Below are 56,091 nucleotides of genomic sequence, written 5' to 3'. Positions count from 1 at the left end.
AGCAGGCAGTGCCAATGACGCTGCACGGCAGCAGGGTTGAATGCATCGGTGTCGAACAGGGTGAACCCGTGGATGGTGCCGGGATAGATCTCGGAGGTATGGCCGGGGCGCGGCGATGGCCATGACGGCCAGTGCGGCCAGCAACTGATTCTCGGTTGCGTACGGCGGGGTCATGGTCCTGATTTCGGGGGATGGGTGTCGCCAGGGGCGGCACGGGCGCCGGAGGCGCGGCTGGCGGGGGTTGCCGCCGAGCGGAAGGAGCCAACACCCCGATAAGCGCTCGGCACAACGATCTGGATGCTCCGCAGTCACCTGCCCGGCCAGCGAAAACGGCTCCCGCGCTCGATTCGGTACCCGGTAGTTTCAACGTACGGAGTGCTGCACGAGGCAGCCCGCACGCGCCGAGCGCTGTCCCGCGGTCCGCAGGAGGGTGGTGAGGGTCAGGCCGGGTTGATGTTCTCGGCCTGGGGGCCCTTCTGGCCCTGGGTGACGTCGAACGTGACGACCTGGCCCTCCTGCAGCTCGCGGAAGCCCGAGGAGTTGATCGCGGAGTAGTGGGCGAAGACGTCCGGGCCGCCGCCGTCCTGGGCGATGAAGCCGAAGCCCTTTTCAGCGTTGAACCACTTCACAGTTCCCGTAGCCATGTCTCGTGCCTTCCAGTCGATGATTGCTTCCCGCAACGTGCGGAAGGCGGAGGTGATCGCCCTGGTTCCTGCGGCACAGCACAGCAAAACGCCCACGCCGAACGCGTGGGCAAAGGGGAACTTCCGAACCACGACAGCTGACGCAGACGCTACACGCCCACACACCCTGTCACCATAGAAGACGAGCACGCGCCGTGCCGCACCACGCACCCATCGAGGGATCGGGGCGGGCATCAGTCCTCCCCCTGCGCCGCTGCCTGGACAGGGCGGCCGAGGGGGCTTGCTGTCACCTCTGGAGCCTGCGCCACCTGTTGTGGGGCAGGGGACCTGAGCACATCACAGGGGTACCCGTCCGAAGGGGTGTCCTACGGGCCGGAAGAATCGTTACGACGGTCGTGACGGATGATCGTTGGGATACCTCCAGCCGCCTGGCCGAGGTGGGGAGCGGCAAGCGCAGAGCCGAGGCTCGCATCCCGGAGCAGACGCCCCGTCGGCCTCCCCGCCGCCCCGCACACGCCCGTGCCCAGATCGTCGCAGAGGCCCTGGACCAGGCCACGCCTCTGTACACACAACTCGCCGAGGAATGGGCCGCTCGCGGCGCCACCGTCCCCTGCCTCCTCGACCCCCAGTGGCAGCGCCTGACATCCTTCGAACACCTCAAGCAGGAGACGGAAACCACCCTGCGCCAGCTCCACCTGGGAGGAAGCCCCCAGCCCGCTGAAGGCAATGTGGGCCCCGATCAGCCGTGGACAATCACATGATCCACGCATCGCTGGTGTGCCAGGGCTGCTCCGGCACCCTCTACGCCGTCTCCACCAGCCACACCCACCTCGCGCCCCTGCTCAGCTGGGAAGTCGACGACGACCACACGCCCGCCTGCTGTCCCCTACGCTCCTTCCTGCCGCTGACAGGGAAAGCCACCCACATCCACGCACTCCCCCACGCCGAACGCGTCCTGACCGTGCCTGACTGACACGGGAGTGTCATGAATCAGGTGGACACCCGCTCTGAAGGGACCCCTGATGGACGCGATGACTGGTCACTTGACCGAGCGCGCTGACGGCGTGTCGGTTGGGGTGCGGGATGCGAGTGTTGACGGTGCTGGTGTGGCATCCAAGACGACAGCGGCGAGCCGGGAAGCGGCGGCCGCGCACGGCCTGAGCCCCGCTCTGATGGACGAGCCGGCCGAGGTCGCCGCCGGCAAAGTCCGCGACGGCGGGCTGCGGCTGATGGGCGAGGGCGGCCTGCTGGTTGAACTCACCCGGCATCTGATGCAGGCCGCCGTCGAGGCGGAGATGGACCTGCACCTGGCCGAGGAGGCCGTCCGCACCGGCGGCCGGGGCTCCCGGTCCGGGGGCAAAGCCCGCAACGGCTACCGGTCCCGGACGGTGATGACGGAGGTCGGCAGTGTGACGGTGCAGGTCCCGAGGGACCTGCTGGACACCTGCGCCTCCGGCCTGCTGCCGAAGTACGCGCGCCGCACCGGCGGCCTGGAGGAGATGGTCCTCCCGCTGACCGCGAAGGGGCTCACCTCCGGGGAGATCGTCGCGCATCTCGCCGAGACCTACGGCATGGAGACCTCCAGGGAGACGGTCTCCACCATCACCGACAAGGCCGTGGACGCCATGGCCGACTGGCGCACCCGCCCGCTCGACGCGGTCTATCCGGTTCTGTTCGTGGACTGCGTGAACGTGAAGATCCGGGTTCTGTCTCCGATCTTGTGATCCGGACGGGTGAGCGGGCGCGCCGATGGTTTCGGCGGCGTCGAGCAGGAGCCTGGTCAGCCCCTGAGGTGGTCATCGTGCAGGGCCCGGTACTGGCGCCTGCCAAGCATGACGTCCAGGGCGATGTCCGGGCCGAGGGTACGGGGGTCCCAGCTGATGCTGCGGGTGGCAGTGGCGAGCATGTCGTGCAGTTCGCTCGCGGTCTGCGCCCCGGTCAGCTGTAACCGCGACGCCAGGATGACGTCCGATGCCTGGGTGAAGGACATCGCTGACGGGACCGCCGCCCGGCTGCTACCGACGGGCGCAGCTCCACGCCCCCATGCCCTGCACCGCGGCCAGCCTCCTGGCCGTCGCGATCTGCTCCGACTTCGTGGCCAGGTCGGCTCGGGCGGCGTACCGGCGGCCCCCCGCCGTCCTCCAGCTCGACTGGGTGAACTGCAGACCGCCGTAGTGTCCATTGCCCGTGTTGGCCCGCCAGTTGCCGCCCGACTCGCATCGGGCGATCGCATCCCAGTCGACAGGGGGCTTCATGATGCGCGCGGCCGCATGCGCGCCGGAGCCGGTCAGTGCGGCCTGACTCAGGAGCACCGCGCAGAGCAGTGCCACGATGATGCTTCCGGTTCGCTGGCTGTCCTGGAAACGAGACATCAGTCCTCCTTCGCTGTCCGGCAGAGCGGCCCCGATGCCCGACCGCTCCCACCTGCGGCCGACAGGCCGTCAAGGCAGCACAACACGCGTGCGAGCCGACCCCGGCTCCATACGGCAGGCGAACGGGTGACACCACCCATACGGCGCCCGTCCCAGCCGCCGCAGGCCGGGATACAGCCCGTCCCAAGGCGTGCTGGTCGTGTCGGCGTCGGCTGAAAAGTGCTTGTGGATCACTTTCCGGGTTCTGTCACCAATTTGGGGGCTGTTGGGCATCAATTGGGTGTGACGGGTGGGATGCAGGTCGCGGACGTTCTGCTGTCGGATGTCGGGGTGCGGGTCGAGCATGTGGTGCTCACGGATGGGGAGGTCCGGTTCACGGTGCGGTCCGCGAGCTGGGCATCCGTTTCGATACGAGGGCCGGGGACGCCTCCGGGAACCTGCCGCCTTTTCTGGAGCCACTGCCCCTCATGGGAGACGTAGGTCGGCGAATCCAAAACCCACCTGCCGGTCGCCCCCACATCAGCGAAACCTCTCTGCGCCGGAAGGTTTCCTCGATCAATTGTCGTGGTGGATCACTGGAGGGCAAAGTGCCGTCGGAGCGGCGCCCGCGGACCTGCGGCTGAGCGGCTGACTCCTACGAACGTGATTTCCACTCGGCCCGGGTGAGTTCGTATTCGACTCCGCCTTGCTCGGATCCTTCGATCGCCTGCGACCAGTCACCGGTGAAGTTCCGGAGGAACGACAGGCCAGCCTTCTCCATCACACGTCGGGACCCCAGGTTGACGGCCATGGTGTTCGCGGTCACCCGCTCCACGCCGAGGTTCGGGAATCCCTTGCGGATCACAGCGCGTGATCCCTCGGTTGCGTAGCCGGTGCCCCAGGCGGCCCTGTTCAGGCGGTAGCCGAGTTCCACCACGGCCGGGCTCCGGCCGTCCAGGGGGCGAAATTCGAAACCAGCCCAGGAAAGTGTCGGTGCCCTTCTCCTGCGCGGCCCAGTAGCCGCGGGTCGCGAAGCACGGGTACTCATGGAGGAGCGTGGGCAAGGTCTGTGCCCGGATCGCCTCGCGGGTCGTGGGCCGACCGCCGTTGATGAAGCGCATGACTTCCGGATCGTTGTCCAGCGCGATCAGGCGGTCGACGTCGGCCTCACTGAACGCGCGCAGTACGAGCGATCGGTCTCCAGAAAGATGTCCAGACGAAGAAGCGCAGGCCGACCTTCTCCAGACCGCCCGGGTCGAGGGTGGTCACCGATGCGAGGGCGCTCGGGTCGGCGGTGGGCCTGGTTGATGACCAGCCAGCCGCCGTACGAGGAGCCGACCAGGTGGACCTTGTCGAGGCCCAGCGCGTCGAGGGCCTCCTCCATCCACTGAGCCGCGCGCTCGGGCTGCCACATCGATTCGCGCTGGACGCTGCGGCCGGGGTCGCCGGGAGTGTCGAGGGCATAGACGGGGCGCTCGGCGCTGAGGGCGAGGGTGTTGGGGTACCACTGGGCGGAGCAGCCTCCCGAACCGTGTATCAGGACCACGGGCGTGCGTGACTCGGCTGCCGGGTCGGCGGGGCCGTACCGGTAGACGTGGGTGGTGTCGAACCTCGTCTCGACGTCCGTCTCGGAGCGTACGGGTGCTCCCTTCGCGTAGAGGACGTCGCAGGTGGCGAAGTAGAGGTCGCGCAGCTCGTCGCTCACGTAGTGGCTGATGTCCCGGGCGTACTCGGGTCGTGTTCTCGGGCGCGGGGCACCTCCGGGAAGATCCATTCTTCGTAATACGAACGTACCACATTGTTGATACGGCAGTACCATGAAAATGTTCAAAGCAGGGCTGATCATCCGCCCTGGCGACTACCGCGACCCCGGCTCCTGCCACTTCAGCCAGCAGCTGCTGCCGGGCCCGCACCGAACGACGGGACGTCCTCGGGCGTCACGTCCAGGCGCGGCCGCTTGAACCTGAGTGGGTGCCGGAACACGCCGTGGTCGACGGACCGGTCGGCGCTGATCTCGGCCACCAAATCAGGATGCACCACCATCGCGTCCAGGACGTCGCGCCTCCCCCAGGCTGCCGCGAACCGCACATCAACCGACGGGTGCCCGGGGTCTCCCGCTGTCGTCGGCTGCGACAAGTCCAGCGCTCCCCCTGTCCGGTGTGGCACGGGTGGCCGCCCATACGATCGCCAGATGATCGGACGACCGCCGCCGCCTCCTCCCTCCGTGTCCTTCGACGTGCCCGACGGACACGGCGTCATCGAAGTGACAGGCGACGAGGGTGGCAGCCTGCTCCTGCTGGCCGGCGATCCGGTGTTCTGGAAGCCAACGACGGTTGCGGCAGCGTGGGCTGGCTGGCAGCCCGCGCGGGCACGGACGGCCCCGGGCTCTGCGAGGTCAAGTACCTCACCGAGTGGCTCAGCGCCCCCGGCCTCGTGCCCGATCCGCGCACCGGCCGGGCCGAGCCACCGGATCCGGAATGCCTGCGCCCGCTGCTGTCGCTGCTCGCCTCCGGGCGGTACGTAATGACTGCCGCGGTCGCTCCGCACCACCTGCGGGTGGTCCACCCGCGCGCCCTCCAGGTCCACGGCTGGTACGCCGACGAGGAACTCGCGCTGGTGACCACCGACGCGTGGCCGCCCCACGACCACAGAACGGTGCGCCACTACCGCGACCGTATCCGCGCCGGGGGCGACCTGCCGGCGCTGGTCGTGCTGTTCCCCACCGCCGAAAGCTGGGTGGGTTACCTCCTCGACGGGCACCACAAGCTTGCCGCGTACGAGCAGGCGGGAGTCCCTCCAATGGTCATCAGGTTGAGCCCCCAGGTGCCCTGCCCCGTCCGGCGCGACGACCTCGACCGGGCCTGGCCGGCATTCTCCGACGGGGCGCCCCGGGATCAGGACGCTGTGCTGGGCAGGGACTTCTCTTACCTGCGGGCGGAATCCGTCTGAGTCGGCGGCGCCCCTGTCCTCACATTGTCCGAGCTACTGCATTTCCAATGTCGCCCACCACTGGTTCTCGGGTCGCCTGACACAGTGGGTTTCGACAGGTGCCGTCAGTCGTTACGACATGAGGTGTGTCAGTAGCTGGTGGTGGCGTCGAGGAGACGCTTGTCGGCCGACACACCCGGTGTCAGAGGGCGCTGACAGGATGCGCTGCATGACTTCCGCCACCGCAGCCGATTACCACTGGATACGTTCCCCGGCCTCGCCGTTCGCCTACGGGCTGGAGGTCGGGTACACCCTGACGCTGGTGCGCGGGATCTCACCCTCGGAGTTGTTCCGGATCGTGGGGGCCGAGCCGCGCGATGAGGAGTGCGAGGGGCTCAGCGATCTCATCTTCGAACAGCAGGAGTTTCTCGACGAGTTCGAGGAGTGGCCCGATGCCTTCCTCGCGGGAGCGTTCACTGTGCCGGGCGAGGGCGGTGAGTGGACGCTCGCCCTGGAGTTCGGCGGCGATCTGGGCACCCGCCCGCGCCTCATGGAGGCATTGTCCGCCGGAACGCGTGCTGTCTCGCATTCGAGCAACGGGGGGAAGCCCATGGACTTCTTCCACTGGTATGAGGGCGGCGAGCTGCGGACCACCTTCGAATGGCCGGCGGACCGGTCTGGCAGCACCCCCGATGAACTGAACGCCATGATGGGGGCGGTCGGCCTCAACTCCTCCGGGGACACGGATCCAAGCATCGACACGAAGGCGGCGGTCATGGCGCTGGCGGAGCGCCTCACCGGCGTTCGGGTGACCGCGCAGCTCCTGGCGGAGTCCGAGTACCAGCTGGGGGTAGTCCCGGAGGAACCCGTCGAGGAGTGGGAGAGCATCACCATCGACATCACTGACGCGCACGGCGAGCGGACGTATGCACAACTGCGACGAGATCAGCTCTGACATACAAGGTGTCTCCAACCACTGACATTTTCGGCATTTGGCACTTGCCTGCGGCACACCGTGCCGGAATCGCTGGCCCGCGATGAGCAGGCGGTAGCCGTAGTCGACGGAGTCCTGGGTCAGCAGGTCGGCATGGCCGCAGTGCCAGGCTCCTGCAGCCAGGTCTGCGCGCAGTCGCTCGATCGCCGGTTCGACCACGGACGCGGGCAGCTGGGCGAATGTGGAACCGGCCTGTCGAATGACGGGATCCGGGTAGTGCTCCGGGCGCTGCCAGTACGCGATATGGAAGCCGTCGGTGAAGTCGTTCGGAGTGGGGAACGGAAGCACTGTGTGCGCTTCCGATCATCGGCGTCGTCGCCATGGCCGCCTCGGAGCACGACAACGCCGCCGGCATCGCCCTGCTCCGACCAGGCCGCCGAGCGGTGCGGAATGCGCCTGGAGAAAGCCCTGGTCGACCAGGACTTCAAGGAAGCGGTCATCATCCACGGCGCACTGCTGGACATCGACGTCGAGGTCGTCCGCCACAACCCCGCCGACCAGGGCAAATCACCCGCAGCCGTCTCGGACGACTCACCCGCCAAGACTTCCTCACCCAACCCGGACGAGGCCGCTACCAGAAACGGACTCACGCCCACTGAAAACGCTCGGTGTGCGGAACGCCGTGCTCGGTCCTGTTGTTGCTGATCAACCCAGCCACGGCGGCCGGGTCCGCCGCAGCTACTTCACCCGCACGACCATGCGGCGTTTGAGGACATCGCGCTCCATCCCCAGATCCTTGTTCTCCTTCTTCAACGCCGCGTTCTCCGCCGTCAGCCGGGCGATCAACGCGTCCTTGTCCTCCGGCGTGGCCCTATCCGCCCGCTTGGCCCGCGAGACCCAGCCCGCCATGGTCGTCTCGTTGATCCCCAGGTCCTCCGCGACCTCGGGGACCGGCTTCCCGGTCTCCGTCACGATCCGTACCGCCCCCTTACGAAACTCCGCCGTGAACTTGCGACGCTTCTCCGCCATGACAACCAACATCCCCTGCTGTCACCGCCTCCACGCTACGAGGGGAACCTCATGGAGTACCAGGTCGTGGCACCTCGATCAGCTCGTACGGCTCCAGACGATCTGCTCCGTCGGCTGTTGGCCACGACCAGCGCGAGCACCCCTAGAGCCGATCACACAAGCCTTTGACCTGTGACTTCAAGTTGGCGAGGCTCAAGGATCCGAGGCTCAAGGGTCCTCCGTCGGCAAACTCCAGCAGGGTGCCGCGTCGTCCGTGGTGTGCCTCCGTGGGGGTGACTATTGCCACGAGTTGCGTAGCGGCTCGCAAAAGGGACGCACTCGTCACGGCACCGGGGTCACAGCCCACGTCACCCGCGCGACGGCAGCCCGCATCCCAGGCGGTGGGCACGTCACTGCCCCGGCCGTCGTATCCAATCGCCAGACTGCAGTACTGGCACGTTGAATTCCGCGCCCGGGGCTACACCTGCGTGACGGTGTCGCAGCTCCTGGCCTTGGCCGACCCCGCCCCCGGCGCGGTCTAGCGCCCCTGATCCACCTTCGCTCGGCGGAGCTCCGACCGCCGCATGTCGCGGGGCCGGCTCGCCTGCGTCCATTCGGCGAACCACCAGACGCCGGTCACCACGACCGCCCACAGCAGCCCGCTGAGGACGGCCTTCGACCAGGACGCGTCCTCGCCCCAGCGCTCGACAGCTGCCAACACCACCCAGCTGATCACGAGTACCACAGCCGTACGCACACGTCGATGCCTGAACATGCGTCCCGTCTACCCCTCACGCCCGCACCAAACGAACCCATAGCCGGCCGTTGAGAACAGTTGAGAAAAAGGGAGGAGGAAGAGAAGACGCGGCCGATGCTCTGCATAGAGCCGGCGATATCGGCCAGGCGGTCAGAGAACCAACCCGGCAACGCGAACGGAGGCACGACGATGGACTGGCGCCACCAAGCCGCCTGCCGACAGGCAGACCCGGACCTGTTCTTCCCCATCGGCACCAGCGGCCCGGCCCTGCTCCAGATCGAGGAGGCGAAGGCGGTATGCCGAGGATGCCCGGTCCTGAGTGAATGCCTGCAGTGGGCCCTCGCAGAGGGCCAGGACATGGGTGTGTGCGGCGGCCTGACCGAAGACGAGAGGCGCACTCTCAAGCGCCGGACGGCCAGGGAGGCCCGAGCCCGCCTCGAAGCCTGACGCAACTGTGTTACCCAGCCTCAATACCAGCGACTTAGGAATCCCAGACGCGTGGGACCTTCACTGGTGGGTTGATCGGAGCCGTTTTGTGGTGCGGGGCGGTGGCCACGGATTCGGCTGGGTCGCGTGTGGGCTGCGGCCAGAGCTGGTGTGCGGTGCGCTTGACGCCGAATTGGACATCTTGCGTTCGGCGACGCGGGCGTTCGAGCGCCGGCGACGCAGGGGCACGCGAGTTCGGGTACGTCGACGCGGAAGTGGACCCGCGGTAGCTCGGCGGCCGGGCGACGACCCGTCTGATCGGCGTGCCGGGTCAGGAGCTGAGCCGACAGGGGCAGGCGGCTTCAGGAGCGAGGTCGGCAGGTAGGCGGACCTGGTCTGCAGGTCCCAGCCATGAACCTGCACGGCGAGTGCGACCAAGGTGATCGCGCCCAAGGGAAGCAGCGTTCCGGGCGCGGGATTCTCACCGGCACCGGCACCGGCACCGGCACGGTGCTGCGCCGGTCGTTCGTCCAAGGCCCGCTCGAAAGTGCTCTGATCGTCGGCGAGCAGGACGCGCAGCAGGCGCTGGTCGGGACCCACCGCGTGGGCGGCGTCCAGGGCAAGGGCAGCGTCCAGTCGCTCGTCCGTCGAAGGCTTCGTCAGCGTCACCTGCGGCCAGTCGCGGGGCAGGTGACCCCGGGCCGGGGTCAGGTAGCCGCACGAGGCGTCCATGTGCGCGAGGTCGTCCGGTTCGGAGACGGAGTCCCGGCCGGCGTGGGGCAGGTTGTCACGCAGTGCAGAGCGAAGTCGTTACGCAGGAGCAGGCCGATCACCCGTTCCCAGTCCCGCACCAGACCGCTGGCGACGCAGATGTCGAAGGCGTCGATCCATGTGCGGGCGGTGACCGTGTCGGTCGCGTCGTGCGTCTCGTGGTAGTCCAGCTCTTCGCTGGTCAGACGCGTCCTGGTGAGAGGCAAGGGGATCTCCCGGTCGCCTCTGGGGGCGGGGTGTCGGAGCGCAGGCCGCACTGATCAGCCCCCACCAGCTCGGCCTTCTCCCGGCGGGCCCGTGCGGCGATCGCCGGGTACGCCTCCTCCAGCCAGGCTCGCACCTGTGCGTCCTGCTGCCGGTAGGAGCGGCGGGCGTGACGCTGCGGCGTGAAGCCATGCCGGCGCAGCGTCCGCGACCTCTCGGGCCAGCCCCGCAGACCCGGCCCGGCCCGGGCGGCCGCAATCACCCGCTCCGCGCGGTCGGGGGCGCGTACGGCCCGTCCGTCGGCCCTGACGCCCGCCGCCGCCCGCACCAGCCGCGGGCGCCGGGCGAGGAGGCCGACCAGCTCCCCGTCGAGCGCGTCGATCAGGGAGCGGATCTCGATCAGGGTCCGGGGCCCGGTGCTCGGCATGGGCGCCGTCATTTCACGCGGTGGTCCTCGCAGCAGCCGTCCTTGACCATTTGCTCGGTGACTGCCGCCCAGCCGCCCGTAGGCGCCGCAGGGGCGGCCGCCCGGCTCGCCCGCGGACCACCGAAGGCCCCTTCCAGCGCGGCCCGTTCGTGCAGGACCCCGCCCCGAACGACACCGACCGTACGGATGAGGGAGGCGAAGTCCTCGAAGGGGTCACCGTCGACCAGCGTGAGGTCCGCCAGCTTCCCCCGCTCGACCGTGCCCAGGTGCCGGTCCGCCCCGAAGACCCGGGCGGGCGACAGGGTGGCCGTGGTCAGCACCTCGGCCGGCGAGAGCCCGTACCGGTGCAGGGCTCGCATGGCCATGTGCAGGTGCAGCCCGACCGGGGACAGCGGCGCGTCGGTGCCCAGCACCAGCCGGCCGCCTCCGCGCGCCACCCGCCGGTAGGCGTCGACCTCGCGTTCCAGTACGGCCAGTTCACCGTCCGTCGGCGGCCGGGAGGCCAGCCCCTGGACGACGGAGACGTCCCAAGGCGGCATCATCGCCGTCACCCGCGGGTCCTGCGCCACCTCCGGGTGCGCGCCGATCAGCGCCATCGCGGTGAACGGGGTGGCGATCAGGTCGAAGCGGCCTCGGTTGTAGATCTCCAGGGTGTCCTGGTGGGTGTGGCCCTCGGCGCTCGCGCCGTGCCCGTACTCGGCGCGGTCGGTCGACAACAGGTGCGTGGTGAGGTCCATCCCGGACTGGATCCCGGCGGCGCACAGGTGCGTACCGCTCAGCACGCCCAGCCGCTCGTGCGCGTGGCGGGCGGCAGCGGCCATCTGCCGGTAGGGGGCGCGCACGTACGTCTTGACGAAGTCCCAGTCCAGCGCGTCCGCGCGGGCCAGGGAGCGGGCGAAGCCCTCGTCGGTGCGGTGCGCGCGGCCCATGCTGTAGCCCACGCGCGAGCCGTCGAGCAGTTCCCCCGTGGCCAGCAGCCGGGGGGCCGCCAGCAAGCCCGCGGCGATGTCTTCGCGCAGCCGAGCCTGTTCGTAGGCGAAGCCTCCGAGGGAGACGGCCGTGGTGATGCCGTACGCGAGTTGGAGGGCGCCCTGGCGGGCGCCGTAGGTGTACTGCCAGGGGTGCACGTGCGAGTCCCACAGGCCGGGCAGGACCGTACGCGCGGAGGCGTCCACGGTACGGACGGCGGCGCGGCCCGGACGGTGCGGTTCGACGGCGGTGATCCGGCCGCCGCTGATGAGCACGTCCACGTCGGCGCGCGGCGCGGATCCGGTGCCGTCCCACAGCAGTCCGGCGTGCACCACCGTGTCGACAGGGGTGGGACGCCTGTAAGTCAGCGACACCGGCACGGTGCGCGGGGCTCCGGCGGGCGCGCCCGCGGCGTCGATGCCGAGCAGTCGCAGCCGGCCGCTGGACTGGTAGAGCAGCGTCCGGGAGTCCCCCGACCAGGACGGGTGGTCGGCCGGCTCCTCCGTCAGGAGGCGGGCCTCGCCCGCAGGGGCGCCGTCGGGGCCCACCGGAAGCAGCCACAGCGCGGACTCGCTGACGCAGGCCATCGCCCGCCCGTCCGGGGACCAGACGGGCCCCGAGGCGTACCGGTCGGACAGGGACACGTGCGGGGCCAGGCCGTACAGGCGGGCCGCGCCGGTGTGCGTGTCGACGACACGGATGAGGTTGTGGCCCTCGCGGAAGCGGAAGTTGAGCCGGTTGCGGTCACAGAGGGCGAGGTAGCGGCCGTCGGGCGACCAGCTCGGCCGGCCCGGGAGCCCGCCGCCACCCAGCGGGGTGGCCAGCACCCGCTCGGCGCCGGTCGAAAGCTCCCGCACCAGCAGGTTGCCCGCCATGTCCAGGCAGGCCAGCCGGGTCCCGTCCGGCGAGGGCACCCCGTGGACACGGCCGCCGGGGGCGAGGACGCTCTCCGCTCCCCCGTCGAGCTCGCGGCGGCGCACCGCGCCCAGTCCGTCCCGGTCGTCGGTCCAGATCAGCGCGCGGCCGTCAGGGGACCACACCGGGCCCTGGACGTAGGCGGTGGGCGGGCTCTGCAGAATCTTGCGCGGGGAGCCGCCGGAGACGCCCACCACCCACAGCGCGTTCAGCGCGGCGAAGGTGATGCCGCGCCCGTCCGGGGACAGACTCGGCTGGTGGATGCCGCGCACCGGGCGGGAGGTCTCGGCCTCCAGCGCGTACTCCTTGACCGTGTAGCGGGGCCGGCGGACCCGGAGGGTTGCGTCGAGGGCGATCTCGTGCCCCCGGTCGTCGCGGTGCGGGCGGATCACCCGAAAGCGGCCGCCGACGGTCAGCAGCAGTTGCTCGTCGTCGATCCAGCGCGGCGGGGCGGGCGCGAGTTCGGCGTCCAGCGCCACCTGACGGCCGTCCACGAACAGGGCCATCGCCTCGGTCTTCGGTGGCCCGGGTGTGCTCCGCAGCCACACGGTGCGCCCCGCCGGGGAGACGGCGGGAGCCAGCAGGTTGCCCTCGGCGGCGGTGTGTTCGACGCGCGCCGCGCTCCCGTCGGCCGCGGCGGACACGAGCGTACGGGCCGTCAGCACGGGAGCGGTCCAGCCCGCGCGGACGAACAGCAGCCGGGAGCCGTCGGCGGTCCAGGCCGGGTCGAAGTCCTCCCACGGGTGGTCCTGTCCGGGCCCGTCCTGGCCGGGAAGGCCGGTCACCTGCGTCAGGGCGCCGTCGCGCACGGACACGGTCCAGATGCGGTACGGGGCGCCGGCGACGGGGTCGCCGCCGCGCTCGGAGCAGAAGGCGAGGGTGCGGCCGTCCGGGGACCAGGCGGGCGCCCGGTCGTCCCAGGGGCCGTCGGTGAGCCTGCGCAGACCGGAACCGTCCGCCCGCATCAGCCAGATGTGGAAAGCCCCGTCCCGGTAGGCGCTCATGGCGACCTGGCGGCCGTCCGGCGAGAAGACCGGCCGGTTCGGCTCCAGGTCCGGCGGGGTCAGCGCGGTGGCGGCCGAGCCGTCCCGGGGCACCGCCCACAGGACGCCCTGCACCTCGGCGACGACCCGGTCCCCGCCGGCGGTCGCGGTAGCGGCGCCGTTGGTGGCGTCCGTGAAGCGCAGGGACACGTGCTCGCCGGCCTCCGCGGCGGCCGGGGCCGGCGGTACGGGATCGGGCGACGGCGCCTCGGCCCGGGCGGGCGGGGCGGCGAACCCGTCGAGGAGCAGCGCTCCGGTCAGGGCCGTTCCTGAGGTCGCCGTGAGGAAACTTCTGCGGGGAACCGGTGACACGTTCTCTCAACTCTCTTTGTCCGAGGGGGATGTACGGCGCGGCGAGGCCGGCATCCCGAAGTGGGCGGCGAGCGCCGCGAGCACCGCGACGGCCCCGCACAGCAGCCAGACGGCGTCGCCCATCAAGGCCCACGCGGCGACCCCGGCGGCGGGACCCACGGCGGAGCCGACGCCGAACATCGCCTGCGAGGCGCCGAGGTACTGGCTGCGGTTCTCCGGCGCCGCGGCCAGCGCGGGGTAGGCGGTCATCGTTGGGGAGCCGATGATCTCGCCGACGGACCACACCACGGTGGCGAGCACCAGTCCGGCGAGGCCCAGCGGCAGGGCGTAGGCCGTCAGGCCCGCGCCGACGGCCAGGATCCCCGCGATACTCGTCACTCGGGCGGGCCAGCGCTGTACCTGCCGGGTGACCACCAGCTCACAGAGGATGACGATGGCCCCGTTGACCGCGACGAGCACGCCGTAGACGAAGACGTCGAAGCCGTGGGCGCGCACGGCGAGCGGCAGCGTCGACAAGTATTGGGTGTAGACGGCGGAGAAGCCCAGGATGGCCAGCAGGAACAGGACGAAACCCCGGTCGCGCAGCACGGCCCGGTATCCGGTGGTGCCGGTCCCCCGCGGCCGCGCCGACGGGGCGGCCGTACAGCGCGGGGGCCGGTCGCTCGGGAGCAGCCGCTGCGCGAGCACGGCGACGCCCAGGGCCGCTGCCGCCTCCGCCCAGAAGAGCAGGGCGTACGAGTGGGCGACGAGCAGCGCCCCGATCAGCGGGGCGGCGGTGGTGCCGACGTTGGTGGCGAGCCGGTACATGGCGAAGACCATCACGCGGCGCTGCTCACTGGTCAGGCGGCTGACCAGCTCCGCGGAGGCGGGCCGGTAGACCTGGCTCGCCGCGCCGGTGCCCGCGGCGAGCAGCAGCAGCACCGGGTAGGAGTGGGCATACAGCAGGGCTGCGGTGAGGACGGCGTTGATGGTCATCGAGGAGACGATCGAGGCCCGGACGCCGATCCGGGCGACGAGCCAGCCGCCCAGGAGGATCCCGGCGACCGCGCCGGCGCCGTGTGCGGCGAGGGCGAAGCCCGCCCGCACCACGGGGAAGCCGCCCGCCACCATGTAGAGCACCAGGAACACCTGGAGGAAGCCGCCCAGGCGGTTCACCATGATCCCGGCGATCACCGCCTTGACGGGCAGGGGGGCTTCGCGCCAGGTGCGCGCGATGCCCACCGCTTCCATCCCGGCGGCGTTCCGCGTGCCCTCGTCCACGCTCATCGCGCTGCGGTGACCGGGGCAGCCGCTTCGAGGCGTACGGCGTCCTCGGCCGCGTCCAGGGCCGCCCGGCAGGCGTCCGCCGTGTCGGCGGCGGCCACCAGCATGGCGTAGCGGCCGGTGTGCGAGGCGGGCGGGAGTTCCAGGACGTGACCGGGCCGGGCGACGACCCGGGCGATCTCGATGGCCGCGGGGAGCCGGTCCCGGTCGATGGTGACCCGGCCCACGACGGTCTCCACCTCGGGGTAGAGGAAGCGGACGGCGGCTGCGCCGTGCCGGGCGGCGCCCTGTTCCGGGTGCTTGCCCAGGGCCAGGGAGGCGGCGGCGAGGCCGGCGTTCCATCCGGTGGCCAGCAAACCCAGGTAGGAGATGAAGTCGCCGCCGCTGCGCGCGTTGACCTCGACCAGAGCCGGGCCGCCGGCGGTGAGGCGCCACTCCGAGTGCGTCCAGCCGCGGGTGATGCCGACGGCGGCGTGCACGGTGGTCAGCGCCCGCAGCAGTTCGGGGTCGGCGAGCAGCGGGTCGGCGGCGTCGACGCCGTGGCCCACCTCTTCGAAGTTGGGCGGCGGGCTCAGCTCCTTGCGGGCCACGAAGAGCGGGGTGACCTCACCGTCCCAGATCAGGGCGTCGACGCTGATCTCGGGGCCGTCGAGGTACTCCTCCACGAGGACGGGCTGCTCGAAGCGCTCCCGTACCTCGACCATGGTGGTCCCGCGGATGCCGGGGAAGATCGCGGCGAGTTCCTCGGGCGTGCGGGCCATCCGGGTGCCCGTGCTGCCGACCAACGCGCGTGGCTTGACCACGACGGGGTAGCCCGTCCGAGCGGCCGCCGCGTACGCCTCGTCCAGTGTGGACACTGCCGTGGAGCGGGCCTGGGGGCCGCCGGCCGCGGTCACCGCGAGACGGGTCAGGTGCTTGTCGCGACAGGTCAGTACCGCCTCCGGGGTGAGCCCGGGCAGACCGAGGGCTCGGGCCACCCGGGCAGCCGGCAGGATGCGCGTCTCGTCCCAGCACAGGATCGCGTCCGCGCCGACGGGACCGGCGTGGCGGGTCATGCCCTCGGCGTCCAGGGTGTCGACGAGGGTGTGCCCGGTGATGAACGGGGCCTCCCAGCCGGGCTCCCGGTCGGAGAACAGCCAGATCCGGTGCTCGTGCGCCACGGATTCCAGCAGGTGGCCGCGGGTCTCGTGGTCCATGGGGCTGATCAGGATCAGCAGCGGACGGACGTCGGGGCCGGGGGCGTCCGACGGGGGCGGGAACGGCGACGGGGAAGACATCGGGGCACCTTTCGGTTCGGTTCGGGGACGGCTGCGCGCCGCGGGCCGTGCGACGATCGGCCGTCGCGGCGCACGCGGAGCGCAGAGCAAGCGGAGGAACGGCTACGGGTTCGGGAACGGGGTCGCAGGGTCAGGGCGCGAACTTGGCCGAGACCTCGGCCCAGCGCCCGGTCAGGGTGGTGGCCGCGCCGGAGTCGACGGCCTCGGCAGCCCGTTCCAGCCGACCCCCGATCCACTCGGTGAAGGGGAGACCGGCCACCCGTGGGTCCCATACGGCGGCCTGCGCGGCCCGGTTGCCGTGCTTGACGACGCGCGCCCCGGCCGCGGCGGCCACGACTGCGGCCATGGTGGAGATGTTGACCGTACGGGCACGGTCGCCGCCGGTGCCGACCACGTCGACGGTGGGGCCGCACGTCCAGGGGGCACGGCGTGGGCGCGCATCGCGTCCACGAAGCCGCGCACCTCGGCGGCCTCCCTTGCCCCGCGACGCGACGCGCAGCGAAACCAGTGGGTCGGAGGTCGCCCCGCCGGTCATCACCTGTTCCCTGGCCCAGGAGGTTTCGGCCACCGGCAGGTCCCGCCCGTCCACCAGGGAATGGAGCAGGTCCGGCCAGGTCGTCGTCAGTTCGCGGGCTGTCACAAGAACACAGTCTGCGAATCCGGGTAACAGCACACCAGACCAGTTGAACGGCTCGGAACCGGACCAATCGCAATCCACCTGTAAGTTCGCGGCTGACGCAACACACGCTTGAGCAGGGGGATTCCATGACGTGGCACGTCGTACTAGAGGTCCGTCGTGACGGACCCGAGCCACTGGGCGCCCAGATCGCGGACCAGCTGCGCCGCCAGGTGGAACAGGGCCGGCTGGCGCCCCATTCCCGGCTGCCGTCCAGCCGTCAACTCGCCCAGGACCTCCAGGTGTCCCGGAGCGTGGTGGTGGAGGCGTACGAGAAGCTCACCGGGGAGGGGCTGCTGGAGTCGGTGCGCGGGTCGGGGACGCGGGTGGCGGCCCATGCCGACAACCGGATCAGGAAGCCGGTGGTGCTGGTGGACCGGGCGGTGCCCCCGGCCCGGTTCAACCTGCTGCCGGGTACGCCGAACGCGGCGACCTTCCCGCACCGCGAGTGGACGAGTTCCTACCAGCGGGCGGTGGAGTCGGCCCGCTATCAGGGGCTCGGCTATCCGCCGCTGCTCGGTGTCGACCAGCTGCGCACGGAGCTGATCTCCTACCTCGGCCGGGTGCGCGGTGTGCTGGGGCACCCCGACAACACCATGGTGACGGGCGGGTTCGCGCACGGTCTGGGGCTGATCTGCGCGGCCCTGGTCGAACTGGGCGTGGACCGGCTGGCGGTCGAGGACCCGAGCCACGACCGGCAGCGCCAGTTCATCGAGGAGAACGGCATCCGGACGGTGGCGGTGCCGGTGGGGGCGGAGGGCGTGGAGATCGAACCGCTCTACGCCAGCGGGGTGCGGGCCGTGCTGGTCACGCCCTCGCACCAGTTCCCCCTGGGCATCCCCATGTCCCAGCAGCGCAAGCAGGAGCTGGTGCGCTGGGCGCAGGACACCGGCGGCTGGATCATCGAGGACGACTACGACGGCGGGCTGTGGCTGGACCACCGAGGCCGCCACCTCGCGATGCAGCCCGTGAGCCCCGAGCGGGTCATCTACGCCGGTACGGCGAGCAAGCTCCTCGCGCCCGGTCTGCGGCTGGGGTGGCTGGTGCTGCCGCCCGAGCTGACGCGGCTGATGGAGATGGTCCGGGTCAGGCGAGACCTGGGCGGCGACGGACTGATGCAGCTGGCGTTCGCGGACTTCCTGCGCAGCGGCCTGCTCGACGGTCACCTGCGCAGGATGCGGACGCGCTACCGGGCGCAGCACGGGGCCCTGATGCAGGCCGTGGAGCGGTACCTGCCGGCCGCGACGCTGGTGGGTCCGGTCGCCGGGCTGCACGTGTTCGCGACGCTGCCGGAGAGCGCGGACGAGGAGCGGCTGGTGGCCCGGGCGCTGCGGCGGTCCGTCCTGGTCAAGGGCAGCCGCGTGTTCTACGACCGGCCGGGCACCGCCCTGCCCGGTCTGGTCCTCGGGTACACGGCCTTGGGGCGGTCGAGCATCTCGGAGGCGATCCGGCGCATCGGGGAGGCGTACGAGGAGTGATCCCGCACGATACGCCTCCCCGGCCGAACGGTGGTTCCCTTCCGGTCAGTTGAAGGGGGACAGCGCGGAGCGGGCCCGGATCCAGGGGTCGAGCACGGCCGTCCCCGCCGCGCGGTGCTGCGGCAGCAGCGTGCGGTCGGCGTCGAACAGCCGGTCCTGGTAGAAACCGCGCAGGTACGGGGCGCCGGAGGTGCCGCCCGAGCCGGTGGCCTCCGGTGAGAGGTAGCGCAACGCCACCCCGTAGTGGACCTTCCGCCAGGCGAAGAGTTCCTGGTCGAGGCGGTAGGCCGCGTCCAGTACCCGCTGTCCGGACTCCTCGTCGGGCACCCAGCGCAGCAGGTCCCGCAACGGCTCGAAGTCCGGGTTCTGGTGCATCAGTACGTAGGAGTTCTCGGTGGCCTCGCCGAGTGCCTCGACCTTCTCGGGGTGTACTCCGAGCAGGTGGATGTGGAGCAGCTGGGTGGGAAAGGCTTGAACGGCGCTGGCGTCGCCGGTGGCCTCCCGGAAGCCGTGGAAGTGCTCGACGGGCATGGTCCTGCGCATCACGAGCAGCGCCTCGGTCTGCGCGGCGGCCATGGTCGCGGCGCGTTCCAGGCACTCGGTGGCGTACTCCCACTGCCCGGCACGCAGCCATTCGGCGGCGGACATCACCCGGGCGAGCACGCCCCAGGTGGTGGCCTCGACGAGGTGGATCACCCGTATGAAGGTGACCTCGTCGTGCTGGGTGGTTTGCGGGAGGACGGCCAGGTGCTCCAGGATGTCGGCGCGGCCGTGCGGGAGCAGGTAATCCTGCCAGTGGCGGGGCGGTTCGGCGGAGGCGGGCCGCAGCGCGGGAGCGCGCCCGGCGGTCAGCGAGACCAGCGAGCCGAGCCGTGCAATGCGCTCCGTGAGCTGCGCGGCGCTGGGCAGGGCGTCCTGGGCCCACTTCTCGGTGCCCTCGACGGTGCGCTGTTCGTACGCCCGCCAGCCTGCGGCGGTGGCGCGGATCGCCTGCCAGCAGGCCCGCTCGACGGCGCCGTCGGGGGCGTGGGCGCGGGTGCCGAGGACGTGGTTGAGAAAACGGACGTTGCCGTAGGGCTGGTAGCGCTTGCCGCGCCGGTCCAAGGGGCCGCCGCCGCGGGCGGCGACCTCCTGGGGGCTCTCGCCGCCGGGGAGAGCCAGTTTCCATTCCGCCTGGAAGACGAGCTCGGCGAAGCGGAGCACGGCCCGCTCCTGGCGGGTGAGCCGGTCGCGGTCCAGGGCGAGAAGGACGACGATGTCCTCGTAGGCCTCGGCCATCCAGGCGCGCAGTTCGGGGTCGAGGTGGTCGCGGCCCTCGGCGCGGGCGTGGCGGACGTAGTCGGCCACGTCGAATTCGAGTACGGCGCGCAGGGTCGTCGTAGTGGTGGCGGTGGTCATGGTGCGCATCTCGGTTCCCCCCGGATCGCTGGTGACGCTTCAAACGGTGTGGTCGGTGGTGCGCCCGGTCATTCGTCGGCGAGGGCCGCCGAGAAGGACAGGGCGTCCCCGCCGCCCGGCAGGTGGTCCAGCGCGTCGAAGACCTCCAGTCGGCTCTCGGCCTCGGCCGCCAGGGCCCGCGCCGAGTCGGCGAAGTGGTCCTCCAGCGCGGCCCGGCCCGGGGCCGCGGGCCCCTCCGGCCCCCCGGCCGTGACCATGGTTCCCGGCACCCGGGTCAACAGGGGTAGCGCCAGGGCGTCCTCGCCGAGCCGGCTGTTGACGTACGCGGCCGCGGAACGTGCCGCGTCCATGTCCCGCTGCGGGTAGGGGCCGACCACGTCGGTCGCTCCGAGCAGCACCAGCTCCGCCGCCCGGAGCGGGTCGAACTCCGCGTCCAGGGGCAGCGCGTCGATGCGCCCTGCCAGTAAGGACAGCGTGGGAACGTCCGCGGGCCGGTAGAAGTGGATGGCCTGCAGGGTGCACCCGGCGGCCGTGAACTCGGCGACGGTGGCGCTCTGTCGGGCGGCGTCGCCCGGTACGCGGACGTAGACCCCGCCGACGTACTGGCGCTGCCAGCGGGCCGCGGCCCGCTGGAGGCCGGCCGGTCCGGCGCCGTCCGGGCCGGCGGATATGAGGATGCGGCGCTGGTGGCGGCTGGGCAGCGGGTCCTGGGAGAGCCGCTCGCACTCGGCCGCGCTGAAACCGGTCACAGGAGCACCTCCAGTACCTCGGGCTCGGAGCCGGCCGCCGTGAGGAGTTCGCGCAGCACGCCCACCCCCGCGTCGAACGCCTCGACGGGCAGCCCGGGGGCGTCGTACACCGTGTAGACCAGGTGCCGGGAGCTCTTGGTGACGCTGGTGCGGCGATCGGGGCCTTGGAGCACCGAGGCCACGATCGCCGTCGCGTCCCGTACCACGGGCTCGTCGCGGACACAGGTGACGGTGGAGCGGAACCCGGTGAAGGACTCGCCCTCGCGCGCCCAGTCGAAGCGCAGTTCGCCGTCGATGGCGTCTGCGTCCTGGGCGCCCATCAGTACGCCGGTGGTCAGCTCCGCGTACAGCAGCGTGTCGATGGTCGGCATGATCGAGGGCAGGCCCTTGCTCCGGGCCGCGGCGATCTGGCCGGGCAGCGGACAGGTGTGGCCCTGGGCCTCGAACCACCGGGCGTAGACCCGCGCTACCTCGGCCGCGCGCGCGAACACGTCCTCGACGTCGGGCCGTCGCGCCAGTTGCCGACGCCGCTCGTCGAGCAGCGCGCCGAGGGCAGCGGGGTCGACCGCTGCCGCGACGGCGCAGAAGCGGGTCGTTTCAGCCGATCCGGACGGCCTACGGCCTGCGCTCAGTGCTGGGGCTTTCAAAAGGTTCTCCCGATTCACTTGCCGCGCGTACTTCGCGTGATCATTCCAACAGCCTGACGGAGCCCACCCAAGGCCACTCCGGGCACCGTGGTCCGTACCAGTCTTGGCATGTGGACATATCCGACCACCGGTTCAGTGCGTGCGTACCCGCACGACACGTTCGTTGCGGTCGTCCCACGGCAGGACGGACTCTCCGCTGACGTCCTCGCGACGCCGCAGCAGCGGGGTCATGGCGAGCATCCGATGCACCATCCGCTCCCGCCTCCAGTCCCTCGGTGTCCGTCAGGGCCGGCTCCCGGGAGGAGGACCGATGACCGCGATCCAGCTGCTGCTCGGCACCTTTACCCTGATCACCAAGAAATCATCTCATTTGGCGTTCGCGGGTAGGCTGTTGGTCATGGTGGGGATCGTTGAGCGGCTGGTGCCGGACGAGTTGTGGGTGCTGTTCCAGCGGGTGGTGCCGGAGGCGCCGTCGCGGCCTCAGGGCGGTGGGCGGCGCCGGCACGGCGACCGTGAAGTACTGGCCGCGATCGTGTTCGTGGCCACGTCGGGTTGTACCTGGCAGCAGCTGCCCACGGCGTCGTTCGGCCCCTCGGGGGCGACAGCCCACCGGCGGTTCTCCGAGTGGAGCAAAGCCCGGGTGTGGGCCAAGCTCCACCGCCTGGTCCTCGACGAACTCGGCGCCCGCGGTGAGCTCGACTGGTCCCGCTGCGCGATCGACTCGGTGAACATGAGGGCCTTGAAAAGGGGGATCTGACAGGTCCGAATCCTGTCGATCGGGGCAAGTTCGGCTCGAAGAGCCACTTGATCACCGAGCGGACCGGTCTGCCCCTGTCCGTCGCAATCTCCGGCGCCAACCTGCACGACAGCCAGGCCCTCGAGCCCCTCGTCCGCGGCATACCCCCCATCCGCTCACGCCGCGGACGCCGACGACGCAAGCCCGGCAAGCTCCACGCGGACAACGGCTACGACTACGCCCACCTGCGACGATGGTTACGCGGACGCGGCATCAAGCACCGCATCGCCCGCAGAGGCATCGAGACCTCACAACGGCTCGGCCGCCACAGATGGGTCGTCGAAAGGACCATGTCCTGGCTCGCCGGCTGCCGACGACTCCACCGCCGCTACGACCGCAAGGCCGAGCACTTCCTCGCCTTCACCAGCCTCGCCCGCACCCTCAGCTGCTACCGCCGACTGGCCAAATGAGATGACGTCTTAGGTCGAAGCGCCGGAGGAACACCTGCCAGCAGCGGTCCACGTCGGTCGGAGCGGCGCCGGTGCGTGACCACCACAGCCAGACCGGGCGGTTCACCCCGCTGCGGGACAGCTTCTCGACGGCCAGGTGGATCACGGTGCCCTCAATGACCGGCAGCGGTCCGTCGTGCTCCAGCCAGGCCGCCCGGCGGGTCAGCCTCGGGTGAAGCCGGTCCCAGGCCCGGGCGACGGCTGTGCCGTAGCGGCGGGCCACGGTGGTGGTGACCGCCTGCTCGTTGCCCCAGGTGGCGGGGTCGCCGAAGACGAACTCCCCGCCGTGCTTGGGCGGCCGGCCCCGGCCGGGTTCGCCGCGGCGAACTCCGCACGGCTCGGCGCCGGCCGACGCATCACCCATTCCGAGCGGAGCCGGCCCAGGACCTGCGCCGGCAGGTCGCCGAGCAGGTGGGCCATGCGCGGCGCCGGGTGGTGGTGCCCACGGAGCTTCCGCACAGTACGGCCGCGCAGCGGCGGTCCGCACTCGACGCCCTCTCCCCCGAGACGATCCGTGCCGCCCTGGGAAGTCGCCGGCTGGCGCACGGTCTGCCGCCGCGAATCGGATGACCGACTGGACACAGACGAAAAATAAGGCAAGATTAGCGAAATCGAGAGGTTGAAACTCGTTCGCGCAGCCGCATGACCCGCGGAAGATCAGGCGGACGGCCGGTCCAATAGCAGTAGTACCGGCCGTCCTGTGTCTCCCTGGCCCCAGGCCCTTCAACAAGCCCATATCCAGGAAGGCACTACACACGATGGTAGACGACGCGGAGCGCGACACGACCTCAGCCCTCGACGACCTCGCGACGCTCCACGCCGGCCATTCGACCGGAACCGACCCGCTCTGACCAGCCGCTTTCAGGACGACCCGTTCCCCGGCACCGGGGGCAGCAGGTCCATCCCGCTCGCCGACGAGCGGGCGCACGACGCTCCGCGCCAGGCTTCGAAGATCGAGGACAACGACACCGCGCCGGCCACGAAGCCGATCGAGCCCGGCGGGATGCTCCCGCCCGAGCACGCCGGCCACACAACCACCGCGAGGGGGCGGAGCCGACGATGACGGACGAGGCCCTGCCGCGCGATGCACAGATCACGGAGGACACCCCCATGACCACCCTGGACGGACGCCGCGTACTGAACAGGAGGGAACTCGCCGACACCTACCGGATCAGCATCTCCCACCTGGAGAAGCTGTACCGCGAACGCGACCACAACGCCCACCCCGAACCCGCCGGCACCATCGACCGCGCACTCGTTTGGGACGCCGACGACTGGCACCAGTGGTACCAGCACCACACCGACGTCACCGGACTGGAAAGCCGCGAGGACCTGCAGGCCCGTACCGGCCTGGGCCTCAGCACCCTCGCACGATTCTGGCGTGAGCGGAAAACCAACCAACACCCCGACCCCGACAAGACCATCGGCAACACCATGTACTGGAACCCCACCACCTGGGACACCTGGTACCAGGCCTACAAAGCCAACCAACGCTGGCGCACGAACGTCGACCGCAGCGGCAACGCCGAGGACCTCATCTCACTCTCCGACGCCGCCCGCGTCCTCGGCATGACCCCCACCAGCATCACGAGCTACCCCTCCGCCCCACCGAAACACTGGCCCCAACCAGTCGAAGAGCGAACCACCGGCAAGGGCACCATCAAACGAAAGTACCGACGCGGCGACATCTGGACCTACGCGGAACACCGCGAACGCGGAGGCGGCCGCCCCACCGGCACACCCAAAACGGACCGCCGCTACCCCTACGACGGCGACCCCCGACTCGACCAAGCCCGCGCAGCGATCACGGCCAACCCCGAAACCCCCGCAGTCCGACTCGCCGGCCAACTCGCCCAACAACACGGCGGCACCGCAGGCACCTGGTCCCACATCGTCCGCAGCGCACGCCAACACCCAGAGGAAGACCGTCAGTGAATGGGGACTGGTGTTTGGCGACGAGGTCCTCGCCACCGCCGTCCTCGACCGACTCCTCCACCACTGCCACGTCATCTCCATTACTGACCTTGAAGTTGTCTTGTCGTAGGGGCTGACGATCGGTGATCGTTGCGATGTTCGCCGAAGGTCGGGGCAGTACGGAGACCGCGAAGGAGTTACGGGTCAGCGTCCGATCGGTTCAGCGGTGGTGTCGTGCTTGGGTTGAGGCCGGCCAGGACGGGGTCCGTTCTCAAGGCCCGGCGTCCCGTACGAAGCTGAGTGACACGCTGTTCGCCGTGCTCGAGGAGGAGCTGGCGAAGGGTCCGGTCGCGCATGGCTGGTCTGATCAGAGATGGACGCTGTCCCGGATCAAGACGTTGATCGGCCGGCGGTTCCACAAGTCCATGACGCTGTCGGGCATTTCCCAGATGCTCCGAAGGCACGGCTGGAGCCATCAGGTTCCGGCCCGACGCGCCGTCGAGCGGGACGAGGCGGCGGTGGCCGGCTGGGTGTAAGACGTGTGGTCGCACGTGGAAGCACCGCGGCGGCGCTCGGGGCTTGGATCCTCTTTTTCGAGGACGAAGCCGAATTCTCGATGACGCCGCCGACCTCCCGCACCTGGGCTAGACGCGGCAGCACACCGGTCATCCGGGTCCGCGGACGCTCCCAGCGCCGCTTCTCCTTCGCGGCAATGTGCTGCTACAAACCCGGCGAACGCTCCCGCCTCGTCTACCGGCCCAAACGGCATGCCGACCACGAGAGCGGCGGCCGCAAGAGCTTCGCCTGGACCGAGTACCGCGACCTACTCATCGCCACCCACCAACAGCTCGGCGGACCGATCGTCCTCGTATGGGACAACCTCAACGTCCACAAGGACCGACGCATGCGGGCCTTGATCGACGCACACGACTGGATCAGTGCCCACCGCCTGCCGCCCTACGCACCCGACCTCAACCCGGTGGAAGGAATCTGGTCCATCCTCCGCCGGACCAGCCAGGCGAACACCGCCTTCACCGACCCCGACCACCTCATGCACCAACTCAGACGAGGCCTCCGCCAGATCCAAAACCGCGGCGACATCATCGACGGATGCCTCACCGGAACAAGGTCAGTAGAGACCTTGGCTGCCAACGCAGTCGTCGCACCCCCACACAAATGGCGCGAGGGCCAGGCACTGTCCGGCGGATCATGCTTCAGGGGCGCGGGTCCGGAGGTCGTAGAGGTAGGAGCGGTCGTTCTTGAAGCTGCGCCAGACGGTGGCAGGGGGCTCGGGTTCGTCAGCGTGGCTGTTGAGGGGATGGGCAGTGACGAGGCCGTCAGCGATCTCGCAGTGCCAGCCGTCGGTCGGCGACCAGACGCACCGCACGTTCCCGTCCGTTCGGCGGTAGGCGGGGCGGCCGTTGTGCTCGCCGTCGCGTTCGAAGTGGTAGCGGAGCCCGTCGATGTGGCGCACGAAGGTGAAGGATGCAAGTGCCGTCATGTCTTCAGCACTGTATGGGACGACACTGCTGGTGGCCAGGAGTTCAGGGCGCAGCCAAGTGCAGGGCGCGTCTCACGGGCGGAGCCAAAGCCGGATCACTGCGGTGGTGACGGTGCCGTGGTAGACGTAGGCCCCCTTGTCGTAGGGGGTGGCGACGGCCCGGGAGTTCTTGAGCCGGTTGATCGTGCGCTCGACCTCGTTGCGGCGTTTGTAGATCCCGCTGTCGAAGCCGGTGGGCCGGCTGCCCTTGCTGCAGCGCCGTTTGCGGTTGGCTCGCCGGCCCTTCGGCTCGGGAATGGTGTGCTTGATCCGGCGTCTTCGCAGGTAACGGCGGTTTCGGCGTGAGCTGTATGCCTTGTGGCCGCCGAGGTGGTCCGGCCGGGTGCGGGGGTGACCGCCCTGCGGACGGGGAACGCTTACGCCTTCGAGGACCGCGGTCATCTGCGGTGCGTCGCCCCACCGGCGGGGCGTGACCAGGAAGGCCATCGGTCGGCATCCGCTTTCTCCCGCGAGGTGGATCTTGCAGGTCAGGCCGCCCCGGGGCCGTCCGAGTCCTTCGTCGGGGCGGTGATGCCGGGGCGTTGTCCCTTTTCCGGGACGTGTGGCTTCCTCTTGCGGGCGCCGGCCGCGTGCTGGTGGGCACGGCAGGACGTTGAGTCGACGCTGACCATGCTCCAGTCGATCCGGCCGGCGAGGTCGGCGTCGCCCTGGACGGCACGCAGGATCCCGTTCCACGTGCCGTCCGCCGACCAGCGTCAGTGCCGACTTGGCGAAGAAGAAGGGCATCTCCTGGCTGAACTCCATCAACGACCAGGTCATCGAGATCGGGCAGATGGTCGTGCCCGGCACCCCGCGCGACTCCTCCACACCCCGTGACAGAGCCAAACCCCGGTCGTCCACCCAGCTGACGGGGGGTAACCCCACCTTCAAGCGGGTGGTTGGCGGTATCCCGGGTCGGGACCTTGATCGAAAATACTGGGTTCAGATCAGGTCGTCACCCACCAACGACAGGAGTTCTTCGTGTGCGAGCACGGACACGCAGCCAACGGGTCGCGTACGTCCACGACGGGTGGCCGCGGCCGCGGGGAGCGCAGCCTGCGGGTCGCTGTCGTCGGGGCGGTCGCCACGGTCGTGATGAGCGCCGGTCTCACCCTGCCGGCGTCGGCTGCCGGCGCCGCGGACGCTTCGTCGGCACGAGGCGGCCACGCGGCCACCCGGGCGGCCCTGGACTCGGTCGTCCGGGACGGGGCGCCGGGGGGCATCGTGCTCGCCGAGCAGGGGCACGACACCTGGGCGGCACACGCGGGCACAGCGGATCTCGCAACCGGCCGCAAGCCGCAGGCCGATGACCGCTTCCGGGTCGGCTCGATCACCAAGACTTTCGTGGCCACGGTGATGCTCCAGTTGGAGGGGGAAGGGAAGCTGAGCCTGGACGACACGGTGGACCACTGGCTGCCGGGCATGGTGCAGGGCAACGGGCACGACGGCAACAAGATCAAGCTACGGCAGGTCCTCAACCACACCAGCGGCATCTACAGCTACACCGACGACGAGGACTTCAAGCGCAAGGAGTTCGGCACCGACTTCCTCAAGCACCGCTACGACACGTGGACTCCGCGCCAGATCGTCCGGTTCGCCATGACACACCGGCCCACCTTTGCCCCCGGCGACGACTGGAGCTACTCCGACACCAACTACGTCATCGCCTCCATGGTGATCCAAAAGGCAACCGGCCACTCCTACGCCCACGAGATCGAGCAGCGCGTCCTGAACCCCCTGCACCTGGACTCCACCAGTCTGCCGGGCACCCGCGCCCGCGTACCCGGACCCAGCGGACGCGCCTACTCGAAGCTGACCGGGGAACTCGCCGGGCCGGGAGAGCCGAACAGCGCGATCTACGACGTCACCGAACTCAACCCCTCCTTCGCGGGCGCCGCCGGAGAGATGATTTCCAACACCCAAGACCTCAACCGGTTCTACCGAGCCCTGTTCTCCGGTCGGCTCCTGGAGGAGCCTCAGCTGAAGGAGATGATGACGACCGTCTCGATCAAGAACATGCCGACCTTCTCCTACGGCCTGGGACTGATGAGGCTGACGTTGTCGTGCGGTACCGAGGTATGGGGGCACAACGGCGGCATGCAGGGCTCCATCTCGCAGACCATGGCGACGGCAGACGGAGAACACGTGCTGTCGCTGAACTTCAACGGCGACTGGAACATCCACGAACAGCGGCTCGTCGAAGCCGAATTCTGCGGCGCCTGAGCCTGACTCGGAGATCTCGGAGCGTCGAGGTCGGATGACAAGGCGTCGGGACTCGCTCTGGCCATCACGCTCGCGGGCAGCCGGCCGACACCTAATGGCTCGAGGGCGAGCCCACCGACCCACCCTCAAAGCCTCAGTCGCTGGACTTGAGCCGTAGAGATGCTTCATGACTCCAGGGGTACGGACCCGGGTGTTTCGCGAACGTTTCGCACCTCAAGGCCCCTTACAACAGGCTCCCCAGGGCGAACCCCAGCCCGATCGCGATGAACAGCGCGCCCAGTGCGCTGAACAGCCACCAAAAGGCGGTGCCCTCGGCCTGGAGGGTCCACCGTGACGGGTCTGCCTCGTCGTATCGGACCTCGACGCGGGCACCGACGGGGAGGGTCCTGTCCTTGGGTCGAGCGATGTTCGTCCTGGTTTCCATCGCGCGGCCGTCGCCCGTGCTCCAAGCGATGACCGGGTAGTACACGGTGGTTCCGACGCTCCGGGTGGTGCTACCGGCATCCGAGGCCGGCGCGATCCGGGTCTCCTCAAGACGGGTCACCACGCCCCGCGCGGTACTGCCCTCCCTCAGCAGGAACCGGACGCGTCGGATTTTGAGAGAGGCGACGAGGCCGATGACCGACCCCGCGGCGGTGAAGACCGATGCGAGGAGCAAGAAGATCTGGGAAGCAGACACAGGGTCGTCTCGATTCTGGAGGCGAAGACCTCCTGACAGCATGCCAGTGCGGCGATCTCCCCTTGCGGCAGGCGCGTGGCCGGGACGGGCCCTCAGCGCAGCCCCGCCGACGGTCTCCTCCCGGAGGAGGAGACCGGACCGGGCCGCAGGTCCCGGACCAGGGGCGGACGGGACCTGGGTCCTCGTGCCCTGGGGCGATGTGCCGTACCAGGGCGGGTTCCTAGCCTCGGGGCATGCGATCACACGAAGCGGACGACGCTCAAGGAGACCCCGTGACCACTGTCAGCCCCACCGCACGCCGCGCCTTGGCCGTGGGCCTCACCCTCGCCGCCTGCCTCACGTCCTCCCCCGCCCTGGCCACGGCCGCCGAGACCCCCGCCCAGGACAGCTCCGGGGCCGGACTGGACCGGTACTACCGCCAGCACCTCGGCTGGGGCAGCTGCGTCAAGGGCCCCGACGACACCACGGGCCGTGATCTGGACCAGGCAGGCGTGCAGTGCGCGGACGTGACCGTGCCCCTGGACTACGCCGACCCCCGGGGGCGCACGATCACCGTGGCGATCTCCCGACTCAAGGCCACCGACACCCGCCACCGCATCGGCGCGATCCTCCTCAACAACGGCGGTCCGGGCGGTCCCGCGCTCCAGTCCCCGCCGCAGGCCCGCACGTCGATGAAGGAGGTCGGCGCGCGCTACGACATCGTCGGCTTCGACCCGCGCTTCATCGGGCGCAGCACCGCGCTGGACTGCGGCTTGCCCGTCGGCATGACCTGGCTGTCCGCCGGCACCGGCCGGGCGGGCTTCGAGCGCCAGGTCGCCCTGCAGAAGAGCCTCGCCGACAAGTGCCGGGCCACCGACGCCGCGGTGCTCCCCCACATCACCACCCGCAACACGGCCCGCGACATGGATGTCATCCGCAGCGCGCTCGGCGAGCGGAAGATCTCCTTCCTGGGCTACTCGTACGGCACCTACCTGGGCACGGTCTACACGCAGATGTTCCCCGGCCGGCACGACCGGATGGTGCTGGACGGGGCGATCAACCCGAGCGACTACCGCCCCCGACTGCTGAAGGGCACCGAGCGCGAGAACGAGAAGGCGCTGTCCGACTGGGCCGCCTGGGCCGCCGAGCACCACGACACCTACGGCCTCGGCCGCAGCCGCGCCGAGGTGCTCGCCGCCGTCGACCGCATCGTCGCGGCGACCGCACGCGGTCCGCTGACCATCGGCGCCGGCGCCGATGCCTTCCGGATCGACGACAGCCAGGTGCCGCTCCTCCTCTTCTCGGGCATCGCGGACGACACCGCCCCGGCGCGGGCGTCGTTCGGCGAGCTGCTTTCCGTACTGGCCAAAGCCGCGGAGGGCCGGCCGACGACGGTACCGCCGATGCTCGTCCCGGAGCTCCGGTACGTGCTGCGCGGTGAGGGCGAGCCCACCGGCGCGCAGTCCGCCGTCATCTGCGGGGACGTGGCCGCCGCGCGCGATCCCGAGCTCTACTGGCGGGACATCGAGCGCAACCGCACCGCGCACCCGCTGTTCGGCGCTCTGACCAACAACATCAACCCGTGCGCCTTCTGGGACTCGCCGCGCGAAGAGCCCACCCGGGTGCGGCGCGATGCCCCTGCACTGATCGTCGCCGCCACCGGTGACCCGCGTACGACGTACAAGGGAAGCGTCGAGCTGCACAAGCAGCTGCCGAGCTCCAGGATGGTCACCCTCGAGGGTGCCAATCGACACGCCCTCTTCGGGCGCTACGGCAACGCGTGCGTGGACGACCAGGTCAACCGGTACCTGGCCACCGGCAAGCTGCCGGCGAGGGACCGGACCTGCATCAAGCAGGCGGGGTAGCGGCCCGCCCGGCCGAAAGATGGCGGCGGCGCGGCCGGGATCGCGGTGTGCACCATCGAACACGACGGGAACGTCGGAGAAATCGGTGTACGGGTGGGAGGCGGCGGGAGCGCCGGTCGGCGCGGCGGGGACGGCAACGAGCCCGCACCCGGCGGCGGCGCGGAAGGCGGCGGCAGGTCGGTCGTCTACGTGGCGACCAGCGGAAAGAAGGCGGACTCCGTGGTGGCCGAGGTGGTGGCGGAGGCGGTGGAGGCGGCGGGGTCGGCTTCGAGAAGGGCACCGGTGCCCGGTCCGGACAGCGCGGCGGCAACGGGGCCGGTACGGACGGGTCCGGCGGCCTCGGCGGCGCAGACGGATACGTCGTCATCAGCTGGTATCGGCCCTCCTGAGGGGCGCCAGCGCCCCTCACCTCCCGAGTGGAACGGCCGCGGCGGACCGGCCGCACGCCACTGGGGTCTGTTTCAGCCATCGCCGGGAACCGGCCCCGCTGCGGGAACCCGGTGTGGAAGCCTGCCACTTGAAGATCGTCACCGCTACGGGACGCACCCGCTCCGGGACACCGTTCACAGGATTGCGGGCCGGCTCGGCCCGGGACCCCAAACACACCAACCTGCCACGCCGCCCGCCTCGGACCGCATCACCACCGTCGGCGCCTCCCTACCGTCTCCCTCGTCAGTACTTCCTCACCAGACCGTACGGTCCCCCCACCCGAAGCGGTGGAAACCATCCTCGCGGGGAGCCGCCCGCCCGCCGCGGTGGTCGGCCTCTACCTCGCCCCGCCGGACAGGGCATTGGCCCTCTACCGCCGGACGGCCCCCTCCGTCCCATGCCGACTTCGTTGCGACGTGCCGGGCCCGTTCGCCCGGCAGTGCCCGGCCCGGTGAGCTGGAACTCCATCTGGAAGGCTCTCAGTCGTCGGTCCGTCCCGGCGCTAGGCTGTACGCGATCCGGCGGCGGCACAAGTCCGCACCACCGTGTGCATCGCCGCCCCCGCCGACGAGGAGCGACCGCCTTGCCCGAGCAGTCCCCCGGGTCCCGCCCCACTCTGGAAGCCGTCGCGGCACGTGCGGGGGTCTCCCGGGCCACCGCCTCGCGGGTCGTCAACGGGGGTGACGGGGTCCGCAAACCGCTGGTCGACAAGGTGGTTCGGGCGGTCGAGGAGCTCGGCTACGTCCCCAATCACGCGGCCCGGACGTTGGTGACGCGGCGGACGGGCGCGGTGGCCGTCGTCATCGCGGAGCCGGAGGCGCGGATCTTCTCGGACCCCTTCTTCTCCCAGCAGATCCGGGGGATCAGCAAGGAGCTGACCGCCCACGACACCCAGCTCGTACTGCTGTTGGTGGAGGGGCCGGCGGACTTCGACCGGATCACCAGGTACCTGTCCGGCGGGCACGTGGACGGTGCGCTCGCCTTCTCCTTGCACACGGACGACCCACTGCCCGCGATCACACGGCGAGCGGGCGTTCCGACCGTGTTCGGGGGCCGGCCCGGCTGGACCGCCGATGCCGGTGAACGGGCCGTTCCGTACGTCGACGCCGACAACCGCGGTGGGGCCCGGTTGGCCGTGCAGCACCTGCGCGACCTCGGGCGGGAGCGCATCGCGCACATCGGCGGGCCGCCCGACCAGACCTCGGCGATGGACCGCCTCGATGGCTACCGGGACGTGCTGATGGACATGGATCCGACGCTCGTCGCCGAGGGCGCCTTCACCGTGGAGAGCGGGGCCCGGGCGATGGCGGAGCTGCTGGAACGGCGGCCCGACCTGGACGCGGTGTTCATCGCGAACGACCTGATGGCGTCGGGGGCACTGCGGGTCCTGCGCGAGCGCGGGATCACGGTGCCGGAGGAGGTGGCGATCGTCGGGTTCGACGACATGGATCCGGTGGCCAAGGAGACCGACCCGCCGCTGACCACCGTCCGCCAGGACATCGAGGGCCAGGGGCGACTGATGGCCCGGCTGCTGCTGCGCATCCTCGACCGTACGGGGAACGGCGTGGCATCGGACTCGGTGATCACGCCGACCACGCTGGTCCGGCGGGCCTCGTCCTGACCTTGTCGTTCAAGGTCCGGCCTCGACGTGGTGAGTCCGGGCGCAACGGATGCGGCCGCAGTCACGGCGAACCGTCCACGGCCAAATGGGCTCCAGGACCAGGATCATTGATCAGCAGCAGGGTGTTCAGGAGCGCTCCGGCCTATGTGTCGGCTGCCGACTCGGACCGGCTCAGTGGATCCGGAACAGGTTCTGCGCTTGTCGTTTAACCTCATCTCCTTGAAGGGGTGGGGATGGAACAGACGGTCGTTGAGTCCATCAGGTACTCGGCTCGGTGCCAGGACTGTGGTGCGGAGTTGGAATGCTGGGGTGTCCAAGCCCTTGTGAGCGGCTCCTTGCGCTGGGACACGGAGTCCAGGTGTCCAGCCTGCGGGGTTGCGGTGGCTTCGTGCGGTGATGACCTGCCAGCCGCACTGCGGAGCCAACTGCTCTCCGAGTGTGGACCACCAGCGCACCTTCAGGTAGATCCCTCGGCAAGGAACGCTGCGATCATGCGCGTTCTGCGGGCAGAACTCGGTATTGGTCTGGCTGACGTCAAGTCCGTGCTGAGCGAGGTCGTTGCGGGAACCCACTCAGGCACGATGCCCGAGATGGAGTTCCTGGCTCGCAAGCTGCGTGCGTCTGGGATCGATGCCGTTGCTGCTCGGCCGTCGACGCCTTGACCTGACTGTTCAGCTGACCCTCCGGGGTTTGGTGCCTGTCTTGTGGTGGGCGGGCCGACGGTAGGGCTGCCCGGTGACGAGTTCGAGACCAACGTCGTGGCGTGTTGGCGGCTGTTGGTTCTTCGAGCCGGGCGGCCGACCGGGGCCTGGGCTGGAGGGTTTGGGAACAGCGGCTGGCGAGGGCAGCCGCGCTTGGAGGTTCCGGAACCCGCGGCGGACTCGGGCCGGGGCCAGCTTGTTCGGGTCGGCCGGTCGCTCCCAGGGCCTTCGTAGGTCGAGGGCGAGCGGGCGCGCGAGACGGAGCTGGGTGTGCGCCGCGATGACCAGCCAGGTCCGTCGGTCGGCGGCCTCCGGTTCGCGAACCTTCGGCTTCGTCCAGCCCATGGTCTGTTTGATCATTCGGAAGGTGTGCTCGATGTCGAACCGCCGCAGGAAAGCGTGCCGGCAGCGGTCCACGTCCGCTGTGGTGGCGTCCACTCGTGACACCACAGCCAGATCGGCTTCGGAGCGCCGCCGGATGGCAGGTGCTCGACTTCGAGTCGGATGACGGTGCCAGAGATCACGGGCAGTTCACCGTCGTGGCCGAGCCAGGCGGCCCTGCGGGTCAGCCGCGAGTGGGGACGGTCCCAAGCCCGCGCTGTCGCTCTGCCGTAGCGTAGGGTGTCCGTGACGGTGACCGCCTGCTCGGCGCCCCAGGTGGCAGGGTCGCCGAAGACGAACTCGCCTCCGTGCTTGGGCGGTCGTCCGCCCTTGGGGTCATAGACACGGGGCGGGGTCGGCCGACGCATCACGCGGTCGGAGCGTGTCCGTCCAAGGACTTCAACGGGCAGATCGTTCAGGAAGTGGGCGATGCGGGGCGCGTCGTATCCGGTGTCCAGCACGACCAGGATGTCGTGGTCACCCGGAGCCCAGTGGCCGGCGGCGATCAGGCGCTCGACTACTTCGGCGGTCCGGTGAGGTCGCGGCGTCCGGCCGCAGCCACGGACTGACGTCGACGGCCAGGACAAGACGGCCATCTGCCGCCTTCGGCAACGGCGTCCCGGCCAGGGACCGCCGCAGCCGGGACACATCCAGGCGGCCCCGGTTGAGAGCACCGTAGAGAGCTCGGTGTCCACGGCGGTGTTCGGGAGCGAGCGCGAGATCAACCAGCGTCCGAACCGGACCGTCACTGCACAACAGCGCGTCCGCCAGCTCGAACAGGGTGTCCGCCCGTCCCGTCATCGACGCGTACAGCTCCGCCCGGACGTGACAGCGTCTCAAACGCCTCACCCTCCGGCTTCCCACCCAGCAGACTCATCTGCACGGCCTCCGGCTGATTCACGTGCACTCCTTGGTCGGAGCACAGAATCAGGCGGAGGCCGACCTCACGTCCGGTGAATCCCCAGGTGAGGGACCAAGTACGAAACACCGTTCGAGGTCACGGGTTGAACGACAAGCTGAGCCTGGACCCTGACGTACGGGTGCGGCGGGTCCCCGCCCCGAGGAGCCAGAGACCCGCCGCACCGTTCGTGCCTCCATGTCTTGTTCATCCACCCGGTGGATCACACGCCAACAGGCTCACACATAGGGGATCTTCAACACGGCCGCGTCGGTGCCCGTCTGCACCTGGGACGGGCCGTTGCCCAGTGCGTTCCAGATCTCCAGGCGGACGGTGCCGTTCTTGAGTTCACCCAGGCTGCCGGTGATGGCCTGCACGCCAACGGCCTGCGTGTACTCCTCCCAACCGGCGACCGGGTCGGTCGCGAAGTAGCGGTAGGTTTCGGTGCGCTCGAAGGTACCGTCACCGGTGAGGTCGTAGCTGACCCGGACCTGCGGAGCGAGCGCCACCCTGGTGCCCGCGTCCACCCGGAGACGGAACGAGGTGGCCGCCCCGGGGGCGAGCGGGCCGTTGAGCTGCTTCGCCTCGTAGACGGTCGGCTTGTACGGAGTGCCGTCCCGGTTCACGCCGTCGGCCGAGGCCACGCTGTCCGTGCCGGCCGGGTCGGTGGTGGCGGCGGTGAGGATGCCGCCGGTCTTGAGGCGGAAGGTGTTTCCGGTCGACGGCCCCGGCTCCTCCGGCTCCTCCGGGTCCGGGTTTCCGGTGTCGGGGCCGGTGCCCGTGGCCGTCGAGCGGGCCGGTACCGAGAGGGTCTTGCCGTCGGAGAAGGTCACCGTGCGAGTGGTGGAGCCGTGGTTGTGCGCGGTGTAGGTGCGGGTTCCGTTCTTGGCGAAGACGGCGGCTGTGGGCAGGTCGGCGCTGACTGTCATCGCCGGTGCGCCAAGGGTGTTGAGGGTGTTGATCCAGTGGTAGGTGTGGGCTTTGGACTCACCCTCCTCGGGGGTGTAGTCGCCGTTCGCACCGTCCCACTTGGCCTTGGCCGCAGCCGGATCGGTCAGTGCTTCGAACTCCCAGAGCAGGTCGCGCCACTGCTGGGCCGGGCCGCCGTTCTCGCGTTCCATCTCGGCGATGTTCCGGGTGATGGCGGCCTTCTCACGGGCCAGGTGGAGTGATCCTCCGGTCACGGGGAGGACGTTGATGCCGTGGATCTCCTCCGGGTTGGCGGTCCACCAGGTGGAGTAGGAGGCACCGCTGCCCCAGACCATGCCGACCGTGCCGTACTTGTACAGGGCGGGGAAGACCTGTTCGTTCGCGTCGAACCAGTACTGGGTGATGGCCTCGGACTCCGTCGTCAGCAAGTAGCTACCGAGGTCGCGCAGCGAGGTGTCGCCGGTCGCCGCGCCCCAGAGGACGAGGCCGGCGCTGAGGTTGATGGACTCCGAGGAGGACTCCTGGTTGTTTCCCGCCGCGAAGCCCTGGTGGCCGGAGGCCCAGCTGTGGCCCGCGTACACGTCGAAACCACGCAGGAAGGGGTACGCCGAATCGGTGCGGCTCGGGTTGGCCGCGTCTCGGATCAGGTGCTTGATCATCGATCCCCAAGCCGAGTCCGCTGCCCAGGCCGAATCGTACTGGGCGACGATCGCCGCCGCGTAGACGTAGTAGCTGTAGTGGAAATGATGGTCGTTGAGTTCGGCGTCACTGCCGTACGAGGCCGGGTACCCGATGAGGGTCTTCCAGTCCTTGTCGTAGCTGAACTCGCTCGGCCCACCCGCCGTGAACCACTCCTGGAGCCGGCCCTTCATCAGGCCGAGGAGCTTGTCGCGGGTCGCGGTCTGACCGATCTGGTCGGCCACGGGCACCAGCTGGGCGAGCCGACCGAGCGCCTTACCGGTCCAGTAGGTGTCGGTGGCCCCGGAGAACGGATCGGCGGCGTTGGCAACCTCGTTGAGGTAGCCGGTCAGCCGGGCCCGGTCGACCCCACTGGAGGCGGGCAGGGCGGGCACCACGCCGTTGTTCTTCTGGCTGGTGGCGAAGGAAACGGACTCGCGCACCTTCATGGTGCCGCGCGGTGAGACGTACGTGTACGGGGTCAGCGCATCGGTGGTGTGCAGCCACTGGTGGCGGTAGAGGGCCTGGAGCGTACCGCGCTCGGTGCCCTCCTTGGCCTCCGTGGTCAGGGTGTAGGTCGCCCGGACGACGCCGCCGACGCTCTGCCAGGCCACCTGGGAGCCGGTGACGAAGCTGAACGCGTACTTGCGGTAGGTCGCCAGCGCGTCCGTGGAGGGCAGGACGGCGAGCGAGAAGTAGTCCTTGCCCGCGAGTCCGGCGGTGATCGCGGTTCCGGACACGTTCCAGTCGGCACCGGTCGGGGCGAAGAGGGCGTAGTGATGACCGGCGACCGTGATGCCGAGGACGTTGCCGTCGTCCGCGAAGACGGTGGGCATGGAGGCGGTCGTGATGCGGGCGTCACCGCCGGAGCCCTTGGCGTACACGAACGGCATGCCGTGTCCGATGGTGGCCCGGAAGGTACGGGAGCCGTCCGCCCAGTACGGGGTGACCGTCCAGTCCGACCAGGCGTCGGCCTTGGTGTCGGGAGAGTTCAGACCGGTGAGACCGACGGTCAGGTCGGCCTTGTGGGCGTACTCGTACTGCCGGCCGTCACCGACGATCGCGGGCGTCGTCGGGTAGCCGACCTCCAGCCCAGAAGCCTTGGCCTGATACGTGAGGGGGTGACCGTACATAGGAGTGGAGTACGGATTGTCCCCATAGCGCTGATAGGCGAGCGAGGTCCACCAGTCGTTGGTCGGAACCGGCTTGTCCCGCGCCGCCTCGGTGAGTTTCGGTGTGACGGGAGCACCGGTGTTCGTCGTAGGACCGGACCTGCCGGCAGGTCGGATGTCGGTGTAACTGCCCGAACCCGCGGGGATGGTGGCGGCGGACGCGGGAGAAGCGGCGGAACCCAGGCCGACGGCGGTCAGGGCGATCGCCAGGAACGTAGCCGCTGCAGGTCTGGAGAGGGAGGCTCGCACGACACAGCACCTCGATCACAGGGGGGGGAAGAGCGCTTTCGAGAGCGCTCTCAAGCGTTAGGGAACGTAAATCTTTTGAAACATTGATGTCAAGAGATCCGGCACAAGGGGCCGTTGGAGCCAAGGTGAGGGTCCCCTCCGTTCGGGTCTTGACGGAGAGCGGGCGACGGGAGGCGGTCCGGGCGCCCTTGATGAGAGCGCTCTCAGGATGCTGGCCGGACCAGCGTCATCCCGCACGGCGCCCGCCTCGAAGTCGATGTGGAGGTGGTGTGGCGACCCTCGTCCTCGCGGCGGCACGCGTGTGTCGGCGTAGCGAGCACCGGCGGAAAGGTCAGTCGAACAGGTTCTCCCGATCGGCCAGTTCGCGGTCGACCAGCTCCTGGACGGCGCCGCGCGTGGTCTCGCTGAGCAGTCGGGCGGCCTCCCGACGGGCGACCAGGCCCTCGGGTCGCGCCGGCGCCGGGATCGGCTCCCCGACGGTGATGGTCCAGTTGGACGGCAACGGGAACGGGGTGGTGAGCGGGAAGTACGGCACGCCGAGGAGCCGGGCGAGGGTCGGCACCTCGCCGAGCTTGGGGCACGCCTCCTCCGCCCCGACGATCCCGACCGGGACCACGGGAGCTCCCGAGCGGATGGCGGCGACCGCGAAGCCCGGGTGGAAGGGCCGCAGGCGGTACCGCTCGGTGAACGGTTTCTCCAGACCGGCGACGCCTTCCGGGTACATCCCGACGAGCCGTCCCGCGTTGAGGTGGTCGACGCCGGCCGTCGGGCCGATCGGGAGCGCGCCGTTGCGGCGCGCGTGCCGCCCCAGGATGGGTGTGCGGAATACGAAGGGGGCCGCGAGGAAGCGTACGCGCCGGTCCAGGGCCCTGCCCAGGACCTTGTCCAGTACGAACGCGTCCAGGCCCCAGGCACCGGAGTGGTTGACGGCGATCACGGCGGGGCCCTCGGCCGGGATGTTCTCCAGGCCGAGCGCGACCACCCGGAAGTAGTCGTCCACCAGCCAGTCGAGGAGGCGGTCCCACGCCACCTCGCCGGCTTCGCCGAGCAGCCGCTTGGCGGAGTCGAGTTCCGCTCCGGCCGCTTTGATCATCTCGACCACACTGTCCCTCATGGTGGGACCTCACTCTCGCATCGCGCGTCACCGGCGGGATGTCGACGGGACGGGTTCTGCCGGTTCAACGTCCGTGGGCGCTGCTGATCACGGGGTGATCGCGGCGGCGCGGAGGAAGTCGTCCGTTCGAGGGCAGTCGGACGAGCGGCGCACACCCGGTTGAGGTCAGCCCGAGAACCACCTGGCGGCCCGCCGGACGTCGGCGGCCGCGTTCGTACACCGGTCGGCATGCGCGAGGAGGGCCATCCGGAACCGTTCGCCGGTTCCGCTCCCGTTCCAGCCGGGATCGGCGGCGCAGGCGGAGAGCCGCTCCGCGTGGTGGTCCAGCCGGTCCGCGCCGACCCGTCCCCGCGCCCCGTACGCCGGGAGCAGGTCTCCGTACGCTTCCGCTGTCACGGTGGGATCGTCGGCCCCGACGAGGGCGACGGCGACGGACCCCGGACCGAGGCTGCCCGGCAGGCGGTCCAGGGCCAACCGCGGCGCGAGGAGGACGGGGCGCGCCCCGGCAGTGGCAACGCGGACGACTTCCCGGCCCACGAGCGCGGCGAAGCGCGCGGTGGCGCAGCCGGACGGGCTGCCGCACAGGTCCCACGCCGGATCGGTGGGCTCCCCCGGTGTCCGCCGCCCCAACATCGCGCGGTCGTAGAGGATTTCGTCCCCCGGAGCGATCGCTGGTCCGTCCGCGTCGAGCGGTGCTTGGACCGGGTACACCAGGGCGGGCAGCGGAGGGTAGTGCTCCAGGGCAAGGTCCACGGCGGCTTCCGGCGAGGTCACGGCGCCCGTGGCGGCGCCCGCGGCGAGCAGGGCCAGCGCCTGGAGCGCCGACACGCTGGTGGCCGTCGACACCAGGGCCAGTGCGTGCGCGACGGCCAGGTATGTTTCCGGCGCGCCCTGGGATCGGGCCGGCAGCCGGCCGGCCAGGGAGCCAGGCTCGGGGTCGGCCAGGTATGGGGCGAGCCGCCGCCGCAGGGCCGTCGCCCGCTCCTCGTACGCGCGGCTGCCCACGGCGCCCGTCGCAGCCCTGACCATCTCGCTCAGCAGGGTGTCCGCGGCCGCGCCGGCCCCCAGTACGACGTGTCGGCTGAGCCGCAGCATGCTGGTGTGCCAGTGGTGGCCGTCCAGGGCGCCGTCCGCACGCCGGGCAGTGAGCACCGCACGCAGGTGCTCGCCCACCGGGGCCGTCAGCCCGGCGAGTTCCTCCTGTGTCAGCGCACCCCACGCGCCCGCCGGGACCCCGTGCGGCGAGAGGCCGCGGCGGCGCCCGTCGGCGGCGAGAGCGGACGCGGTTCCCAGCGCACCGGCTCCGTCGGCACGGGCCAGCAGGCCCTCCGCGTCCGCGCGGGTCAGCGGCACGAGCAAAGTGCCGAAGGCCGTACGGAGCCGCACCGGCCGCCCGTCCCGGCGCCCTCGCAGGTGTGTCATCAGCCGGTGCGTGAGCCCGGCGCTGGTGAGCGCGTCCAGACCCAGCGTCCGCGCGGGCAGGTCCGCCCACGGCAGGCTGCGGGTCACCAGTGCGGCGCTGAACAGGAGGTTCTCCAGAGGCCGAGCCGTCTCGGGTCGCGAGGCAGCAGTGGCCGGAACGTCGTACAGGGTGGTCATCGGTTGGTCTCCCTCGTGGTCACGCGGTCACTTGTCGCGGAGCATGTACGGCTGGTTCCCCACGACTTCGCCGTCGTAGGCCGCGATCAGTTCGTTCACCCGGTCCCGGTGGTGCGCCATCTCCCCGCGCAGGGTGTCGGAGTACGCCTGCGGGGCGTGCGACAGCGGGTAGTCGTACGACTCGTCCAGCCAGGTCAGTTCGACCCAGTCCGCGGGGACGTCGTGGGGAGAGGCGGGGCCGCGTCCGTCGAGCATGGGGATCACGTCGTGCTTGTTGACCAGGCTGATCACCTGTGTGGTGTGGTCGGCCGGGCGCTTGTTGTCGATGGGAGAGCCCAGCGTGACCACGTGAGTGATCCGGAAGGTCGATGCCAGGTCCACGTCCATCGCCAGGTTCATTGCCGTCAGGCCGCCCAAGCTGTGTCCGACGAACATCACCTCGGACCCTGCCGGCACCCCCGCCCGGCGCAGAAGCTTCCGCGCGGCGCGCGTGTAGGTCGTGTCGGAGCGCAGGCACCCGTCGAAGGCGCCGATCAGGTCCTGGGGAGTGCTGTTGCTCGGGAGCCCGAAGCTGGTACCGGGCAGCAGGAGCACGTACCTGACGTGGCCGTCGGTACACGCGACGCGCCGCAGCAGCACCAGACCGTGATTGCCGAGCGTGCCGATGTCGTTGATGTAGCTGACGATGTCGTTGCAGGACGTGCGCAGGGCCTTCGCCAGGATGGAGTCGGGCTCGATCCGCTCCGCGCGTCCGGAACCGGGATTGAGGAATCCGAGCACCGAACTGGGCAGTCCGAAGAAGGGATCCGTGGTCGGTACGCCGCCGGCGAGGGTCACCCACGAGAAGCCGTCGTTGACCGGGTTCTCGTCGAGTAGTCCCAGCAGCCCCAGGAGCTCCATGACCACGGGGCTGACGGTCGTCAGGGCACGGGTCAAGCCCAGCCGCTCGACCAGCGCGTGCAGGGCCCGCAGTGCCTCCCAGCGGTCCCCCTTCACCATGGCGTCGGTGAGCCGCCTCGCCAGTACGGAGTCCAGGTTCGGGTGCTCGACCACCGCCGCCTCGATCCTCAGCGCGAAGGCATCCACGGCCATGGCCACCGCGGCCGGGCGGCGGTAGGTCACGCTCCCCGCCATCCGGGCCAGCTCGCCGACGACTCCACCGTTCGGACCGAACCCGAGCCCCGAAGGGCTGGTCAGCGCCTTGGCGCACGACAGCGCCGTACCGAATGCCCACCCGGGGCGGCGCAGGCAGGCCAGGCCGAACCGCCAGCTGCTCAGCGCGCCCGTCAGATCCGCGCCCGCCCGCTTCGCGGTGAGCGCCGCGTCCGCCAACAGCACGGAGGCGGCGATCAGGAGCTCCGCGTCGGGCCGCCCCGTCGCGGAAGGGGCCCGGCCGGGCACGGCGTCCAGCGTGTCCACGGGCAGCCCGGACTGCCCCGGGATCGGCTGAACTGCTTCGACGACCACCTGATGAGGCGTCACGGTCTTCCCTCTCGTCGCTGTGCGGCCGCTTCACCGCACGGCCCGGCTTTTCGCCAGGCATCGTGGCACCGGCGCCGATCCGTTGCGCGCACCCGAGAGGTCGACGGGCGACGGCGGTGCGCCTTCCCACCGGCCGTCGGCTCCCGCGCTGCGGCGGCCGGCCCCGCTCCCACCGGGTTCAGGACGGACGCGGCCGGGCCGGACTCGCCGCGCATCTTCGTGCAGCCCGGAGGATGAGCGGGAACTCGCCGCGTTGACGCGTGCGCCCGACTCGAAGGGCGCGAACACCCCGACGCCCGGGGCGCTCTGATGCGGCGGTGGCAGGTGACAGGCAATCCCGACAGGGCAGGGGCAGCCGCACGAAGGGCCGCAGACGTGGCCCACCTTGACGCCCGCTGACGCCTGATCCGTCCCTCACAGAACATCCGCTCTCCGTCAACGAGCTGTGGCCCCACGGACTGGACCCCGACGGGACGCCCACACCGCCGTCAGGCGGCGGGCCGGTTCTCCCGCGCGGGGAGTCCGGCGGTGGCGGTGATGCCGTGACGGAGGCCTTCGATGCCTTGTGCGAGCGCGTGGCGACTTGTGACGGTCATCGCTTCGAGGGCGAGGGCGAGGCGTCGTTCGCGGGCTTCGCGTATCTCGGCGAGGTGCTGTTGGCCGGCAGTGGTGAGGCGCAGGGTGATTTCGCGGCCGTCGCTGGGGCAGGGGTGGCGTCGTAGGTATCCGGCGGCTTCGAGGCGGTCGCAGAGCCGGGTGATGGAGGGGCCCGCCGCACCGAGGAGTTGGGCAAGGGTCCGCATGCGCAGGCCCGGCCGGCGGTCGACGAGGCACATCAGGCGAAGTTGCGTCGCGGACACGGGCGACGTCGCGGTGGCGTGGCGGGTGTTTTGGTAGAGGACGTCGAGGAGTTCGGCGATTTCGCCGACCGATCGCGTGAGGTCGGTGTTGTGGGGCCCGGGGGCCGGTGTGTGCATGCGTGTTCCCTTGTGCGGGGTGTGGCCCCGCGGGTGTGGGTCAGGTGGTGGTCTTAGGCCGGCCGGCGGCGGTCGCGGCGGAGTCTTGCGGGCCGCCGTCCGGCGTCTGCCGGTGGCAGACACCGGCCGGCTGTTCTTGTTGTGGCGGGTGAAGTGGTCCAAGGTGCCCGTGACCCTGAGCATCCGCTCCAGCTCCGGAGACCGATTGCGCAGACGCAGCCGTACCCCGGCGGCATCCGCGACCCGGACGGGCCATCAACGGGACGGACAAACCGCTGGAGTCGACGGCGGACACGCCCGGTACGGGTCAGGCGCAGCGGCCCCGGTATCGGGGTCAGCGGGCGCCGCCCACGGCCACCGGCGCGGTGGTCAACCGCATGGTCGCCTGGTGGAGGATGTCGGTCGCGCGGGGGAAGTCCTTCAGCTCCCGGCCCAGGACGTCCAGGGCGGGAGGCAGGCTCCGCGCGGGAACGCCGCGGGCTTCGAGGATGCCCGCGGTCCACAGGAGGAAGCGCGAGAACAGGGCTTCGTCGCCGGTGTAGAGGGCGACGCCGAGGAACTCCACGATGTGCGCCAAGTCCTCCGCGGTCCGCTCGCGCTGTGCCTCGTCGTAGCCGCGCATGGCCGGGTACTTGTCCTCCAGGCCGGTGAATACCGTCCGTACGAGCTGAGGACGGCTCCGGGCGACCATCGTGTACTCCTGGTCGGCCAGGTGCGGCAGGTCGTCGATCGGCTGGTGGTCGGGCTGCGGCCGCAGCAGCGGGTGGCGCTCCAGTCGGTCGGCGGCCGCACGCGCGTCGGGCGCCCAGGCGTCGGCGCCGAGGAGGCGTGCGTACCGGCCGTCCGGGCCGAAGGCGGCGCCTCCCACGAGGACGGGGGTACCCGCGGCCTGGCAGGCGGTGATGGTGGCGTGCGCGGTCGGCAACCGGGTCGGAATGGAGCTGGAGAGGGCGACGACGTCCGGACCGGTGCGGTGGATGTGCGCGATGAGGTGCGGGGTGGGGACGTGGGCGCCCAGGTAGTCCACGTGCCATCCGCGCAGTCTCAGAACCTCGGTCACCAGGCGCGCCGGCAGGCCGTGCCATTCGCCGTCCACGCACGCCACCAGAACCCGCCCTCGTGACGGCTCGGTGCGGGAGGCTCCGTGTTCGGCGACGACGGCGATGGCACGCTCGTTGATCGCGGTCGCGGCATGCTCCTGCGCGACGGTGATCCTGTTGGCGGCCCACTCCTCACCGACCCGGCTCTGCACCCGGGCAATGACATCCAGCAGGAGGCTCTCGGGGTCAGTTCCGTCGTCCAGGGCCGCGCGGACCACGGCCGTCGCGGCCCGTTCGTCACCGGTCAGGACCGCCGCCCACATACTGTTCATCAAGGGTATGAGCGGACTGCCGGTGGTCTCTTGCGTGCTCACGCCGTGAACCTGCCTCTCGTGTGCCCGTCCACCGCGCTGAGGTGGTTGGTCTTCGGTGCGGTGATCACCACGACGGCCATGTCGTCGTGAGCGCCGGTGCCGACCCACTCGGAGGCGAGCATCTGCACGCGTTCCACCACCACTTCCGCCGACATCCCGGCGCACTCGGCGAGAACCCGCTGGAGTCGGGTCTCCCCGAACATGGCGTCGCCCAACGGGCCGCCGCGGGCCTCGGTGATCCCGTCCGTGTACAGGACGCATGTCTCGCCCGGCGCGAGCGTCACCTCGGCCGTCTCGGCGGTCACGGTCGGCAGGGCTCCCACCAGCGTGCCCTGCGTCGCCGACTCCTCAACGGTTCCATTCCCGCGCACGATCAGCGGCGCGGGGTGGCCGGCGCTGGTCAGCCGCAGCTTCACCGCGCTGCCCTCGCGGACCGCGGAGGCGAGGACCATGGTCGCGAAGCGGGCGTTGTGGGTGCTGAGGAGCGCGGTGTTGAGCAGGTTCAGCATCCGCTGGTGGTCATCGGCCATGGGGAGAAGAGCATGGAGGGTGTTGCGGATCTTGCCCGTCATCACCGCCGCTTCCAGTCCCTTGCCGCACACGTCCCCCAGCACGACGAGGGAGGCGTCACCCTCTACGGCGGCGGGGTGGACGTCGTAGAAGTCCCCGCCGATCCGCTCGTGATCCCGCGAGGCCCGGTAGCCGCCCGCGTACTCGACCCCCGACACCTGGTGCAGGAAGGGCGGGAGCAGGTCGCGCATCAACGTTTCGCTTATCGACGCCTGCTCCGCGTACAGCCGCGCCGCCGACATCGCCGCTCCGGCGCGGGCCGCGAACAAGCGGGCGAAGACCTCTTCCTCCTCGCTGAAGCCGTCACCGCCCGCGCGGCGCAGCAGGACCAGGGCGCCGGCGGGGATGCCGTGCCCGGGCAGCGGGGTGATCACTATCGAGCCGACAACACCAAATCCGTCGGGGATCAGCCAGGGCGGAGCGTTCGCGGGATCGATCCAGCGGGACGGTACCGGCGGGAACCCCTGCAGGGCCTCGGCCAGTCCGGGTACGTCCTCGGCGAGCGCGGTCACCCGCGAGGAGACCGGCGTCCCGCCGCGCAGGCAGGACACGATCGGCAGGTCATGGCCGTGGGCAGGGGAGATGACCAGAGCGGCGTCGGCCAGGTGCTCGGCGGCCATCTGCGCGGTCACGTCCATGCACCGTTCCAGGTTCAGTGAGGAGAGCAGCAGGTTCGAAGCCTGCGCGAGGAACGCGGTGCGTTCCCGCTCGATTCGCAGCGCCTCGCGGGCCAGGCGGTGGTCGGTGTCGTCGATCAGCCACCACACCACCGTCCCGTCCTCACGGACCGTCGGATGCGCTTCGTAGCAGCGGTCCCCGACCGGGCCCTCCACCAGCGCATCGATCGCGCCCCCGGCAGCCGACGGTTCGGCGGGCGGAGGGAGCAGGCAGCGGGCGTGGGCATCGGACAGCCACGCGGGCACAGCGTCCGGCATCGGGGCGCCGGGGCGGGCGTCGGGAAACAGCAGACCGGCGACCTCGTTGGCGAACACCACAGTTGCCCGGGCGTCGGCGACGAGCACGGGGTAGGGGGCCTCACTCCACGGCACGCGCACTGCGGCGGCGGCTTCCTGAGTGGGATTCGGCAAATCGTTGAGGGCCCGCTGTGCGAACCCCTCACCTCATAGGCTCTCGGGGATTGGTTGCCTCCGGGCAACCATCCTCCATCGGTCGCCCTGCTGGCAACCGCCCACCCCTCACAGCACCTTCCCACACCCGGCACGCACCCCGCCCACACAGCTCCTTCACGCCTGAGGGAAGGAGGAAGTGAGAGCCGTCACGTCGGCCGACAGGGCCATCGGCCTTCGAGGCGACTGCTGCCAGGCCGCACAACCGCCCGGGAGCCTCGGCCGCTGACTTCCGTAGGGCGACCGGCATGGGCGGCCGCGCAGGGGTGTGTACGAGGATGGGCAACATGATCGGAGACAGAGACGACACAGACACCGCGGTGGTCAGCGAGATCACGCCCGATGGTGTGACCGTGATCCGCGCGCGCGGTGACCTGGATGATGACAGCAGCCCCGCCCTCACCGACGCCCTGACCGCGGCCGCCGCGGACAGTAGCTGTTCCCGCACCGTGGTCGACCTGTCGATGGTGACCTTCGCGGACTCCTCCGCCCTCCACGTCCTCCTCACCGCCCGCCGCGCCCATACGACGGCCGGGACCACTTTGGTCCTCGCCGGGCCCGTACAGGCCGCCGTCAACCGGTTGTTCGAGGTCACCAGTACCGGGCCTGTCTTCCGGTGGGCCGACAACGTGCAGCAGGCGATGACATGCTGACCACCACACCACAACCGGTTTGGTGTGCGATCCCTCACTCCAGGGCAGGCGCAACGACATGAACCCGCCCGCGGCAGCCAACCCCGCCCCAGGCCCCAAGCCGAATCACGGTGCCCAGCCGGCCGCGACCACTTCGGCGACGGCCCGCCGCCAGGTCACCGAGCTGCTCCGGGCCGCGGGCAGCGACCTCGATGGCGTCGCGGCCGTCGACGCGCTCCTGGTCACCTCGGAGCTCGTCACCAACGCGATCCGCCACGGCGGCGGCATCACCGCCTTCCACGCCACCCTCACGGGCGACACACTTCGTTTGACCGTCAGCGACGCGAACCCCCGCCACCCCGTCCCCCACCCCACCGCTCGGGGCCGTCCCGGCGGATACGGCTGGCCCCTCATTCAACGCCTGACCGACCACGTCGACATCACCCCCCGCCCCGACGGCGGAAAGACCATCACCACCCTCCAACGCCTGACCTGACCCCTGACCCGCCCCTCCCCCGGCTCCTCAGGTTCGGGCACCGCACAAGACAGCAGGGCACATGAGCGACGCAGAAGCAGCCGAGGCGATCGCCGCCCGCATCAACTCGTACCTCGCCGCGGTCCACCCGAACAAGCCGAACCCCGACGACCTCGCCTGGGCCATCGTCCACACCCTCAAACAAGCCGGCATCCACGGCCACACCAGCCACAACGACACACACGAGCGAGGACACCAGCAAGTCCTCCCCCTGCCCGACCAGAACGACGCGGTACGCGTCATCGTCTGCACCGGCGAATTCGACCAGCGAACCCTGGGCCCCGTCCACGAAGCCGGCACCGCCGCCCTCACCGACCCCGCGATCCGACGGATCGTCCTGGACGTCAGCCGCATCACCTTCGCCGACTCCTCCATGCTCAACGAGATGTTCCGCCTCCGCCGCGGCAGCGACCTGATCCTCGTCGGCCCCCTGCCCAACTCCCTGCAACGAGTCCTCGAACTCACCCAAGCCCTCCCCCTCTTTCCCGTCACCCACAGCATCGAGGAGGCCCGCACCATCGAGGCCCGCTGAACCCGAACCCGCCCCAGCGGGTGAGGGCTGCGGTGGTGGCGGGGACCAGCCGGTGTCGGCGGTGATGGCCGTGTTCGGGACGGGGAAGGCGTAGTGGACGATGCCCCAGCTGGTGATCCGCGTGGCGCACAGGGCGGGCAGTGCGGCGCGTGGCCGTGACCGGACCCCCGTCCCGGTCACGGCCACGCCGGCCTGGATGTTGGGCACCGTGGGTCAGCAGCCGCCGGAAGGCGGGGCGCCGATGTTCAGGGTGGTGGGGGCCGCGCAGCAGCCGCCACCGGCCTCCTCGGCGGCCTGAGGCTCCTCGAACAGGCCGGCGCCGCCGCAGACTCCGGTCTCGGGGAGGGTGAGTTCGACGCGCTCGGCGGCTTCCCGGTCGCCGGCGAGGTGGGCGGCGATGGAGCGGACCTGCTCGTAGCCGGTCATGGCCAGGAAGGTCGGGGCGCGGCCGTAGGACTTCATGCCGACGAGGTACACGTCCTTCTCCGGGTGGGAGAGCTCGTTCACGCCGTGCGGGTAGACGGTGCCGCAGGAGTGCTGGTTGGGATCGATCAGCGGAGCGAGCTCGACCGGGGCCTGGAGGCGCTCGTCCAGGCCCAGGCGCAGCTCGTTGACGAAGGACAGGTCGGGGCGCAGGCCGGTGAGGACGATGACCTCGTCGACCGGGTCCAGGTGGCGTCCGTCTTCGGCGACCAGGACCAGGCGGCCGTCGGTGTCGCGTTCGACGGCGGCGGTGCGGAAGCCGGTGACGGCGTCGGCGTGCCCGTCGTCGACGGCGGCCTTGGCGGCGAGGCCGAGGGCGCCGCGGGCGGGGAGCTGGTCGGCGCTGCCGCCGCCGAAGGTGGAGCCGGAGATCCCTCGGCGCAGGATCCACGTGGCGTGCGTGCCGGTGCCGTCCTTGGCCTCGGCGAGGTCGGCGAGGTAGGCAAGGGCGGTGAGGGCGGAGGCGCCGGAGCCGATGACCGCGGTGCGCTTGCCCGCGTACCGGGCGCGGCCGTTGGGGTCCGTGAGGTCGGGGATCCGGTAGCAGATCCGGTCGGAGGCAGCCTGCTCGCCCAGCGCCGGGAGGCCGTCGCCGCCGATCGGGCTGGGGGTGGACCAGGTGCCGGAGGCGTCGATGACGGCGCGTGCCAGGAGCCGCTCCTCACTGCCGTCGGCGTTGACGACACGGACGGTGAAGGGCTGGCTCTCGCGGTCGGCGTCGACGACACGGTCGCGGCCGGCGCGGGAGACGCCGGTGACGGTGGCGCCGTACCGGACGCGGTCCCCGAGGACGTCTGCGAGGGGCTGGAGGTAGAGCTCGGCCCAGTCGCCGCCTGAGGGGTAGGTCGCACCGTCGGGCGCGATCCAGCCGGTGGGGGCGAGGAGCTTCGCCGCCGCCGGGTCGACGACCTCGGACCAGGTGGAGAAGAGGCGTACGTGGGCCCAGTCGCGGGTGGCGGTACCCGCGCGGGGGCCTGCTTCGAGGACCAGCGGGGTCAGGCCGCGGGCGGTGAGGTGGGCGGCGGCGGCCAGGCCGACGGGTCCGGCGCCGATGACCACGGTGGGCAGATCGGCGGTGGTGGCAGGCGCGTTCACGGCAGGCTCCTTGCTTGTTTCGACATCCGTCGATGCCTTGTGTTGCCAGCATGCCACTTGCTTCGATGGGCGTCAACATAGACATTCATCAAATCAGGGGTGGGTGTGGAGCCCGTGGACGTAACTGGGAATCCTTCACCGGCCAGGTGCTGCACGCGGCCGACTACCGGAATCCCGCACAGTTAACGGGCCGCGTGTTGTGGTGGCAGGGGCAGGAAACTCCGCGGTGCGGATCGCGGCCGAACCCGCCCGGGTGAGCCGTACGACGCCGGCGACCCGGTCGCCGGTGCGTTTCGCCCGCCAGCGCCTCCTGGGCCGCGACCTGCACTTCCGGCTGACCCGAACCGGCCTGGACACCGCACCGCCGGACCGCCGCCCCATGCTCCAGAGCCTGGACGGCGAGAGGGTCACCTGGCCCGACGGGACGGCGGAGACGCTGGACGCGATCATCCTTGCCACCGGATACCGCCCCGACCTGCCGCACCTCGCCACTCTCGACGGCGTCCTCGACGCCGAGGACCGGCCGGTGCATCGGGGCGGGCGCTCCTCGCGCCACCCGGACCTGCACTTCGTCGGGCTGAAGTGGCAGCGCAGTTCACCTCGAACTCGCTGCGCGGCGTGGGCCAGGACGCCGAACGCGCCGCCCGGCAGGTGACCGCCCACGCGGGGCCCGCTGATGCCCTCGCACCCCCGCCCGCTGCTTCGACATGTGTCAACATAGACGTATGTCGAACGTGAAGGTTCTGCCGCAGCTGGAGTCCGAGGCCGTCGCACCCTGCTGCCCACCCCTGACGGAGCGTCCGCTGACGGCCGAGGAGGCCGAGCGGACCGCCCTCATGTTCAAGGCGCTCGGCGACCCGGTGCGCCTGCGGCTGTTCTCCGCCGTCGCCTCCCACGAGGGCGGCGAGGCGTGCGTGTGCGACATCTCCGACGTCGGCGTCTCCCAGCCCACCGTCTCCCACCACCTCAAAAAACTGCGCGAGGCGGGGCTGCTGTCCTCCGAGCGGCGCGGCACCTGGGTGTACTACCGAGTCGAGCCGGCGGTCCTCGCGGCGATGGGCCGGCTGCTGACCCGCGCGGCCGCCGCATGAGCATCACCATCACGCCGCTCACCGAAGCCCATGCGGACGAGGTGCTGGCGATCTACCAGGCCGGGATCGACGAGGGCAACGCCACCTTCGAGACCACAGTCCCGACCTGGAACGGGTTCGACACCGCGAAGACGCCCGAGCACCGCTTCGCCGCCCTCGACAGCGACGGCAAGGTCCTTGGCTGGGTCGCCGCCACCAAAGTCTCCGACCGGTGCGCCTACGCGGGCGTCGTCGAGCACTCCGTCTACGTCCACCCCGGCGCCCGCGGCCGTGGCGTCGCCCGGACACTGTTGGACGCGTTGATCGCCTCGACCGAGGCGGCGGGGATCTGGACGATCCAGTCCGGGATCTTCCCCGAGAACACCGCCAGCCTGGCCCTGCACCGGCGAGCAGGGTTCCGGACCATCGGCACCCGCGAACGCATCGGCCGCCACCACGGCCGGTGGCGGGACGTGGTCCTGCTGGAGCGCCGCAGCCCACGGCTCGACTGACCGGTGCCGTGAGCGTTCGACTCCGGTTGTCGGAGGTGGGCGCGATGATGCGTGCGTGGCCATCAACGTCGCGTGGGCGCGGATTCAACTGGCCGAGTTCCTCCGCTTGTCGGAGACCCATCTCCCCGCTCATGAGCCGGGGGCGATGACCGTCTCCCGCCTCAGGAACCGGGGCACGCAGCCGGAGGCCATCGCCAGTGCCCAGCGCGTGGAGTGGATACTCGACCGGGTTCTGCCGGAATGGCGCTCCAGCATCCCTTTGTTCCAGAGCGTCTTCTACAACGACGACCCGAAGCCCGGCCAGCCCCGTCTGAGGCTCATGGTGGACGACGGCAGCGACACCTTCCGCAGCGTCCACCGTGGCGCGATGGCATTTGCCGAAGCCCGCTACGCGGGCATTCGGAACCCGAAGAGCCATGAGGACGGACTCCCGGAGCTGCTGGAGCACGAAGCTCTCGATCAGCTCGCCGCCTTCAGCGCCCTGGCCCCCTGGGTGGACGGCGCCACGGTGTCCGCGTAGAGGGAAAGCCGGTCAGCGCAGGAGTTCGCTTGTCTGGCGGGCGGCGTCGCGGGCGGGGCGGCCCACGCCGATGAGGGTGGCGGCGGCCGGGCCGGTCCAGTCGCCGTAGCCGAACAGGTGCAGGCGCGGCTCGTCGACGGCGCGGGTGCCGTCCGTGACGATGTGGCCGCGGCTGCCTCGCTGGCGCAGGGTGACGAACGGGGCGAGGGCGGGGCGGAAGCCGGTGCACCGGATGACGGCGTCGGCCACGGCGCGGGTGCCGTCTGCCCATGCCACCCCGGTCGCGGTGAGGCGGCTGAACATCGGCTTCACGTCCAGGAGCCCGGTATCACGGGCTGCCCGGACCGGAGGCACCGCCCCGATGTCGCCGAGAGACGCGACGCCGCCGGTGTCCGTGCGACCGGCGTCGAGGGCGCGCCGGCGGGCGGTCGCCGCGTGGAAGAGGGCCCGGCCGTCGATGTCGTCGGCGAGGTAGCGGGGCGGGCGCTGGGTAACCCACGTCAGCTCGGAGGCGGGCGCCAGGTCGGCGGCGATCTGGGCCCCGGAGTTCCCGATCGGTCTCGACCCGGAGGTACGGCCCGTCGCGGTGGACGGCGGAGACCCGCACGCCCCGCCGCACGGGAAGGTCGTACCGCTTCTCGTAGTCGGCGAGGTACGAGACCACGTGGGCCGCGTCGGGATAGACCTCGCCTTCCTGAGCGGGCATCAATCGGCCCGGCAGCGAGGAGCACGCGGCCGGGGAGAAGAGGTGGAGGGAGTCCCAGGTGTGCTGCCAGGCGCCGCCAGGCCCGCCTGGGCGTCGAGGATGACGTGCTCGATGCCCAGGCGGCGCATGTGGTGGCCGGTGGCGAGCCCGGACTGGCCGCCGCCGATCACCACCACGTCGGTGCGATGTGTCATGAGGTGAGCTGCTGCTCCGTGAACTTTCTGCGCCAGGCCAGCGACACGTGGACGAGGGCGACGAGGACGGGGACCTCGATGAGGGGACCTACGACGCCGGAGAGGGCCTGGCCGCTGGTGACGCCGAAGGTGGCGATGGCCACCGCAATGGCCAGCTCGAAATTGTTGCCGGCGGCGGTGAACGCGAGGGTGGTGGTGCGGTCGTACGGCAGGCCGATCGTCTTGCCGAGGGCGAAGGTGCCGAACCACATCACGGCGAAGTAGACGAGCAGCGGGAGCGCGATGCGGGCGACGTCCAGGGGCTGGGAGGTGATGGTCTTGCCCTGGAGGGCGAAGAGGATGACGATCGTGAACAGCAGTCCGTACAGGGCCCAGGGGCCGATCTTCGGCAGGAACTTCGCCTCGTAGCTCTCGCGGCCGAGCCTCTTCTCGCCGATCCGGCGGGTCAGGAAGCCGCCGAGCAGCGGGACGCCGAGGAAGATGACGACGTTGAGGGCGATGTTCCACATGGAGATGTCGAGGTGCTCGCCGTTGCCGAGGCCGAGCCAGCCGGGAAGCAGGTCGAGGTAGAACCAGCCGAGGACGCCGAACGCGACGACCTGGAAGACCGAGTTCAGGGCGACCAGGACGGCGGCGGCCTCGCGGTCGCCGCAGGCGAGGTCGTTCCAGATGATGACCATGGCGATGCAGCGGGCAAGGCCCACGATGATCAGGCCGGTGCGGTACTCGGGCAGGTCCGCCAGGAAGATCCAGGCCAGGGCGAACATGAGCGCGGGGCCCAGGATCCAGTTGATGACCAGCGAGGTGATCATCAGCCTGCGGTCGCCGGTGACCGCGTCGAGCTTGTCGTAGCGGACCTTCGCCAGGACCGGGTACATCATGATCAGCAGGCCGACCGCGATGGGCAGGGAGATCCCACCGATCTCCACCTTGGCGAGCGCGTCGTTCAGGCCGGGGATCAGGCGGCCGAGGCCGAGGCCGAGGCCCATGGCGATGAGGATCCAGACCGCGAGGAAGCGGTCCAGGGTGGAGAGCTTCGCCACGACCGAGGCGTCTTCGGTGGTCGCGGGAGCTTGGGTGGGGGTCACGGACAGGCCCTCTTGTTCTCGGCGGCGGTGCGCGCGGATGCGGCCAGGTCGGCGAACTGGGCGGCGAGCTGGGTGATGACGTCCGGGCGCAGCTTGTAGTACACGAAGCGGCCGCACGGCTCGGTTTCCACGACCCCGGCCTCTCTGAGGACCTTCATGTGGTTGGAGAGGTTGGTCTGCTTGGCGCCCGTCTCCTCCACGAGATGGGTGAGGCAGAGCGTCTCGCGGGAGAGCAGGGTCACGATCTGAAGCCTGAGGGGGTCGGCCAGGACTCGCATCACTTCAGTGTCGACTGACGTCATCATGGGCTGATACTGTCACATCAGTGGTGGATGACGCCACTGGGTGCTGATGTCAGTGGCGCCTGATCCCCGTCGTGAGACAAGAGAGACCTCTGATGTCCGACAAGCCCTCCGTGCTCTTCGTCTGTGTCCACAACGCCGGCCGCTCCCAGATGGCCGCCGCGTGGCTGAGTCACCTCGCCGGGGACCGTGTCGAGGTCCGGTCCGCCGGTTCGGCGCCCGCCGACTCGGTGAACCCGGCCGCGGTCGAGGCGATGCGCGAGGTCGGCATCGACATGTCCGCTGAGACGCCGAAGATCCTCACGATCGACGCGGTGAGGGCCTCCGACGTGTGCATCACCATGGGCTGCGGCGACACCTGCCCCGTCTTCCCGGGCAAGCGCTACCTGGACTGGAAGCTGGAAGACCCGGCTGGCCAGGGCGTCGAGTCCGTCCGTCCGATCCGTGACGAGATCAAGGTCCTGATCGAGGGCCTGATCGCGGAGATCGCCCCGGAGCCCGCGCCGTGAGCGGGACCACAACGTGTGGGCGGCTCCTTGACGACGACGACCGAGGTCGAGAACTTCCCCGGCCTCCCCGATGGTGTGGAGGGCCCGGTCCTCATGGAGACCATGCGGGCCCAGGCCGAGCGGTTCGGCGGCGAGATGATCGATGACGACACGTCTCCGTCGACCTGGCCGACGTAGTCAAGACCGTCACCGACAGCGAGCGAGGGCACCGTCCACCGCGCAAAGGTCGTGATCATCGCGACCGGCTCCGGATACCGCAAGCTCGGCCTCCCGAAGGAAGAGGAGCTCTCCGGGCGTGGGATGTCCTGGTGCACACCTGCGACGGGTTCTTCTTCAAGGGCCGCGACATCATCGTGGTCGGCGGCGACATCGCCATGGAGGAAGGCACCTTCCTCACCCGCTTCGCCAAGTCGGTCACCGTCGTCCATCGTCGCTCGACCCTGCGGGCCTCCCCGGTCATGCAGAACCGCGCCTTCACTGACGACAAGATCTCCTTCCTCTTCGACAGCGAGATCACCGAACTGGAGGACAAGGACGGCAAGCTGTCCGGCCTCACGGTGCGCAACGTCCTCACCGAGGACAGGCGCCACCTGGACGTGACGGGCCTGTTCATCGCGATCGGCCACGACCCGCGCAGCGAGCTGTTCACCGTCAAGAACGTGACCGACGCATACTCGGGGACGTCCTGCAGAGCGACAAGCCCGTCCTCGTCGACTTCCGGGCGGCCTGGTGCGGCCCCTGCCGCCGGCTCAACCCGTCGCTGGAGGCCATCGCCGCCTAGCACGGCGAAATGATCGAGATCGGCAAGCTCAACATCGACGAGAACCCGGAAACGGCAGCCGCCTACGGCGTCATGTCCATCCCGACGATGAACGTCTACGTGGACGGAAAGGTCGCCAAGACCATCGTCGGCGCCAAGCCCAAGGCCGCACTCCAGCGCGAGCTGGGCGAGTTCATCACCGCCTGACCCCACGGCACCGACGCACCCGCGAGGGACATCACCGGCTCCGGCCCCCGCCGAGCTCATGATGCTGTTGGTTAATTCGGGGGTTCGCGTGACGTCGGCCTTCAAGACCCAGTTGGGTTCTTGAAGGCCGACGTTGTCGTATGGGGTGGGTGTCGATGTCGATGCAGCCCAAGGAACCGGTGGTGGTTCCGGCGGAGACGGTGCGGGTGGCGCGGGCCGCGTTCCCGAAGGGGAGTCTGGCGATCCGGGTCCGGGACGAGCTGGGGCCGCTGTTTCGCGACGAGGAGTTCGCGGATCTGTTCCCGGCGCGGGGGAAGCCTGCCTGGTCACCGGGCCGGCTGGCGCTGGTGTTGGTGTTGCAGTTCGTCGAAGGGCTGACCGACCGGCAGGCCGCGGAGGCAGTGCGGGCGAGGATCGATTTCAAGTACGCCCTCGGGCTGGACCTGGATGATCCCGGATTCGACTTCTCGGTGCTCTCGGAGTTCCGTGACCGTCTGGTGGAGGCAGAGGCCGGGCGGCGGGTGCTGGATGGCATCTTGGCCGCGGCCGACGAGAGGGGACTTCTCAAGACAGCGGGGCGGGCCCGGACCGACGCCACGCACGTGGTGTCGGCGGCGCGTGATCTGTCCTGGCTGGAACTGGTCGCGGAAACGCTCCGTTCAGCGCTCACCGCGCTGGCCCGGGCCGCTCCCGACTGGCTGGGCCGGGTCGCCGAGCCGGACTGGTTCAAGCACTACGCGACCCGGGCCGAGGAATCCCGGTTCCCCAAGTCCCGCACCAAGCGGGACGAGGTGGGTCTGCGGATCGGCCGGGACGGGATGCGGCTGCTTGAGGCTGTCCGGTCGCCCGAGGCGCCCGAAGGACTGCGGCTGCTTGAGCGGGTGGAAATCCTGCGCCAGGTCTGGGTCCAGCACTTCCACCTGGTGGAGGGGCAGGTGAGGCGACGGGACCCAAAAGACCGTCCGCCGGGCGCACTGCGCCT

Annotated in this window: 48 protein-coding genes and 13 pseudogenes (2 of these 61 only partly in view); 26 read left to right on the top strand and 35 right to left on the bottom strand. The window is 70.4% G+C overall.

What is annotated here, in order from left to right:
- Together AB0D46_RS14350 and AB0D46_RS14345 are read right to left on the bottom strand one after the other, a co-directional pair.
- Positions 1–101 (bottom strand): annotated as a pseudogene (locus AB0D46_RS14350) (hypothetical protein); its annotated part reaches 91 nt to the left of the window's first position; the annotation flags it as partial.
- A gap of 339 nt (positions 102–440) precedes the next feature.
- On the bottom strand, positions 441–644 hold the full coding sequence (locus tag AB0D46_RS14345) for a cold-shock protein (RefSeq protein ID WP_008735947.1): 204 nt from the start codon (positions 642–644) through the stop codon (positions 441–443).
- 757 nt (positions 645–1,401) lie between these two features.
- Here AB0D46_RS14345 and AB0D46_RS14340 point away from each other — a divergent pair.
- On the top strand, positions 1,402–1,617 hold the full coding sequence (locus AB0D46_RS14340) for a hypothetical protein (protein WP_362877612.1): 216 nt from the start codon (positions 1,402–1,404) through the stop codon (positions 1,615–1,617).
- 133 nt (positions 1,618–1,750) lie between these two features.
- Complete coding sequence (locus tag AB0D46_RS14335; RefSeq protein ID WP_362877611.1) at positions 1,751–2,368, top strand: transposase; 618 nt, start codon at positions 1,751–1,753, stop codon at positions 2,366–2,368.
- Between the two features lie 56 nt (positions 2,369–2,424).
- Here AB0D46_RS14335 and AB0D46_RS14330 read toward each other — a convergent pair whose 3' ends face one another.
- The 5 genes and pseudogenes from AB0D46_RS14330 to AB0D46_RS14310 all read right to left on the bottom strand — a co-directional run bounded on the left by AB0D46_RS14330 (position 2,425) and on the right by AB0D46_RS14310 (position 5,131).
- Positions 2,425–2,634 (bottom strand): hypothetical protein, encoded by a 210-nt coding sequence (locus AB0D46_RS14330; RefSeq protein WP_362877610.1) that lies wholly within the window; start codon positions 2,632–2,634, stop codon positions 2,425–2,427.
- Between the two features lie 25 nt (positions 2,635–2,659).
- A complete protein-coding gene (locus AB0D46_RS14325) occupies positions 2,660–3,016 on the bottom strand; it encodes a transglycosylase family protein (protein ID WP_362877609.1) in 357 nt (118 codons plus the stop codon).
- A gap of 634 nt (positions 3,017–3,650) precedes the next feature.
- A pseudogene (locus AB0D46_RS14320) lies at positions 3,651–4,179 on the bottom strand (GNAT family N-acetyltransferase).
- A 28-nt stretch (positions 4,180–4,207) separates the two neighbouring features.
- Positions 4,208–4,769, bottom strand: a pseudogene (locus tag AB0D46_RS14315) (alpha/beta fold hydrolase); the annotation flags it as partial.
- 110 nt (positions 4,770–4,879) lie between these two features.
- Positions 4,880–5,131: a hypothetical protein gene (locus tag AB0D46_RS14310; protein WP_362877608.1), complete on the bottom strand. Its 252-nt coding sequence runs from the start codon at positions 5,129–5,131 to the stop codon at positions 4,880–4,882.
- 207 nt (positions 5,132–5,338) lie between these two features.
- Here AB0D46_RS14310 and AB0D46_RS14305 point away from each other — a divergent pair, with 207 nt between their 5' ends.
- From AB0D46_RS14305 to AB0D46_RS14295, 3 genes are all read left to right on the top strand, one after another.
- Positions 5,339–5,944, top strand: coding sequence for a hypothetical protein (locus AB0D46_RS14305; RefSeq protein WP_362877607.1), 606 nt, complete (start codon positions 5,339–5,341; stop codon positions 5,942–5,944).
- A gap of 208 nt (positions 5,945–6,152) precedes the next feature.
- A complete protein-coding gene (locus tag AB0D46_RS14300; RefSeq protein ID WP_362877606.1) occupies positions 6,153–6,878 on the top strand; it encodes a DUF6461 domain-containing protein in 726 nt (241 codons plus the stop codon).
- 60 nt (positions 6,879–6,938) lie between these two features.
- Positions 6,939–7,562 (top strand): hypothetical protein, encoded by a 624-nt coding sequence (locus AB0D46_RS14295; RefSeq protein ID WP_362877605.1) that lies wholly within the window; start codon positions 6,939–6,941, stop codon positions 7,560–7,562.
- A gap of 33 nt (positions 7,563–7,595) precedes the next feature.
- Here the strand turns inward: AB0D46_RS14295 and AB0D46_RS14290 are convergent, their stop codons facing one another.
- Together AB0D46_RS14290 and AB0D46_RS14285 are read right to left on the bottom strand one after the other, a co-directional pair.
- Complete coding sequence (locus AB0D46_RS14290; protein WP_362877604.1) at positions 7,596–7,886, bottom strand: transposase; 291 nt, start codon at positions 7,884–7,886, stop codon at positions 7,596–7,598.
- Between the two features lie 517 nt (positions 7,887–8,403).
- Positions 8,404–8,622: a hypothetical protein gene (locus tag AB0D46_RS14285; protein ID WP_362877603.1), complete on the bottom strand. Its 219-nt coding sequence runs from the start codon at positions 8,620–8,622 to the stop codon at positions 8,404–8,406.
- Between the two features lie 189 nt (positions 8,623–8,811).
- On the opposite strand from AB0D46_RS14285, the gene AB0D46_RS14280 reads away from it, so the two are divergent.
- The gene (locus tag AB0D46_RS14280) at positions 8,812–9,069 is read left to right on the top strand and encodes a WhiB family transcriptional regulator (protein WP_362877602.1); all 258 of its coding nucleotides are present in this window, start codon (positions 8,812–8,814) and stop codon (positions 9,067–9,069) included.
- Positions 9,070–9,129: 60 nt separating this feature from the next.
- Here AB0D46_RS14280 and AB0D46_RS14275 read toward each other — a convergent pair whose 3' ends face one another.
- From AB0D46_RS14275 to AB0D46_RS14250, 6 genes are all read right to left on the bottom strand, one after another.
- A complete protein-coding gene (locus AB0D46_RS14275; protein ID WP_362877601.1) occupies positions 9,130–9,780 on the bottom strand; it encodes an Imm49 family immunity protein in 651 nt (216 codons plus the stop codon).
- Positions 9,781–10,000: 220 nt separating this feature from the next.
- Positions 10,001–10,450, bottom strand: coding sequence for a chorismate mutase (locus AB0D46_RS14270; RefSeq protein WP_362877600.1), 450 nt, complete (start codon positions 10,448–10,450; stop codon positions 10,001–10,003).
- Between the two features lie 8 nt (positions 10,451–10,458).
- Positions 10,459–13,689 carry an amidohydrolase family protein gene (locus AB0D46_RS14265; protein WP_362877599.1) on the bottom strand — a complete coding sequence of 1,077 codons (3,231 nt, stop codon included), beginning with the start codon at positions 13,687–13,689 and terminating at the stop codon, positions 10,459–10,461.
- Between the two features lie 6 nt (positions 13,690–13,695).
- Positions 13,696–14,955: an MFS transporter gene (locus AB0D46_RS14260; RefSeq protein ID WP_362877598.1), complete on the bottom strand. Its 1,260-nt coding sequence runs from the start codon at positions 14,953–14,955 to the stop codon at positions 13,696–13,698.
- On the bottom strand, positions 14,952–16,229 hold the full coding sequence (locus tag AB0D46_RS14255) for an ATP-grasp domain-containing protein (RefSeq protein WP_362877597.1): 1,278 nt from the start codon (positions 16,227–16,229) through the stop codon (positions 14,952–14,954). The genes AB0D46_RS14260 and AB0D46_RS14255 overlap by 4 nt, the downstream gene beginning before the upstream one ends.
- A gap of 130 nt (positions 16,230–16,359) precedes the next feature.
- The gene (locus AB0D46_RS14250) at positions 16,360–16,869 is read right to left on the bottom strand and encodes a hypothetical protein (protein ID WP_362877596.1); all 510 of its coding nucleotides are present in this window, start codon (positions 16,867–16,869) and stop codon (positions 16,360–16,362) included.
- 125 nt (positions 16,870–16,994) lie between these two features.
- Between AB0D46_RS14250 and AB0D46_RS14245 the strand changes: the two genes are divergently transcribed.
- On the top strand, positions 16,995–18,383 hold the full coding sequence (locus AB0D46_RS14245; protein WP_362877595.1) for a PLP-dependent aminotransferase family protein: 1,389 nt from the start codon (positions 16,995–16,997) through the stop codon (positions 18,381–18,383).
- A 45-nt stretch (positions 18,384–18,428) separates the two neighbouring features.
- Here AB0D46_RS14245 and AB0D46_RS14240 read toward each other — a convergent pair whose 3' ends face one another.
- Genes AB0D46_RS14240 through AB0D46_RS14230 form a run of 3 tightly spaced genes read right to left on the bottom strand, consistent with a single transcriptional unit; the run spans position 18,429 to position 21,177 of the window.
- A complete protein-coding gene (locus AB0D46_RS14240; RefSeq protein ID WP_362877594.1) occupies positions 18,429–19,790 on the bottom strand; it encodes a hypothetical protein in 1,362 nt (453 codons plus the stop codon).
- Positions 19,791–19,849: 59 nt separating this feature from the next.
- Positions 19,850–20,530, bottom strand: a complete 681-nt coding sequence (locus AB0D46_RS14235) for a hypothetical protein (protein WP_362877593.1) — start codon at positions 20,528–20,530, stop codon at positions 19,850–19,852.
- Positions 20,527–21,177: a phenylalanine--tRNA ligase beta subunit-related protein gene (locus AB0D46_RS14230; RefSeq protein WP_362877592.1), complete on the bottom strand. Its 651-nt coding sequence runs from the start codon at positions 21,175–21,177 to the stop codon at positions 20,527–20,529. The genes AB0D46_RS14235 and AB0D46_RS14230 overlap by 4 nt, the downstream gene beginning before the upstream one ends.
- A gap of 397 nt (positions 21,178–21,574) precedes the next feature.
- On the opposite strand from AB0D46_RS14230, the gene AB0D46_RS14225 reads away from it, so the two are divergent.
- Positions 21,575–22,383, top strand: a protein-coding gene (locus AB0D46_RS14225; RefSeq protein ID WP_362877633.1) for an IS5 family transposase whose coding sequence is annotated in 2 segments (ribosomal slippage) — positions 21,575–21,919 and positions 21,922–22,383 — 807 coding nt in all. Because the reading frame shifts where the segments join, the coding sequence is not laid out codon by codon here.
- Positions 22,384–22,393: 10 nt separating this feature from the next.
- Here AB0D46_RS14225 and AB0D46_RS14220 read toward each other — a convergent pair.
- A pseudogene (locus AB0D46_RS14220) lies at positions 22,394–22,857 on the bottom strand (transposase); the annotation flags it as partial.
- A gap of 624 nt (positions 22,858–23,481) precedes the next feature.
- Between AB0D46_RS14220 and AB0D46_RS14215 the strand changes: the two are divergent.
- The 4 genes and pseudogenes from AB0D46_RS14215 to AB0D46_RS14200 form a co-directional block, all read left to right on the top strand.
- Complete coding sequence (locus AB0D46_RS14215) at positions 23,482–24,357, top strand: hypothetical protein (RefSeq protein ID WP_362877591.1); 876 nt, start codon at positions 23,482–23,484, stop codon at positions 24,355–24,357.
- Positions 24,344–24,439: pseudogene (locus AB0D46_RS14210) on the top strand (ATP-binding protein); the annotation flags it as partial. The gene AB0D46_RS14215 and the pseudogene AB0D46_RS14210, both read left to right, overlap by 14 nt.
- Before the next feature lie 52 nt (positions 24,440–24,491).
- A pseudogene (locus tag AB0D46_RS14205) lies at positions 24,492–24,956 on the top strand (winged helix-turn-helix domain-containing protein).
- Positions 24,953–25,462, top strand: a pseudogene (locus tag AB0D46_RS14200) (transposase); the annotation flags it as partial. The pseudogenes AB0D46_RS14205 and AB0D46_RS14200, both read left to right, overlap by 4 nt.
- Before the next feature lie 81 nt (positions 25,463–25,543).
- Here AB0D46_RS14200 and AB0D46_RS14195 read toward each other — a convergent pair.
- Positions 25,544–25,837, bottom strand: a complete 294-nt coding sequence (locus AB0D46_RS14195) for a hypothetical protein (RefSeq protein WP_362877590.1) — start codon at positions 25,835–25,837, stop codon at positions 25,544–25,546.
- A 72-nt stretch (positions 25,838–25,909) separates the two neighbouring features.
- Positions 25,910–26,601, bottom strand: a pseudogene (locus AB0D46_RS14190) (IS5 family transposase); the annotation flags it as partial.
- 256 nt (positions 26,602–26,857) lie between these two features.
- Here AB0D46_RS14190 and AB0D46_RS14185 point away from each other — a divergent pair.
- Positions 26,858–28,099 (top strand): serine hydrolase domain-containing protein, encoded by a 1,242-nt coding sequence (locus AB0D46_RS14185; protein WP_362877589.1) that lies wholly within the window; start codon positions 26,858–26,860, stop codon positions 28,097–28,099.
- Positions 28,100–28,322: 223 nt separating this feature from the next.
- On the opposite strand, the gene AB0D46_RS14180 is transcribed toward AB0D46_RS14185, so the two are convergent.
- Positions 28,323–28,778, bottom strand: coding sequence for a DUF3592 domain-containing protein (locus AB0D46_RS14180; protein ID WP_362877588.1), 456 nt, complete (start codon positions 28,776–28,778; stop codon positions 28,323–28,325).
- A gap of 272 nt (positions 28,779–29,050) precedes the next feature.
- Between AB0D46_RS14180 and AB0D46_RS14175 the strand changes: the two genes are divergently transcribed.
- Both AB0D46_RS14175 and AB0D46_RS14170 read left to right on the top strand, forming a co-directional pair.
- Positions 29,051–30,622, top strand: a complete 1,572-nt coding sequence (locus tag AB0D46_RS14175) for an alpha/beta hydrolase (protein ID WP_362877587.1) — start codon at positions 29,051–29,053, stop codon at positions 30,620–30,622.
- A gap of 1,012 nt (positions 30,623–31,634) precedes the next feature.
- Positions 31,635–32,672: a LacI family DNA-binding transcriptional regulator gene (locus AB0D46_RS14170; RefSeq protein ID WP_362877586.1), complete on the top strand. Its 1,038-nt coding sequence runs from the start codon at positions 31,635–31,637 to the stop codon at positions 32,670–32,672.
- Positions 32,673–33,343: 671 nt separating this feature from the next.
- Here AB0D46_RS14170 and AB0D46_RS14165 read toward each other — a convergent pair.
- The 8 genes and pseudogenes from AB0D46_RS14165 to AB0D46_RS14130 all read right to left on the bottom strand — a co-directional run bounded on the left by AB0D46_RS14165 (position 33,344) and on the right by AB0D46_RS14130 (position 45,772).
- Positions 33,344–34,555 (bottom strand): annotated as a pseudogene (locus tag AB0D46_RS14165) (transposase).
- A gap of 336 nt (positions 34,556–34,891) precedes the next feature.
- A complete protein-coding gene (locus AB0D46_RS14160) occupies positions 34,892–37,681 on the bottom strand; it encodes a glycosyl hydrolase (RefSeq protein WP_362877585.1) in 2,790 nt (929 codons plus the stop codon).
- A 331-nt stretch (positions 37,682–38,012) separates the two neighbouring features.
- A complete protein-coding gene (locus tag AB0D46_RS14155; protein WP_362877584.1) occupies positions 38,013–38,795 on the bottom strand; it encodes a lysophospholipid acyltransferase family protein in 783 nt (260 codons plus the stop codon).
- 165 nt (positions 38,796–38,960) lie between these two features.
- The gene (locus AB0D46_RS14150) at positions 38,961–40,394 is read right to left on the bottom strand and encodes a hypothetical protein (RefSeq protein ID WP_362877583.1); all 1,434 of its coding nucleotides are present in this window, start codon (positions 40,392–40,394) and stop codon (positions 38,961–38,963) included.
- 27 nt (positions 40,395–40,421) lie between these two features.
- Entirely contained in the window at positions 40,422–41,876 is a 1,455-nt protein-coding gene (locus tag AB0D46_RS14145) for a hypothetical protein (protein WP_362877582.1), read from the bottom strand.
- A gap of 488 nt (positions 41,877–42,364) precedes the next feature.
- Complete coding sequence (locus AB0D46_RS14140; RefSeq protein WP_362877581.1) at positions 42,365–42,853, bottom strand: MarR family transcriptional regulator; 489 nt, start codon at positions 42,851–42,853, stop codon at positions 42,365–42,367.
- A gap of 334 nt (positions 42,854–43,187) precedes the next feature.
- The gene (locus tag AB0D46_RS14135) at positions 43,188–44,225 is read right to left on the bottom strand and encodes a cobalamin-dependent protein (protein ID WP_362877580.1); all 1,038 of its coding nucleotides are present in this window, start codon (positions 44,223–44,225) and stop codon (positions 43,188–43,190) included.
- Between the two features lie 38 nt (positions 44,226–44,263).
- Positions 44,264–45,772, bottom strand: a complete 1,509-nt coding sequence (locus AB0D46_RS14130; protein ID WP_362877632.1) for a PP2C family protein-serine/threonine phosphatase — start codon at positions 45,770–45,772, stop codon at positions 44,264–44,266.
- A 479-nt stretch (positions 45,773–46,251) separates the two neighbouring features.
- Between AB0D46_RS14130 and AB0D46_RS14125 the strand changes: the two genes are divergently transcribed.
- The 3 genes from AB0D46_RS14125 (at position 46,252) to AB0D46_RS14115 (ending at position 47,663) form a co-directional block, all read left to right on the top strand.
- Complete coding sequence (locus AB0D46_RS14125) at positions 46,252–46,617, top strand: STAS domain-containing protein (RefSeq protein WP_362877579.1); 366 nt, start codon at positions 46,252–46,254, stop codon at positions 46,615–46,617.
- Positions 46,618–46,639: 22 nt separating this feature from the next.
- Positions 46,640–47,092: an ATP-binding protein gene (locus AB0D46_RS14120; protein WP_362877578.1), complete on the top strand. Its 453-nt coding sequence runs from the start codon at positions 46,640–46,642 to the stop codon at positions 47,090–47,092.
- A gap of 61 nt (positions 47,093–47,153) precedes the next feature.
- Positions 47,154–47,663 carry an STAS domain-containing protein gene (locus AB0D46_RS14115; protein WP_362877577.1) on the top strand — a complete coding sequence of 170 codons (510 nt, stop codon included), beginning with the start codon at positions 47,154–47,156 and terminating at the stop codon, positions 47,661–47,663.
- A 42-nt stretch (positions 47,664–47,705) separates the two neighbouring features.
- Here AB0D46_RS14115 and AB0D46_RS14110 read toward each other — a convergent pair.
- Together AB0D46_RS14110 and AB0D46_RS14105 are read right to left on the bottom strand one after the other, a co-directional pair.
- Positions 47,706–47,870 (bottom strand): annotated as a pseudogene (locus AB0D46_RS14110) (MFS transporter); the annotation flags it as partial.
- A gap of 6 nt (positions 47,871–47,876) precedes the next feature.
- Positions 47,877–49,241, bottom strand: a complete 1,365-nt coding sequence (locus AB0D46_RS14105; RefSeq protein WP_362877576.1) for an NAD(P)-binding domain-containing protein — start codon at positions 49,239–49,241, stop codon at positions 47,877–47,879.
- A 253-nt stretch (positions 49,242–49,494) separates the two neighbouring features.
- On the opposite strand from AB0D46_RS14105, the gene AB0D46_RS14100 reads away from it, so the two are divergent.
- From AB0D46_RS14100 to AB0D46_RS14085, 4 genes are all read left to right on the top strand, one after another.
- Entirely contained in the window at positions 49,495–49,896 is a 402-nt protein-coding gene (locus AB0D46_RS14100; protein WP_362877575.1) for a hypothetical protein, read from the top strand.
- 70 nt (positions 49,897–49,966) lie between these two features.
- A complete protein-coding gene (locus AB0D46_RS14095; RefSeq protein WP_362877574.1) occupies positions 49,967–50,332 on the top strand; it encodes a metalloregulator ArsR/SmtB family transcription factor in 366 nt (121 codons plus the stop codon).
- Entirely contained in the window at positions 50,329–50,823 is a 495-nt protein-coding gene (locus tag AB0D46_RS14090; RefSeq protein WP_362877573.1) for an N-acetyltransferase family protein, read from the top strand. The genes AB0D46_RS14095 and AB0D46_RS14090 overlap by 4 nt, the downstream gene beginning before the upstream one ends.
- 55 nt (positions 50,824–50,878) lie before the next feature.
- Positions 50,879–51,343, top strand: coding sequence for a TIGR02391 family protein (locus AB0D46_RS14085; protein ID WP_362877572.1), 465 nt, complete (start codon positions 50,879–50,881; stop codon positions 51,341–51,343).
- A 12-nt stretch (positions 51,344–51,355) separates the two neighbouring features.
- On the opposite strand, the pseudogene AB0D46_RS14080 reads toward AB0D46_RS14085, so the two are convergent.
- The 3 genes and pseudogenes from AB0D46_RS14080 to AB0D46_RS14070 all read right to left on the bottom strand — a co-directional run bounded on the left by AB0D46_RS14080 (position 51,356) and on the right by AB0D46_RS14070 (position 53,636).
- A pseudogene (locus AB0D46_RS14080) lies at positions 51,356–52,243 on the bottom strand (NAD(P)-binding domain-containing protein).
- Positions 52,240–53,331, bottom strand: a complete 1,092-nt coding sequence (gene arsB / locus AB0D46_RS14075) for an ACR3 family arsenite efflux transporter (protein WP_362877571.1) — start codon at positions 53,329–53,331, stop codon at positions 52,240–52,242. Before arsB ends, AB0D46_RS14080 begins: the two are co-directional and overlap by 4 nt.
- Positions 53,328–53,636, bottom strand: a complete 309-nt coding sequence (locus tag AB0D46_RS14070; protein WP_362877570.1) for a metalloregulator ArsR/SmtB family transcription factor — start codon at positions 53,634–53,636, stop codon at positions 53,328–53,330. The genes arsB and AB0D46_RS14070 overlap by 4 nt, the downstream gene beginning before the upstream one ends.
- A gap of 92 nt (positions 53,637–53,728) precedes the next feature.
- Between AB0D46_RS14070 and AB0D46_RS14065 the strand changes: the two genes are divergently transcribed.
- From AB0D46_RS14065 to AB0D46_RS14050, 4 genes and pseudogenes are all read left to right on the top strand, one after another.
- Positions 53,729–54,142: an arsenate reductase ArsC gene (locus tag AB0D46_RS14065; protein WP_362877569.1), complete on the top strand. Its 414-nt coding sequence runs from the start codon at positions 53,729–53,731 to the stop codon at positions 54,140–54,142.
- 18 nt (positions 54,143–54,160) lie between these two features.
- A pseudogene (locus AB0D46_RS14060) lies at positions 54,161–54,789 on the top strand (NAD(P)/FAD-dependent oxidoreductase); the annotation flags it as partial.
- Between the two features lie 23 nt (positions 54,790–54,812).
- Positions 54,813–55,109, top strand: a pseudogene (gene trxA, locus AB0D46_RS14055) (thioredoxin).
- A 155-nt stretch (positions 55,110–55,264) separates the two neighbouring features.
- Positions 55,265–56,091 carry the 5' portion of an IS1182 family transposase gene (locus AB0D46_RS14050; RefSeq protein ID WP_362877568.1) on the top strand. Its footprint extends 838 nt past the window's final position, so 827 of the gene's 1,665 nt are visible here — the first part of the coding sequence; its start codon is at positions 55,265–55,267; its stop codon lies beyond the right edge, outside the window.

It is taken from the genome of Streptomyces sp. NPDC048383 (genome assembly GCF_040651775.1).
Lineage (GTDB): Bacteria > Actinomycetota > Actinomycetes > Streptomycetales > Streptomycetaceae > Streptomyces.
The sequence above is the reverse complement of the archived record's forward strand: the minus strand, read 5'-3'. Positions and strand labels throughout refer to the sequence as shown.

What these genes read in the sequence shown, in the direction of transcription:
- AB0D46_RS14345 (WP_008735947.1), bottom strand. Translation starts at nt 644, where the DNA reads ATGGCTACGGGAACTGTGAAGTGGTTCAACGCTGAAAAGGGCTTCGGC.
- AB0D46_RS14340 (WP_362877612.1), top strand. Translation starts at nt 1,402, where the DNA reads ATGATCCACGCATCGCTGGTGTGCCAGGGCTGCTCCGGCACCCTCTAC.
- AB0D46_RS14330 (WP_362877610.1), bottom strand. Translation starts at nt 2,634, where the DNA reads ATGTCCTTCACCCAGGCATCGGACGTCATCCTGGCGTCGCGGTTACAG.
- AB0D46_RS14325 (WP_362877609.1), bottom strand. Translation starts at nt 3,016, where the DNA reads ATGTCTCGTTTCCAGGACAGCCAGCGAACCGGAAGCATCATCGTGGCA.
- AB0D46_RS14300 (WP_362877606.1), top strand. Translation starts at nt 6,153, where the DNA reads ATGACTTCCGCCACCGCAGCCGATTACCACTGGATACGTTCCCCGGCC.
- AB0D46_RS14290 (WP_362877604.1), bottom strand. Translation starts at nt 7,886, where the DNA reads ATGGCGGAGAAGCGTCGCAAGTTCACGGCGGAGTTTCGTAAGGGGGCG.
- AB0D46_RS14280 (WP_362877602.1), top strand. Translation starts at nt 8,812, where the DNA reads ATGGACTGGCGCCACCAAGCCGCCTGCCGACAGGCAGACCCGGACCTG.
- AB0D46_RS14275 (WP_362877601.1), bottom strand. Translation starts at nt 9,780, where the DNA reads ATGGACGCCTCGTGCGGCTACCTGACCCCGGCCCGGGGTCACCTGCCC.
- AB0D46_RS14270 (WP_362877600.1), bottom strand. Translation starts at nt 10,450, where the DNA reads ATGCCGAGCACCGGGCCCCGGACCCTGATCGAGATCCGCTCCCTGATC.
- AB0D46_RS14260 (WP_362877598.1), bottom strand. Translation starts at nt 14,955, where the DNA reads ATGAGCGTGGACGAGGGCACGCGGAACGCCGCCGGGATGGAAGCGGTG.
- AB0D46_RS14255 (WP_362877597.1), bottom strand. Translation starts at nt 16,229, where the DNA reads ATGTCTTCCCCGTCGCCGTTCCCGCCCCCGTCGGACGCCCCCGGCCCC.
- AB0D46_RS14245 (WP_362877595.1), top strand. Translation starts at nt 16,995, where the DNA reads ATGACGTGGCACGTCGTACTAGAGGTCCGTCGTGACGGACCCGAGCCA.
- AB0D46_RS14240 (WP_362877594.1), bottom strand. Translation starts at nt 19,790, where the DNA reads ATGCGCACCATGACCACCGCCACCACTACGACGACCCTGCGCGCCGTA.
- AB0D46_RS14215 (WP_362877591.1), top strand. Translation starts at nt 23,482, where the DNA reads ATGACGGACGAGGCCCTGCCGCGCGATGCACAGATCACGGAGGACACC.
- AB0D46_RS14195 (WP_362877590.1), bottom strand. Translation starts at nt 25,837, where the DNA reads ATGACGGCACTTGCATCCTTCACCTTCGTGCGCCACATCGACGGGCTC.
- AB0D46_RS14155 (WP_362877584.1), bottom strand. Translation starts at nt 38,795, where the DNA reads ATGAGGGACAGTGTGGTCGAGATGATCAAAGCGGCCGGAGCGGAACTC.
- AB0D46_RS14150 (WP_362877583.1), bottom strand. Translation starts at nt 40,394, where the DNA reads ATGACCACCCTGTACGACGTTCCGGCCACTGCTGCCTCGCGACCCGAG.
- AB0D46_RS14140 (WP_362877581.1), bottom strand. Translation starts at nt 42,853, where the DNA reads ATGCACACACCGGCCCCCGGGCCCCACAACACCGACCTCACGCGATCG.
- AB0D46_RS14135 (WP_362877580.1), bottom strand. Translation starts at nt 44,225, where the DNA reads ATGAACAGTATGTGGGCGGCGGTCCTGACCGGTGACGAACGGGCCGCG.
- AB0D46_RS14130 (WP_362877632.1), bottom strand. Translation starts at nt 45,772, where the DNA reads ATGCCGGACGCTGTGCCCGCGTGGCTGTCCGATGCCCACGCCCGCTGC.
- AB0D46_RS14125 (WP_362877579.1), top strand. Translation starts at nt 46,252, where the DNA reads ATGATCGGAGACAGAGACGACACAGACACCGCGGTGGTCAGCGAGATC.
- AB0D46_RS14115 (WP_362877577.1), top strand. Translation starts at nt 47,154, where the DNA reads ATGAGCGACGCAGAAGCAGCCGAGGCGATCGCCGCCCGCATCAACTCG.
- AB0D46_RS14095 (WP_362877574.1), top strand. Translation starts at nt 49,967, where the DNA reads ATGTCGAACGTGAAGGTTCTGCCGCAGCTGGAGTCCGAGGCCGTCGCA.
- AB0D46_RS14090 (WP_362877573.1), top strand. Translation starts at nt 50,329, where the DNA reads ATGAGCATCACCATCACGCCGCTCACCGAAGCCCATGCGGACGAGGTG.
- AB0D46_RS14070 (WP_362877570.1), bottom strand. Translation starts at nt 53,636, where the DNA reads ATGATGACGTCAGTCGACACTGAAGTGATGCGAGTCCTGGCCGACCCC.
- AB0D46_RS14065 (WP_362877569.1), top strand. Translation starts at nt 53,729, where the DNA reads ATGTCCGACAAGCCCTCCGTGCTCTTCGTCTGTGTCCACAACGCCGGC.